General features: G+C 59.1%; 54 protein-coding genes (1 of these 54 cut by a window edge). 22 read left to right on the forward strand and 32 right to left on the reverse strand.

Annotation, left to right across the window (positions count from 1 at the left end):
• The 3 genes from SM753_RS14155 to SM753_RS14165 form a co-directional block, all read left to right on the forward strand.
• On the forward strand, positions 1–240 hold a 240-nt coding region (locus SM753_RS14155; protein WP_323192090.1), incomplete at its 5' end, for an aldehyde dehydrogenase family protein.
• Between the two features lie 267 nt (positions 241–507).
• On the forward strand, positions 508–708 hold the full coding sequence (locus SM753_RS14160) for a hypothetical protein (RefSeq protein ID WP_135536107.1): 201 nt from the start codon (positions 508–510) through the stop codon (positions 706–708).
• A 171-nt stretch (positions 709–879) separates the two neighbouring features.
• Positions 880–1,650: an IclR family transcriptional regulator gene (locus SM753_RS14165; protein WP_135536106.1), complete on the forward strand. Its 771-nt coding sequence runs from the start codon at positions 880–882 to the stop codon at positions 1,648–1,650.
• A gap of 65 nt (positions 1,651–1,715) precedes the next feature.
• Here SM753_RS14165 and SM753_RS14170 read toward each other — a convergent pair whose 3' ends face one another.
• On the reverse strand, positions 1,716–2,951 hold the full coding sequence (locus SM753_RS14170) for a saccharopine dehydrogenase NADP-binding domain-containing protein (protein WP_323192091.1): 1,236 nt from the start codon (positions 2,949–2,951) through the stop codon (positions 1,716–1,718).
• A gap of 127 nt (positions 2,952–3,078) precedes the next feature.
• Here SM753_RS14170 and SM753_RS14175 point away from each other — a divergent pair, with 127 nt between their 5' ends.
• The gene (locus tag SM753_RS14175; RefSeq protein ID WP_237561347.1) at positions 3,079–3,489 is read left to right on the forward strand and encodes an EamA family transporter; all 411 of its coding nucleotides are present in this window, start codon (positions 3,079–3,081) and stop codon (positions 3,487–3,489) included.
• Positions 3,490–3,495: 6 nt separating this feature from the next.
• Here the strand turns inward: SM753_RS14175 and SM753_RS14180 are convergent, their stop codons facing one another.
• Both SM753_RS14180 and SM753_RS14185 read right to left on the reverse strand, forming a co-directional pair.
• Positions 3,496–3,990 (reverse strand): Rieske (2Fe-2S) protein, encoded by a 495-nt coding sequence (locus SM753_RS14180; RefSeq protein ID WP_323192092.1) that lies wholly within the window; start codon positions 3,988–3,990, stop codon positions 3,496–3,498.
• Positions 3,987–5,096, reverse strand: coding sequence for an amidohydrolase family protein (locus SM753_RS14185; RefSeq protein WP_138798863.1), 1,110 nt, complete (start codon positions 5,094–5,096; stop codon positions 3,987–3,989). Before SM753_RS14185 ends, SM753_RS14180 begins: the two co-directional genes overlap by 4 nt.
• A 516-nt stretch (positions 5,097–5,612) precedes the next feature.
• Here SM753_RS14185 and SM753_RS14190 point away from each other — a divergent pair.
• The 7 genes from SM753_RS14190 (at position 5,613) to SM753_RS14220 (ending at position 14,803) form a co-directional block, all read left to right on the forward strand.
• The gene (locus SM753_RS14190) at positions 5,613–7,613 is read left to right on the forward strand and encodes a CocE/NonD family hydrolase (RefSeq protein ID WP_323192093.1); all 2,001 of its coding nucleotides are present in this window, start codon (positions 5,613–5,615) and stop codon (positions 7,611–7,613) included.
• A 188-nt stretch (positions 7,614–7,801) separates the two neighbouring features.
• Positions 7,802–9,508 (forward strand): ABC transporter substrate-binding protein, encoded by a 1,707-nt coding sequence (locus SM753_RS14195; RefSeq protein ID WP_323192094.1) that lies wholly within the window; start codon positions 7,802–7,804, stop codon positions 9,506–9,508.
• 47 nt (positions 9,509–9,555) lie between these two features.
• Positions 9,556–10,539: an ABC transporter permease gene (locus tag SM753_RS14200; protein WP_138798866.1), complete on the forward strand. Its 984-nt coding sequence runs from the start codon at positions 9,556–9,558 to the stop codon at positions 10,537–10,539.
• Positions 10,540–10,577: 38 nt separating this feature from the next.
• Complete coding sequence (locus SM753_RS14205) at positions 10,578–11,453, forward strand: ABC transporter permease (protein WP_323192095.1); 876 nt, start codon at positions 10,578–10,580, stop codon at positions 11,451–11,453.
• Positions 11,453–12,478: an ABC transporter ATP-binding protein gene (locus tag SM753_RS14210; protein WP_323192096.1), complete on the forward strand. Its 1,026-nt coding sequence runs from the start codon at positions 11,453–11,455 to the stop codon at positions 12,476–12,478. Before SM753_RS14205 ends, SM753_RS14210 begins: the two co-directional genes overlap by 1 nt.
• Positions 12,475–13,821, forward strand: a complete 1,347-nt coding sequence (locus SM753_RS14215; RefSeq protein WP_323192097.1) for an ABC transporter ATP-binding protein — start codon at positions 12,475–12,477, stop codon at positions 13,819–13,821. Before SM753_RS14210 ends, SM753_RS14215 begins: the two co-directional genes overlap by 4 nt.
• Positions 13,811–14,803, forward strand: coding sequence for a hypothetical protein (locus SM753_RS14220; protein WP_323192098.1), 993 nt, complete (start codon positions 13,811–13,813; stop codon positions 14,801–14,803). The genes SM753_RS14215 and SM753_RS14220 overlap by 11 nt, the downstream gene beginning before the upstream one ends.
• Before the next feature lie 26 nt (positions 14,804–14,829).
• Here SM753_RS14220 and SM753_RS14225 read toward each other — a convergent pair whose 3' ends face one another.
• Entirely contained in the window at positions 14,830–15,534 is a 705-nt protein-coding gene (locus tag SM753_RS14225) for a helix-turn-helix domain-containing protein (RefSeq protein ID WP_323192099.1), read from the reverse strand.
• 504 nt (positions 15,535–16,038) lie between these two features.
• Between SM753_RS14225 and SM753_RS14230 the strand changes: the two genes are divergently transcribed.
• Positions 16,039–16,638, forward strand: a complete 600-nt coding sequence (locus SM753_RS14230) for a hypothetical protein (protein WP_323192100.1) — start codon at positions 16,039–16,041, stop codon at positions 16,636–16,638.
• Positions 16,639–16,794: 156 nt separating this feature from the next.
• Here SM753_RS14230 and SM753_RS14235 read toward each other — a convergent pair whose 3' ends face one another.
• Positions 16,795–17,586 carry an IclR family transcriptional regulator gene (locus tag SM753_RS14235; RefSeq protein WP_323192101.1) on the reverse strand — a complete coding sequence of 264 codons (792 nt, stop codon included), beginning with the start codon at positions 17,584–17,586 and terminating at the stop codon, positions 16,795–16,797.
• Positions 17,587–17,862: 276 nt separating this feature from the next.
• Between SM753_RS14235 and SM753_RS14240 the strand changes: the two genes are divergently transcribed.
• Together SM753_RS14240 and SM753_RS14245 are read left to right on the forward strand one after the other, a co-directional pair.
• Positions 17,863–19,149: a sodium-dependent transporter gene (locus tag SM753_RS14240; RefSeq protein ID WP_135536093.1), complete on the forward strand. Its 1,287-nt coding sequence runs from the start codon at positions 17,863–17,865 to the stop codon at positions 19,147–19,149.
• Positions 19,150–19,154: 5 nt separating this feature from the next.
• Complete coding sequence (locus SM753_RS14245) at positions 19,155–19,295, forward strand: hypothetical protein (protein ID WP_161972958.1); 141 nt, start codon at positions 19,155–19,157, stop codon at positions 19,293–19,295.
• A 48-nt stretch (positions 19,296–19,343) separates the two neighbouring features.
• On the opposite strand, the gene SM753_RS14250 is transcribed toward SM753_RS14245, so the two are convergent.
• The 8 genes from SM753_RS14250 to SM753_RS14285 form a co-directional block, all read right to left on the reverse strand.
• Complete coding sequence (locus SM753_RS14250; protein ID WP_323192102.1) at positions 19,344–20,138, reverse strand: MBL fold metallo-hydrolase; 795 nt, start codon at positions 20,136–20,138, stop codon at positions 19,344–19,346.
• A gap of 627 nt (positions 20,139–20,765) precedes the next feature.
• On the reverse strand, positions 20,766–21,746 hold the full coding sequence (locus tag SM753_RS14255; RefSeq protein WP_323192103.1) for an amidohydrolase family protein: 981 nt from the start codon (positions 21,744–21,746) through the stop codon (positions 20,766–20,768).
• Positions 21,747–21,941: 195 nt separating this feature from the next.
• Positions 21,942–23,279 carry an aminotransferase class III-fold pyridoxal phosphate-dependent enzyme gene (locus tag SM753_RS14260; protein ID WP_323192104.1) on the reverse strand — a complete coding sequence of 446 codons (1,338 nt, stop codon included), beginning with the start codon at positions 23,277–23,279 and terminating at the stop codon, positions 21,942–21,944.
• 130 nt (positions 23,280–23,409) lie between these two features.
• Entirely contained in the window at positions 23,410–23,637 is a 228-nt protein-coding gene (locus tag SM753_RS14265; RefSeq protein ID WP_323192105.1) for a hypothetical protein, read from the reverse strand.
• Between the two features lie 73 nt (positions 23,638–23,710).
• Positions 23,711–24,595 (reverse strand): ABC transporter permease, encoded by an 885-nt coding sequence (locus SM753_RS14270; RefSeq protein ID WP_323192106.1) that lies wholly within the window; start codon positions 24,593–24,595, stop codon positions 23,711–23,713.
• Positions 24,592–25,521, reverse strand: coding sequence for an ABC transporter permease (locus tag SM753_RS14275; protein WP_323192107.1), 930 nt, complete (start codon positions 25,519–25,521; stop codon positions 24,592–24,594). The genes SM753_RS14270 and SM753_RS14275 overlap by 4 nt, the downstream gene beginning before the upstream one ends.
• Before the next feature lie 27 nt (positions 25,522–25,548).
• Positions 25,549–26,658 (reverse strand): extracellular solute-binding protein, encoded by a 1,110-nt coding sequence (locus tag SM753_RS14280; protein ID WP_323192108.1) that lies wholly within the window; start codon positions 26,656–26,658, stop codon positions 25,549–25,551.
• Between the two features lie 138 nt (positions 26,659–26,796).
• Positions 26,797–27,864, reverse strand: a complete 1,068-nt coding sequence (locus SM753_RS14285) for an ABC transporter ATP-binding protein (RefSeq protein WP_323192109.1) — start codon at positions 27,862–27,864, stop codon at positions 26,797–26,799.
• A gap of 233 nt (positions 27,865–28,097) precedes the next feature.
• On the opposite strand from SM753_RS14285, the gene SM753_RS14290 reads away from it, so the two are divergent.
• Both SM753_RS14290 and SM753_RS14295 read left to right on the forward strand, forming a co-directional pair.
• On the forward strand, positions 28,098–29,792 hold the full coding sequence (locus SM753_RS14290; protein WP_323192110.1) for a thiamine pyrophosphate-binding protein: 1,695 nt from the start codon (positions 28,098–28,100) through the stop codon (positions 29,790–29,792).
• 49 nt (positions 29,793–29,841) lie between these two features.
• Entirely contained in the window at positions 29,842–31,038 is a 1,197-nt protein-coding gene (locus tag SM753_RS14295) for a PLP-dependent aminotransferase family protein (protein ID WP_323192111.1), read from the forward strand.
• Between the two features lie 304 nt (positions 31,039–31,342).
• Here the strand turns inward: SM753_RS14295 and SM753_RS14300 are convergent, their stop codons facing one another.
• From SM753_RS14300 to SM753_RS14340, 9 genes are all read right to left on the reverse strand, one after another.
• Positions 31,343–32,113, reverse strand: coding sequence for an IclR family transcriptional regulator (locus SM753_RS14300; protein WP_323192112.1), 771 nt, complete (start codon positions 32,111–32,113; stop codon positions 31,343–31,345).
• 467 nt (positions 32,114–32,580) lie between these two features.
• On the reverse strand, positions 32,581–32,850 hold the full coding sequence (locus SM753_RS14305) for a hypothetical protein (RefSeq protein WP_323192113.1): 270 nt from the start codon (positions 32,848–32,850) through the stop codon (positions 32,581–32,583).
• A gap of 393 nt (positions 32,851–33,243) precedes the next feature.
• The gene (locus SM753_RS14310; protein WP_323192114.1) at positions 33,244–34,119 is read right to left on the reverse strand and encodes a MaoC/PaaZ C-terminal domain-containing protein; all 876 of its coding nucleotides are present in this window, start codon (positions 34,117–34,119) and stop codon (positions 33,244–33,246) included.
• A gap of 302 nt (positions 34,120–34,421) precedes the next feature.
• Positions 34,422–35,240: an ABC transporter permease subunit gene (locus SM753_RS14315; protein ID WP_323192115.1), complete on the reverse strand. Its 819-nt coding sequence runs from the start codon at positions 35,238–35,240 to the stop codon at positions 34,422–34,424.
• On the reverse strand, positions 35,237–36,046 hold the full coding sequence (locus SM753_RS14320; protein ID WP_323192116.1) for an ABC transporter permease subunit: 810 nt from the start codon (positions 36,044–36,046) through the stop codon (positions 35,237–35,239). The genes SM753_RS14315 and SM753_RS14320 overlap by 4 nt, the downstream gene beginning before the upstream one ends.
• Positions 36,043–36,960, reverse strand: coding sequence for an ATP-binding cassette domain-containing protein (locus SM753_RS14325; protein ID WP_135536079.1), 918 nt, complete (start codon positions 36,958–36,960; stop codon positions 36,043–36,045). Before SM753_RS14325 ends, SM753_RS14320 begins: the two co-directional genes overlap by 4 nt.
• Positions 36,961–37,094: 134 nt before the next feature.
• Positions 37,095–37,928, reverse strand: coding sequence for an aldo/keto reductase (locus SM753_RS14330; RefSeq protein ID WP_323192117.1), 834 nt, complete (start codon positions 37,926–37,928; stop codon positions 37,095–37,097).
• Between the two features lie 176 nt (positions 37,929–38,104).
• Entirely contained in the window at positions 38,105–38,785 is a 681-nt protein-coding gene (locus tag SM753_RS14335; protein WP_323192118.1) for a hypothetical protein, read from the reverse strand.
• A 199-nt stretch (positions 38,786–38,984) separates the two neighbouring features.
• On the reverse strand, positions 38,985–39,566 hold the full coding sequence (locus SM753_RS14340) for a MarR family transcriptional regulator (RefSeq protein ID WP_323192119.1): 582 nt from the start codon (positions 39,564–39,566) through the stop codon (positions 38,985–38,987).
• 144 nt (positions 39,567–39,710) lie between these two features.
• Here SM753_RS14340 and SM753_RS14345 point away from each other — a divergent pair, with 144 nt between their 5' ends.
• Together SM753_RS14345 and SM753_RS14350 are read left to right on the forward strand one after the other, a co-directional pair.
• Positions 39,711–40,397, forward strand: a complete 687-nt coding sequence (locus tag SM753_RS14345; protein ID WP_323192120.1) for a hypothetical protein — start codon at positions 39,711–39,713, stop codon at positions 40,395–40,397.
• A 338-nt stretch (positions 40,398–40,735) separates the two neighbouring features.
• The gene (locus SM753_RS14350) at positions 40,736–42,325 is read left to right on the forward strand and encodes a hypothetical protein (RefSeq protein ID WP_323192121.1); all 1,590 of its coding nucleotides are present in this window, start codon (positions 40,736–40,738) and stop codon (positions 42,323–42,325) included.
• A 265-nt stretch (positions 42,326–42,590) separates the two neighbouring features.
• Here the strand turns inward: SM753_RS14350 and SM753_RS14355 are convergent, their stop codons facing one another.
• From SM753_RS14355 to SM753_RS14375, 5 genes are all read right to left on the reverse strand, one after another.
• Positions 42,591–43,520 (reverse strand): DUF1152 domain-containing protein, encoded by a 930-nt coding sequence (locus tag SM753_RS14355; protein WP_323192122.1) that lies wholly within the window; start codon positions 43,518–43,520, stop codon positions 42,591–42,593.
• Between the two features lie 131 nt (positions 43,521–43,651).
• Positions 43,652–44,269, reverse strand: coding sequence for an HD family hydrolase (locus SM753_RS14360; protein WP_323192123.1), 618 nt, complete (start codon positions 44,267–44,269; stop codon positions 43,652–43,654).
• Positions 44,270–44,481: 212 nt separating this feature from the next.
• Positions 44,482–44,652 (reverse strand): hypothetical protein, encoded by a 171-nt coding sequence (locus SM753_RS14365; protein WP_323192124.1) that lies wholly within the window; start codon positions 44,650–44,652, stop codon positions 44,482–44,484.
• A gap of 528 nt (positions 44,653–45,180) precedes the next feature.
• The gene (locus SM753_RS14370; RefSeq protein ID WP_323192125.1) at positions 45,181–45,660 is read right to left on the reverse strand and encodes a hypothetical protein; all 480 of its coding nucleotides are present in this window, start codon (positions 45,658–45,660) and stop codon (positions 45,181–45,183) included.
• A gap of 320 nt (positions 45,661–45,980) precedes the next feature.
• The gene (locus SM753_RS14375; protein ID WP_323192126.1) at positions 45,981–47,927 is read right to left on the reverse strand and encodes a nitrous oxide reductase accessory protein NosL; all 1,947 of its coding nucleotides are present in this window, start codon (positions 47,925–47,927) and stop codon (positions 45,981–45,983) included.
• A 105-nt stretch (positions 47,928–48,032) separates the two neighbouring features.
• On the opposite strand from SM753_RS14375, the gene SM753_RS14380 reads away from it, so the two are divergent.
• Entirely contained in the window at positions 48,033–48,773 is a 741-nt protein-coding gene (locus SM753_RS14380; RefSeq protein ID WP_323192127.1) for an ABC transporter ATP-binding protein, read from the forward strand.
• A gap of 11 nt (positions 48,774–48,784) precedes the next feature.
• Complete coding sequence (locus tag SM753_RS14385) at positions 48,785–49,612, forward strand: ABC transporter permease subunit (protein WP_323192128.1); 828 nt, start codon at positions 48,785–48,787, stop codon at positions 49,610–49,612.
• 195 nt (positions 49,613–49,807) lie between these two features.
• On the opposite strand, the gene SM753_RS14390 is transcribed toward SM753_RS14385, so the two are convergent.
• The 4 genes from SM753_RS14390 to SM753_RS14405 all read right to left on the reverse strand — a co-directional run bounded on the left by SM753_RS14390 (position 49,808) and on the right by SM753_RS14405 (position 53,067).
• The gene (locus SM753_RS14390; protein ID WP_323192129.1) at positions 49,808–50,725 is read right to left on the reverse strand and encodes an ABC transporter permease; all 918 of its coding nucleotides are present in this window, start codon (positions 50,723–50,725) and stop codon (positions 49,808–49,810) included.
• Positions 50,722–51,792, reverse strand: a complete 1,071-nt coding sequence (locus SM753_RS14395) for an ATP-binding cassette domain-containing protein (RefSeq protein WP_323192130.1) — start codon at positions 51,790–51,792, stop codon at positions 50,722–50,724. Before SM753_RS14395 ends, SM753_RS14390 begins: the two co-directional genes overlap by 4 nt.
• A 206-nt stretch (positions 51,793–51,998) precedes the next feature.
• Positions 51,999–52,676 carry a helix-turn-helix domain-containing protein gene (locus tag SM753_RS14400; protein ID WP_323192131.1) on the reverse strand — a complete coding sequence of 226 codons (678 nt, stop codon included), beginning with the start codon at positions 52,674–52,676 and terminating at the stop codon, positions 51,999–52,001.
• Between the two features lie 190 nt (positions 52,677–52,866).
• Positions 52,867–53,067 (reverse strand): hypothetical protein, encoded by a 201-nt coding sequence (locus SM753_RS14405; RefSeq protein ID WP_135536056.1) that lies wholly within the window; start codon positions 53,065–53,067, stop codon positions 52,867–52,869.
• A 255-nt stretch (positions 53,068–53,322) separates the two neighbouring features.
• Between SM753_RS14405 and SM753_RS14410 the strand changes: the two genes are divergently transcribed.
• The gene (locus SM753_RS14410; RefSeq protein WP_323192132.1) at positions 53,323–54,387 is read left to right on the forward strand and encodes an iron transporter; all 1,065 of its coding nucleotides are present in this window, start codon (positions 53,323–53,325) and stop codon (positions 54,385–54,387) included.
• 127 nt (positions 54,388–54,514) lie between these two features.
• On the opposite strand, the gene SM753_RS14415 is transcribed toward SM753_RS14410, so the two are convergent.
• Positions 54,515–55,933 (reverse strand): hypothetical protein, encoded by a 1,419-nt coding sequence (locus SM753_RS14415; RefSeq protein ID WP_323192133.1) that lies wholly within the window; start codon positions 55,931–55,933, stop codon positions 54,515–54,517.
• 167 nt (positions 55,934–56,100) lie between these two features.
• Between SM753_RS14415 and SM753_RS14420 the strand changes: the two genes are divergently transcribed.
• Positions 56,101–56,893, forward strand: the 5' portion of a protein-coding gene (locus SM753_RS14420) for an MBL fold metallo-hydrolase (protein ID WP_323192134.1). The gene runs 200 nt beyond the window's last position; 793 of the gene's 993 nt are visible here — the first part of the coding sequence; it begins with the start codon at positions 56,101–56,103; its stop codon lies off the right edge, out of view.

Raw genomic sequence — 56,893 nt, forward strand, 5'->3', positions numbered from 1 at the left:
CGGCAGATCCACCGGTTCCGCGACCACGCGGAGATCGGGCTGGCGTACGCGAACCTGCCGTGTATCGGCGCGGAGGTTCAGTTGCCGTTCGGCGGCGTCAAGAAATCCGGCAACGGCTACCCCAGCGCGCGGGAAGTCATCGAAGCAGTCACCGAACGCACCGCCTTCACCCTCAACAACTCCAAGGAGATCGAAATGGCCCAGGGCCTCTCGGCAGACATCACAACGCAGGACGAGTGAACGCCCCGCTCTGACGGCTTTTACGTGCACGCAGAGCAATGAGTACGAGCGTCTGAACCGAGAGTATCTCGACCACACCGTCCTCCCCCTACTATGGTCGGGGGTGGGTATACCCGGATCTGGTACGTGGAGACAGCCACAATGGGGATCGACCAGTACTGTCCAACCTGTGATGCACACACCCAGTACGTCAGCGGTATCGAACACTGTACCGAATGCCGTTGGTATCTCCCACAGGGGGCGGACTGACAGCCGCCGTGAGTACTTATGGAAAAACACGTACTCGACCTCCTGTACAGGCACGAACCGCTTCACATCGGGGCTATCATCGAACGCTCCGATGCGCACCCGTCCATGGTTGAAGAGAGCTGTATGCGCCTGTTTCAGCAAGGCTACCTCACAACTGACAGCTGTGGGGTGTACCGTCTGACCCAGAGCGGTTGTCAGAAACACGAGCGAACGGAGTGATCCCGTGGATCAGTCGTTCGTTTCGACGAACTGACGAACCGGCCGGTCTGAAGGGCGAACCCGGCGGTCTCGTGAACGGATCCCCGGCACCGGAGAGCGCGGCGCAACCGAAACCGCCGGCGTTCGACATACACGAACATTTACGAGGGGCGAGATGTACTACCGTTACCTATGGGACCTCAGGCAAACAGGCCGATCAAAGCTCTCCTCACGATGGAGGAGATATTGAACGACCTCCACGAAAACGAAGGGGCCACCGTCACGGCCGTCGCTGAACGGATAGACCGCCCCAAAAGCGTCGTCCACGACTACCTGAGTACCTTGGAACAACTTGAGTACGTCGTGAACGACGACGGGAGCTATCGGTTGAGTCTTCGATGGTTAGACCGCGGCTGCAAGGTTCGAGACCGGGTCTCTATCTACGACCTCATGATCCCTGAACTCCGGCGATTGGCCGGTGAGTTGAGCAACGAGATGGTTTCTTTCGCAGTCGAAGAGGAAGGGTCGGTCGTCGCTCTCGAAGTGATCCAGAGCCGGGAAGATATCGAATACGAAACCAACGCCGGAATGCGGTTTCCCATCCACTGTTCCGGTGCCGGGAAAGCCATTTTAGCCTACCAGCCTGAGGAGCGGATCGATTCCATCATCGAACGCCACGGCCTACCGGAGTTCACCGAGAAAACGATCACGACTCGTGAGGAACTCGTAGAGGAACTCGAAGAAATCCGTCAGAACGGCGTGAGTTACGAGTACGGCGAGTATCACTCGGGGATGGCGACCATCTCCGCACCCATTCTCACGCCCGACGATACCCCGCTTGGCGGGATCAGCATTACGGGTCCGGAGCGGCATATGTCCGAGCCAGAGGTCAAATCGACGCTCAGTAACAAGCTTCTATCGAAGGTGAACATAATAGAGCTAAATTACAGCGGGAGAAATTAGCCGCTCTATCGAACCATGACGCCCCTGCTGAGGCGTACGCGAGGCTTCGGGCGCGTACTCAACAGTCAGTCGCTCCCGTGTTCGCCGGGAACCGTCTCCGCGGTTAGTTCGAATCCGCGTGACTCCATCTCGTCGAAATACCGCTCCGGGTCGAGTCCGCTCGTTTCAGTGACGAACACTCCGTCCGACTCCACCTCGTTTTCGGCCATCAACTGAAGCGTTACTGAAAGCGGAACGCCGACGTAACAGCCGTACTCCCGCATGAGCGTGATGTCGTTGCCGCCGAAAAACGGGAACGGTTGCTCGAAGTGATACACTGCCTCTTCCTCCCGGCCGTCGACGGATCCGGTCACCTCCACCGAGAGAACGGTCTGTGGCGTCCAGTCCGTCTTCGGCGAGAGTTGTTCGGGCGGCCGCCACTCGTCCTCGTGGCCTTCGGTCTTTATCTGCTGTTGCATCGCGTCGAGCGGGTCGACAGTCGCTCCGTCGACCTCGACGGGGTCGGCGTCGAAGGCGTTCATCGCGTGGAGCGTCTCCTCGTACTGCCGCCACTCGTGATGCCAGACGCCCCGCGTCACGACGCGGCCGACGTTCGTCTCCTGTGCGACGGGCGCTTTGGGAAACGTCACGGGTTCGGTGTGCGTGATAAGATAGGTTTCCTGCTCGCCGATCGGTTCCGGGAACTCGAAATCACGCGGCTCGCCGAACGGCGGGTGATCCGTGATGACCGACCCGTCCTCGTAGACGACTCGCTCGTCGACGTTCGGGTCGTGTTCGTAGGTCACGGTGTCCGTTAGTCCGGGGGTCGTCTGGGTGAGTAGACGCCACATTCCCCAGTAGAAGTTGACCTCGTCGACATCGTCAAACTGGTCACAGGCCAGCATCCCGAGCGCGATTGTGCTCACGAGCCCCCCGTTCGCAAACCAGAGCGAACTGTCGGCGTCCGCGACGGCGTCGGACTCGCCCAGTACGTGGTCGAACTCGAACGCGTTCAGGTCGACGCCGGTAATGCCGCCGACTGATTCGATAGCTTCGAGGACGTTCTCCTCGAAGTGGTACGGGAGGCCGTTTACCAGATACGATGCTCCCGAGAGAACTCGTTCGATGTCTTCGGGGTCCGTAGCGTCGACCGCCTCGAACGAAAACCGGTCGTCGTCGATGAGTTCTAACAGCCGCTTCGCGTTCGTTTCGTCCGCGTCGGCCACGACTATCTCTTCGAAGTCACTGTGCTTGTAAAGGTCGTAAACGCAGGACGAGGTCATCGCTCCTGACCCGCCTAACACGACAGTCTTCCCAGCCATGTACTAACCTGGCTATCGTCGAGTTAGTTGAATATTGTGATCAGCGACCACACTGGACGGCTAACAGTGACCGGACGACCGGGTGCAAAGGCAATTTTAAAGCGACCGACTGCCGTATCTCGGAACGATGGGGAATTACTTCGCGTACGCAGTCTCGGCGATGGCGCTCTACACAGGGTGGGCGTTCTTCGCGAAACTCTCGACGCAGGCGATCCCGCCCGAACAGAGTGTCATCTACACGTACGGATGCGCAATAACTGTCGCTGCCGGATTCTACTTGCAAAGCGAGACGCCGGTGCTGATCGACCCTCGTGGCATCGGGTTCTCCCTGATAGCCGGGCTCTGCATCGGTCTCGGAACGGTGGCGTATTACCTCGCGCTCGACGCTGGCTCAGCGACGATAGTCACGAGCATCAGCGGAATGTACATCGTGGGAACGGCGCTACTCGGCGTGGTCTTTCTGGGCGATTCGCTCACCGGGCTGAATTTGGTCGGCATCGCCTTCGCAGTCGGGGCAGTTGTGCTTCTCGCACAGTAACGAGCGTCACAGGTAGACGACGACGGTTTCGCGTTCGACTTCGACGTCGTACGTGTCGACAGGCGGTTCGCTGCCGTCGAGACCGGATCCGCAACTCGAACAGTCGGCATCGGGCATCGATGGGTCGGGTACGTCCCTCTCGCCGTCGGACTGACCGGCCTCCTCAGCTTCGGCCGTCGCTTCGAACGTCTTCGCTTTCACCTTGTGGGGGTTGAACACCGACTCACCGGTCGTAATGTCGAACTCCCAACCGTGCCACGGGCACTGAACGATCTGGTCGTCGGAGGTCCACTCGTATTCACCCGGTTCGTCGGACACGGTCGTTCCGGTTAGCTTCCCCTCACACAGCGGCGCCCGCTGATGGGGACAGTCGTTTTTCAGCGCGAAGTACTCCCCATCGACGTTGAACACACCGACGGAGAACCCATCGAGTGTCGTGATAACCCGTTCCCCCGGCGGCAGGTCGTCCGCCGAGCAGATCTCGAATCGTTTCTCGCTCATAGGTCTGTAGGATCGGCTGGCAGATCCCAGAGTTCGACGGCGTTCTCGTAGCGAACGGCGCGTTCGAGCGAGTCCTCCATCGGTGGAAGCCCCCACGTCGGGTCGTCGCCGTCCCAGTGCGGGTAGTCGCTGGCGAAGATGAGCATTTCGTCCGCGTGCATCATCTCCAGGATCTGGTTGTGTTGTTCCGCCGTTTCCGGCTCCTCGATCGGCTGACTCGCGAACCAGACGTTCTCTCGGATGTACTGACTGGGCGGCTGGTCGAGCCACGGGGCCTGCGACCGCAGTCCCTTCCAGTTCTTGTCTAACCGCCACATGAAGTGCGGTACCCACCCGTACCCTCCCTCGATAAACGCCCATCGGAGGTCGGGATACTCGACGAAGACCCCCTCGGTGACGATGCTTGCGAGCTGACCCATGTAGTACGCGCCGAGAAGCGTATGCCACTCTATGTAGGAGTTCGGATGGCCCGCTCCCGTCGGCGCGTTGCTCGTTCCGTGGCCCTCTGAAAACGGGTGGACCGCAATCGCGAGATTCATTTCCGCCGCAGCTTCGTACATCGGCCAGTACTGGGGGCGGCCGTAAGGAACCTCCGCACCGCCGGGGAGCATCACCTGACGCACCTGGGGATGGTCGCCGAATTCCCGGATGAGTTCGGCCGATTGCTCCGGTGCCTTCGGTGCGACGTACAGCGACCCGAGGAACCGGTCGTCGACCGGCAGGCAGTCGTCGACGAGCCACTTGTTGTACGCGCGGGCGAGTTCGACGGCGTAGTCCCGGTTCGGCAGCGCAGCGAGGTTGAACCAGGAGTTCCCCGTCAACATTCCGTAGTCGATATCGTTTTCGTCGAAGTGGCTGCTGGCAAGTTCTTCCAGGTCCGTCCCGGGTTTGGATCCGTCTTCCCCCATCTCTTCCTGCCGGAAGAACCCGCCCGGGTTTCGGTACAGGAGCGTCGGTGCGACGATGCCGTCGTCCCTGTATCGCTCGGGGAGGTACTGCGTTATCTCCTCGTCACTGGCCCATCGCTGGTGAATGTCCGCGTCCACCAGCGTGAGCTCACCCGTCCCGTCCGGAGTATCAACTGCTGTCGAGGTACTGTTTGGCATGGTCCGCGAGGACGACTATTCCCCCAGGTAATATAAAAGTTTTCACCACCTGACGGTTGTTCGCCCTGAGACGTGGAGATAGCATCCGTCAGACGGCCGTATGAGACCGATCTCGACCACAAAAAGAGACCGTAGCCGCAGTTGACGCAACGCGGTTCGACGTATCGCCGAGTAAAAACCCGACGGACTGTTCGTCATTGTCGAACCATACTATTACGGCCGCCGGCCGAAGGTATTTACAGGCGTATTACTGTAATTCAGGGCCTGAGATCACTGGTGAGAAGACGACATCTACCGGAACTGAGCGCAAAGATAATTATTTTTATGTATGAGTGGTTGGATTCCGATATTTCAGTACGTATATGTCGAACACCGAGATCCTTGCGAGAAGTCGTCGTCGACCGGTTCACTGGAGAATCGACCGACTGGCCGCTAGGCGACAAGTAGTTTTAAATAGGTGTGTGCGATATCACCGCTCTGTAACACGAAAGTGTCCCAGCGAATTCGATCTACAGTATGATTGACAACAATACACGATCTGAGGTCCGGCGTCACACGGACCTCACGATCCCGGTTAATTCTGAACAGGTAGCTGCGACTCGGTACGAGCCGATCGAGTGCGAGGGACCGTCACCCGCACTACTGATGTACGTCCCGTACCACAAGGACGACTGGATCACGTACGGCTCGTACGACCCGCTGAACCGGTATCTCGCAAGCCGCGGGTACGAAGTCGTCGTCGCCGACATGGTCGGGACCGGCGGTGCGACCGGGACCATCGACGAAATGTTCGTCGCCGAACGCGAGGGCGAGGAGGCGGCCGAGATCATTCGGTGGTTAGCGGCGCAAGACTGGACAACTGGCTCAGTCGGGATGTACGGGAAGTCCTACGGCGGGATCACGAGCCTCGCAGCGGCAGCGCGCCGACCGGAGGCCTTGGAGGCGATAGTCCCGATCGAAACTCCCTACATGGGGTATCGGAACAGCTACACATACGGGGGCCTGCACGAACTGCTCACCATCGGCATGGACTGGTTAGCGCTGATGCAGGTTCTCGACGTGAAACCTCGGAGCAAACGTGACGATGAGGGGGATTGGGCGGAGGTCTGGGGAAAACGGCTCGACCACGTCCGCTCCCGGAAGCCCTGGATATTCCAGTTCTTCGACCACGAGCGGAAAGACGAGGCTTACTGGGGTGACAAGGATATCCCCGTCGGCGAAATCGACGTCCCGACGTTCGCGGTGGGCGGGTTCCGCGACCCGTACGCGATGGACACCGTCGACTACTACGAACAGATCGACGCGCCGAAACGGCTGCTTTTCGGGCCGTGGCGTCACACGATGCCCCATCGAGGCTTCGAAGAGGCGATCAACTTCCGCGAACAGGTCGCTGAGTGGTTCGATTACTTCCTGAAAGGAGAAGGGTCAGACCCGCTCGATGAGGCGACCGTCCAGACCTGGACGGAAGTCGACGGTCGCGGCGAGGACGGCGTCTGGGAGGGGTTAGACGAGTGGCCGTCCACGTCGAACGCGCCGGAGGGGTATCGCGTCGAACAGTTCGATCTCACGACGGACGGGGCAGAACCGACAGCGTCGCACGAAGGTGAACCGCTCGCGACGGAATACGAGTTCGACCAAACTGTCGGAATCGAGTCGACTATCCCGTACCGGTCTCCCGTTCCGTCTCAGGACACGAACGGGGACGACGCTCGGTCCCTCTGCTTCGAAACGGACCCGTTCGACCGACCGCTCAAACTGACGGGGTCGGGGTCGGCGACGATACGGCTCGAATCGACGTCCGCGGACCCGACGGTAGCGGTTCGGCTCGTCGATGTCGCACCGGACGGCTCGGCCAACACCATCACGGTCGGTGCGCTCCGCGCCTCTCGGCGGAACGGTCTCGACGAAGACGACCCGCTTGAACCCGGGACGGAGTACGAGATCGAGGTACCGCTGAATCCGAAGTCGTACGTGTTCGAGGACGGTCACAGGCTCCGCGTGGCGATCTCAGCGTCGTATTTCCCGTTCGCGAAACCGACGGGGGAACACGGATCGTTCGTGATCCGATCCGCACCGGACGACCCGTCGAACGTCCGATTGCCAGTCCAGTACTACGGCGAAGAAAAGCGGGACCAAAACCGGATCGAGATGGGGGACCCGGACGACTCCCTACCGAACGCGCCGTCCGCGCTCACTCGCTCCGACGTGACGTGGGAGACGACCAGAGAGCGAACGGGCGACACCGGAAGCGTCACCAAAGAGTTCGAGAACACGCTGGATCTGCCTCATGTACGTCTCAACGAGACTGGAACGTACGAGGCGTCCGTCGAGAGCGACGATCCGTCCAGCTGGAGTGCTACCAACCAGTTGGAAATGACGATGGAATACGACGACGAGGTAATAGAGGTACACGCTTCTAACTCCCTCTCGGACACGATCATCGAGCTACAAACCACAATCACGCGAGACGGCACTCGGATCTTCGACGAGACGTGGACGAGAATGGGCAACGAGTGAATCGCTTTCGGGTCACGAGACACCGCTACTGATACAGTCTCTAACGGTCCATTCACCGACCGGAGAGCGTTCACAGTCCGTCCAGCTACCGTATTACTGGCAGAAACCGCCGGAGGACGGTCTGAAAGAAGGCCGACACTCCACAGGACATGAAAACAATTATATAGTGGTAGTATTCTTGTTATCCTATGCCATCTACTGGCAGGGAAGAGTCCATGGAGCGTCGGTCGTTCCTGCGTGTGGCCGGTGGCGCAGTCACTGCCGGCGCAGGATCCGTGTTAGCAGGCTGTACCACTTCGGACAACGGTACCAACTCGGAAGACACGGAGACTGCGACGAAAACCGCACCGTCTCAGCAACAAAGCGGCGGGGAACTGGTCGTTGCGATGCAGTCCGACATCGAAACCCTACATCCGCACAAAGTCGCGAAGACGACGGACATCACGATGGTCGAAAATCTCGGGAACTCTCTCTACAGAGTCGACAGTTCTGGGGAGATCCAGCCGGACCTCGCGGCGGAAATGCCGACCATCTCCGACGACGGGAAAACGTACACGGTCCCGATACGGGAAGGCGTCACGTTTCACGAACCGTACGACCGCGAACTAACGGCAGACGACATCGTGGCGAACTACCGTCGTATTCTCGACCAGGACTACGGTGCCTACGGTCGCGGTAACTACGTCGGGACGCTCGTCGGGGACGACATCGATCCGGAGGAGACGGTCCGGAAAACGGGCGAGTACGAAGTCACATTCGAACTCGCCGAACCGTACGCCCCCTTCCTGTTCAAACAGGCCTCGATGTCCTCGTTCGGCTGGTTCACTATCGTTCCCATGGAAGCCGTCGACGAACACGGGAGCGACTTCGGGGCTATTTCGAACGGAGTCTGGTCGACGGGTCCGTTCAAATACAACCCGGACGAGTCGGTGTCCGGCTCCGAGTACGTCTTCGACCGCAACCCCAACTACTTCAAGTCGGACGACCAGGGGAACCAGCTGCCGTACGTCGACCGGGTCGTCTACAAGCCGATCCCGGAAGCGAGCGTGCGGAACACCCAGCTTCAGTCGGGAGATATCCACGTGAGCGAATCCGTTGCGGCGACCCAGATAAGCTCGGTACAGTCCAGTTCCGACGTCGAAGTCAGAGAAAAGCCGAGCACGGCCAGGATGAGCCAGTGGCTCAACATCGTGAACTACGAACCGACCTCGAAAAAGCCCGTCCGGAAGGCGATGATGCACGCGATGAACCGCGAAGCCATCGTCCAGACCAAGTTCGACGGACACGCGACCGTTTCGGACAGCCTCTTCCCGTCGTGGCACTGGGCGTACGACGACGAAACCGCAGTGACGTACGACAACGACGTGGACGAGGCCGAAAGCTTGCTTGCGGACGCGGGATACGAAGACGGGTTCGATCTTAAGTGTGAGCCCGAGAACCAGCCGAAGTACGTCGACGTCGCGACCATCCTGCAACAACAGTTCAAGCAGGTGGGGATCGATATGACGGTCGAGCCCGTCTCGAAAACCGCCGCCTGGGAACCGATCAACAGCGGCCCGGCTTCGTCAGACTGGCACTCCCTCATCGGCGACTACACGTGGGGCTTCTCGGCGGACGACTACACGTACAGTACGTTCCACTCCGAAGCGGCGTTCAACTACACCCATTACTCGAACGAGAAAGCGGACCAGCTAATGGAGGAGGCACGTCACGTGACCGACCGCGACGAACGGAAAGACCTCTACGGCGAAGTGCAAAACATCGTCACCGACGATATGCCGAAACTGTTCCAGCTCTGGACGAACGTGATCCAGGGGCATCGTTCGAGCGTGCGGAACTTCCGCGTTTGGCCCTCGGCGTACATGGGCTTCGAGGACGTGTGGATCGACGAGTAGATGGCAGCGAAACGTATTAATATAGAAACCGTCAGAGCAAACCAATAATGACTGGAAATAGTGGGTTCGTCAACTATCTCGTCAAACGGGTTCTGTTAGGGATCCCCGTCCTGCTGGGCGTCTCGATCGGAGTTTTCCTCCTGATCAAACTCACACCCGGCGATCCTATCAACGCGATCCTCCCGACGCAGGCCCGAACCCCCGCGAACGTCGCGCAGGTACGACAGCGCCTGGGGCTCGGAGAACCGCTCTACGTACAGTACTGGTCGTGGCTCTCGAACGCGGTTCAGGGTGACCTCGGATATTCGTACAACCGGGGAGAGCCGGTCACTCAACTGATCCTGTCCCGCATCTGGCCGACTGCGCAACTCGCGTTTATAGCCTTATTAGTCGCACTGTTCATCGCGATCCCGTCCGGCGTGATCAGCGCGGTGTACAAGGACACGTTCGTCGACCACTTCAGCCGGATCATCGCGTTCGTCGGCATCAGCGTGCCCGCGTTCTGGCTCGGCATAATGATAATTCTCGTGTTCGCGCTGTTCTGGAAGCAACTCTTCGGATTCGCGTTGATACCGGCGGGTGGGTACGTCCCTCCCAGTGATAGCCTCATCGAGTGGCTCCAGTACGTCGCTGCGCCAGGAGTTACGCTTGGCGTGGGATACGCGGCGTTGACCGCACGTATGACGCGTTCGACGATGGTCGACGTACTCAACGAGGAGTACATCCAGACGGCTCGGTCCAAAGGCGTCAAAGAGTCCGTCATCGTATCGATACACGCGTTCAGAAACGCCCTGATTCCGATCGTGACCGTCCTCGGTATCCAGATCGGGTTCCTGTTCAACGGGTCCGTCGTCGTCGAACAGGTGTTTCAGTGGCCGGGCATCGGCCGACTGCTCTATCAGGCGGTCATCGACAAGGACCTGCCGCTGATACAGGGGATACTGCTGTTCGTCGCGGCAGTGTTCGTCGTCGCGAATCTCGTCGTCGACCTGCTGTACGCGTACCTCGACCCGCGGATAAAATACAACTGATCCAGCATATGACGGACATTACCATAGACCGAGGGACGATGGTTGAACCGCTTCGGGAGAAGTACAACCAGTTCGCCGATACGTACAGACAGCTCGATGCGAGTGCGAGGATCTCGTTTTGGATCGTGTTCGGCATCGTAAACACCGCGATCTTCGCGCCGATACTGGCTCCCTACGACCCGGCAGCGCTCCATTACGAGGCATCCCTACAGGGGCCGACTCTCGCCCACCCGCTCGGAGCAGACCTCATGGGTCGTGACATACTCTCGCGGCTCATCTTCGGGACGCGAGCGTCACTCGCTGTTGGAGTTGTCGCCGTCGCGATCGCAGTCCTGATCGGAGTGCCGCTCGGTAGTATCGCAGGATATCTCGGCGGCTGGACCGACGAGTTCATCATGCGGTCCATGGACGTCGTCATCTCCATCCCCGCGTTGGTGCTGGGGTTAGCGATCGTCGGGGCGATCGGAGCCGGACTGGTAAACGTCATCGCGGTCGTCGCGATAGTCTACTCGCCGCAGTACGCCCGGATCATACGGGGTAGCGTGCTCTCGGTGAAAGAGGAAGAGTACGTCGAAGCGGCCGAGAACACCGGTCTCGGAAACGCCTCAATACTGGTCAAGCATATCCTTCCGAACGCGTTCACCCCCGTAATCGTGCAGTCGACGTATCACGTAGCGACCGCGATCATCCTCGAGGCGTCGCTTTCCTTCCTCGGCCTCGGAGTTCAGCCGCCCCGACCGACGTGGGGGATGATGATCGCCAACGGCCGACAGTACTTGCCCGGCGAGTGGTGGATATCGGTGTTTCCGGGGATCGCGATCATGATAACGGTACTCGCGTTCAACATCCTCGGTGACGGACTCCAAGACGAGTTCGATCCGCGGTCGGAAACTGAAACCGGAGGTGGTGCGTGATGGCGTCGACCGAAAACAACGAGTCAGAGGCGGAAGCGGACCGCGTCACCCACGACGACGACGCGTTGCTTTCCGTGCGGAATCTGGAAGCCCGCTTCGATACGGAGGACGGGGCCGTTCGAGCCGTAGACGGTGTCTCACTGGAGGTTCGGGAGGGTGAAATCCTCGGTATCGTCGGGGAGAGCGGCTGCGGGAAAAGCGCTACCTCTCTGTCGATAATGCAACTCCTCGAATCGCCGGGCTACATCCACGACGGGGAAGTACGATTCAACGGCACTGACCTCGTCACCGCATCCAAAGAGGAACTCCGGAACATCCGCGGGAACAACATCTCGATGATATTTCAGGAGCCGATGTCCGCGCTCAATCCGGTGTTCGATATCGGCTGGCAGGTCGGGGAACCGCTCCGCGTTCACGAGGATATGAGTGAGGCGGCGTCGCGTGAACGCGCTATGGAGCTGATGAAACAGGTCGGTATCCCGAGCGCTGAGGACCGCGTCGACTCGTACCCCCATCAGTTCAGCGGCGGAATGGCACAGCGGGCGATGATCGCGATGGCGCTCGCCTGTGAACCGGACCTGCTCATCGCGGACGAGCCGACCACCTCACTCGACGTGACGATAGAATCACAGACGCTCGACCTCATCGAGAAACTCAACGAGCAGCGCGACATGGGCGTGTTGCTAATCACCCACAACCTGGGCGTCGTCGCGCAGGTCTGCGACCGGGTCGCGGTGATGTACGCCGGCCGCATCGTCGAATACGGTGATGTCGAGGACATCTTCCGTGACCCGAGACATCCGTACACGAAAGGCCTGCTTGACTGCGTTCCCGACCCGCGCCGAACGGACGTGTCCCCGACTTCGATCGAGGGTGAAGTTCCGGACCTCGCAGACCCTCCGGACGGCTGTAATTTCGCCCCGCGGTGCCAGTACGCTACCGAGGAGTGTCAGGCGACCGATCCGCGGTTGCAGGAGGTCGAAACCGATCACTACAGCGCCTGTCTCTGGGAGGATCCCGAATGACTGACGAACCAATACTCACGGTGGACGACCTGCAGAAACACTTTTACGAGAACCAGGGCCTGCTAACCCGGCTCCGACCTGACCAGGAGGTAAAGACCGTCCGCGCAGTCGACGGGGTCGACCTCACGATCCAGGAAGGCGAAACTCTCGGCTTGGTCGGGGAGAGCGGCTGCGGGAAAAGCACTCTCGCTCGGTCGGTGTTAAGGCTCACCGAGCCCACCGACGGCAGCGTTCGATATCGCGAGACGGACGTCACGGAGTTCAGCGATCGCGAACTTCGCTCGTTCCGCAGCGAGGCACAGATGGTGTTCCAGGACCCGTTCTCCTCGCTGAACCCCCGGTACACGGTTCGCGAAACGGTCGTCGAGCCGATGAAGGTTCACGGTATCGGCGAGTCGAGCGAGGACCGCGATCAGCGTGCGCGGGAACTGATAGAACGAGTCGGCCTGGATAGCGAGCATCTCGACAGATATCCGCACGAGTTCAGCGGCGGACAGCGCCAGCGGATCTCGATCGCGCGTGCTCTCGCGGTCGAACCACAGGTCATCGTCGCTGACGAACCGGTGTCGGCGCTCGACGTGAGCGTCCAGATGCAGATCCTGAATCTCCTCAACGAACTACAGGAGGAGATGGGCCTCACGATGCTGTTTATCTCGCACAACCTCTCTATCGTCCGTCAGATCTGCGACCGCGTCGCGGTCATGTATCTGGGGGAGATAGTCGAGCGAGCGGAGACAGCGACGCTGTTCGAGGATCCGAAACATCCCTATTCGGAGGTACTCGTTTCGAGTATCCCGATCCCCGACCCGACCGTCGAGCGGGACAACATCACGCTGGAGGGGGACGTCCCGACTCCGATAGACCCGCCGTCGGGCTGTCGGTTCCATCCGCGGTGTCCGAAAGTCATTCCGCCGGACGACTGGGCGCACGACCAGGAGCTCTGGCGGCGTATCCTTCGACTCAAGGCCTCGTTAGAGACCGGAGAGGTAAACCTCGACGCGATCCGATCGAAGTTAGAGTCACAGACTGAGAGCCCCGTTTCGGAGGAAGACGTAAAAGAGGACGTTCTCGAAGAGTACGTGATCCGTGCGAACGTCGAGGGGGCCGACCGGGTTCAGATCCCCCCGGAGGTCGCGGACGACCTAGACCGTGCACTCTCTGCGGTCTTCTCCGACGACGACCCGGTCGAAATCCTCGACCGGTCGTACTCCAGTATCTGTGAAAGCACGGTTCCGAGCGAGTCCGACGTTAGCGATCATCGGAGCGTCAACTGTCATCTCCACGACGAAGAATTGAAACGTGACCAGCAACTGTCTACAGTAGTTACTGCCGATGAGCACTAAGTATCCTACCAGCGACTCGGTCGGGACCGTTCTCGCGAACGCGGTAGCGGACGTGGTAACCGAAGAGCGGACCGTCCTCTCCGACGAGGACTCACGGGCCATCGTCACCGAAGCCTACCGGAACGCCCTCCATTCGGATCAGCGGGATCAGTTCGAAGCGGCTCTCCGCGAACTCCGCGACGACACAGATCAGGAAAGCGTCGAAGGGGTGATCGACTCGGGAGTCCGTGACATCTATCAAGCATTAGCGCAAGACGATGTGCGTCTCATCGTCGAGCACGCGGTTTCGGTCGAGTTCGATCAGCGTGAGGTGTGGCTCTATCAGGTAATACAGGGATGTGATCCGGGTAAACCGGACGAGTTGGGGTTCTCTAGTGACGTACAGAGTGCTGTCGAACACGGGGTTGCTCTCCTCTCCGAGTCCCGGTTCGATGATGCACTCGAACATTTCCGGTCTGCCGGCGAGCAGGCCTCGACGACTGACGATGCAGTCGCGTCGAAGGTGCTGAGTGCTTGGACAAACCATTTAGCCGGTCGAAACGAGCGTGCCCTCGACTTCGCGGAGGAGGCACTGCATCTGCACACCGGTTCCTTCACGAGTCGACTCGTGATACTGGTCGCTGACCACGCCGTTTCGAATCAGTCGACCCCTGATTCCCTCAGCGCAAAAGTGTATCTCCGGACCCAGGCAGACGTTGCGTCGGAGGGGGACCTGCAGGTGCGCATACTGAACGACCGGGAGGAGCGGAGGGAGGGTTCCGAAACCGAGTTCGTCCCGATAACGTCTCTCGAAGCGGAAACGACGATCGAGTTTACGCTCACCGGAGAGTTACACTCGTTCCCGGAACTCAGCGCATACTACGTCGCATTGGGACTCGTCGACGAGCGTCGCGGACTTCCGCGGAGCGTCGAGCAGGTGTTCGCGCAGGGTCCCGAAACTGCAAACGGGACTGAGGCGGTGCGATTCGAGAGAGAACAGTAACGCCGTTTTACGCCGGACTCACCGGCTCAGGGGTCCATTATCTTGGCTTCCGCCTTCCGGAGGTGCTCCAGAAACGTCGTTTTGGAGACGCCGAACTCCGCACACATCTCTCGAACGGTAATGTCCCGGGGCCACTCGTAGTACCCTTGTTGTCGTGCGAAGTTGATCACCTCCTTTTGCTTCGGCGAGAGGTTGTACTGGATCGGAAGCGGTTCGTGGCTGAGGTGCTGGTCACCGGAGATGATCTGGTTCACGTCGATCTCCGCGTCAACCCGTTCTCGGATCCGGTCGAGACGGGCGCTCATTTCCTCTCGATCCTCTCGGATGAACACCGGCCATCGCTCTCCGGTTTCCTGCACGTGGACGGGACTATGATTGATGAACCCTTCAGAAATCAGTGCGTCCCCGACGCTGTGACCGGTGTCGTAGTCGACGATGATATCGGTAGACGGCACGCCAAAAAGCGACTCGTACTCCAACTGCTGGCTCGGCAGGATAGTCACTGTTTCAGTGAACTCCGACCGTCTCACCGCGTCAATGAAGGCCTCTATTTCGTTGGACTCCGTATCGAACACGGTGAAGTGCCCTTTTGCAGTTCCATCAGAAATACGATGAACACGGTGCATGAGCATCTCAGCGTCCGTTTCCGCTGCGGCGGTGATACCCCAGCAATCCGAGTGCCAGACCTGTAGTAGGGCTCGGTTTCGAGTCGGTTCCTCGGGTGAGTTCATGTTCGGTCACAGTGGTGCAGCCTGTATAAAGGAATACATTGCAGCAAGTCTCGGTACGGTGTACCGCTCCGCTGATATCACCATCGGTCGATCGGCCGGATGCTACTGACGGTCGATCGGTTGGGTGATACCAACTCTAAAAGGGTAGTAGGCCGCCGGACAGAACCTATCAGCGAACACGGCGCTGTTTCGTTCGACGTAAACTTCGGCTCCGTTGCCGTGAATATCGGTCCATGGGACGACGGAATACGGCGGAGTTGCCGTCTTACTGTCCCTTCTTACCCGGTAGTGTAGCCTGACTCGTCGGGCTGGTTCGAGCGCCCGGACTCGGTTTTGATCGACGCTACCTCCCGTCCGTCGGAAGCGCCGGTCGGATAATGATCGACCGGCCGCCGTCCCAGGTGTTGACCGACGAATCCGGCTCGATGTGTACGCTGATCGCGTTTGAGAGCGGTCGCCTTACCTGACCATAACATTATCCGATTAGAGTGCCTATACTCTTGGATGGCGGACAACAAAAAAGGCCGAGACAAGCAAGCACACGACGCCGAGAGGCGGCAGCGAGAACGCGACATCGCCTCGGAACTGGAGCGCGGCGACGAAACGGAGCCGCCGATCGAAGCGGAAACGGTCGACGATATAGAGCGGGAACTCGGATCAATAGAGTTCCCCGCGACGGGAACTGAAGTCGTCGCGATGGTCGGTGACCGCGAGATCGAATCGGATGACAGAGCCTACACCGTCGAGGAACTGGTACCGGACTCGGACGAGGAGTCGTTCGACTCCCCCGGTTCCGTCCGAATGCGCATTCAACGGCCGACAGTCGCCGCAGCCGTGAAACAGGTCGTCGAAGCCAGCGATACGCTCCAGAACGCGGATCTCAGCGGGTCACAGCGTGACGCATACGAGAAGACGTTCCGGGAGCTCAAAGCGATCGACGCCGATGACGACGACGAAGGGATCCAGGCTATCAGTGACTGGGTAGTCGGGCAGATCCGGGACAAGGAAGCGCTCCCCGACTCCCGAGCCCTGCGCCGGCAAGCAGCGAAGTACTGTCGGGAAAACGGGTATCAGATCCGGGACGACGAGTGGCTCGGGGTATAGACCAGTGCCCGATAAGTGACCTTGCGGCAGAGTCCCAGTCGGGTCTCGCGTGAGGTCGCGCCACTCCGTCGGTGAAAGGCAACCGGCGTTGTACTACTCACGCTACCGGAAACCAGGAACTGCTGTTTGACAGAATCAAACACCTGACCAGGGCTTTCAAGCGGTGAAAACGTCGAATTCGTTCGTCTGGACGTTGGCTTCGATCAGGCTCCGCGCTTCCGCGACGAGGTTCGGGAACGCCTCGGTGAACCGTTCGTCGTCGATACGGCCTCCCGGTCCGGCGACACAGATCGCACCTAAACAATCCCCGTCCGTACTGAGGATCGGTGTGCCGACTGCTCGGATACCGTGGATCTCTTCCTCGTCGTTGTACGCATACCCCCGTTCGCGTATGCGTTCGAGTTCGTCGAACAGCGTCCCTCTATCGGTGATCGTCTTGTTCGTTTGAGCCGGTAGCCCGTACCGGTCCACTATCCGGTCCACCCGTTCGGGGGACATCTGTGCGAGCATCGATTTGCCGGTCGCACCGTAGTGAAGATATCTGTGCTGTTCGAAACTCGTTTGCTGGTACTCTCTGTTGATCGTGTTCTCGCCGTAGAACCGATGGAGCAGGACGCACTTGCCGTCGTATTCTGTCGCGATCTCGCATATCTCGCCCGTTTTGAGCGCGAGTTGCCGCACAGGGTCTTTCCCGGCTTGGAAGACCAACTGCCGGTTCTTGACGTGGGCACCGTAAGTTATGAACCCGGTTCCCAGCCGATACCGTTCACCCGCCTGCTCGACCAGATCGTTTTGCTGTAACGTCATCAGGTGGGTGTGAGCGGTGCCTTTCGTCACGTCTACCTGCTCACTCAACTCGGCGAGGCTCATTTGCCCGTTCTCTTTCAGCACTGCTAGTATTTCGAACGCCGTTTCGAGTGCTTTGATTCTGCGCCCACCTGGAGACATGGCTACTATTACCAGGTGACCAACCATAATATTTGGCATTATCAAATACGGTAGGATAGTCCGCTCGGTGAGATCAGTTGGTCCACCGTCAGTTGACACCCAGTGAGACGTGACTCTATCCAGTCGTCACGTCCCGAATCCCTGTAGACTACGGGGACGGAGACAGCACGAATTCACCGATGGTATTGGTAAACACACACCCTGTGTTGATCGAAATTATATGATAGATTTTTATACAGAGGGTTAATCATAGCACATGTCACACTAGGTGATACCATGTCAAATGTAAGAGAACGGTGGTCATCGGAACTCGGACTCGTCGCAGGCGCGATCGGATCGGCCGTCGGCCTCGGGAACATCTGGTTGTTCCCGATGTTGGTCGGTCAGAACGGCGGGGCGGCTTTCCTGATCCCCTACTTCATCTTCACGTTCAGTTTCGTGTGGACTGGGCTCGTGATCGAATTCAACACAGGCCGGATCGCCCAGCAGGGCCCCGCGGGCGCGTACGAAGAACTCGGGATGCCGTTCGGCAAGTATATCGGACTGATTCCGGGGTTCCGTCCGCTCGTCGTACTCATCTTTTACGCGAGCATCGCGGGCTGGACGCTCCGTTACATCGGCGCGCCGGCAAACGAACAGTTCTGGGCTGAACCCGGTGCGTTCTTCGGAACGGTGAATTCGGGGCTACAATCGGCTGTCTTCGCCGTGCTCGCCCTGGCGATCATCGGGTCTATCGTCTACTTCGGTATCGAGAAAGGTATCGAACCAGCGACGAAGTTGATGATCGGCTTGCTGTTCATACTCCTGGTGTTACTGGGCATACGGAGTGTCCTGTTACCGGGAAGTCTCGAGGGCCTCAGGTTCTATCTGGTCCCTGATTTCAGCAAGCTAACGACGAGAGTCGTGTTGAACGCGATGGCACAGGCCTTCTTCACGGCCAGCCTGGCTGGTGCGCCGATGATCGTCTATGGGAGCTACCTCAGTGAGAAGGCGGATACGGTCTCGGCAGCCATCACGACTACGTTCGGGAACGCGACTATCGCGCTACTGTCCGGCTTTGCCATCTTCCCCGCTGCACTCGCTGTCGGCGTCGAACCGAACGCTTCCGGTCCCGGACTCCTGTTCATTTCGCTTCCGGCGATCGCACAACAGCTCCCCGGCTCGACGCTGATCGTGACCGGGTTTTTCCTCGCGGCGGCACTCGCGGCGATCTCGACCGGGTTGTCGATCCTCGAAGTTCCCGTCGACTCCCTCAAATACCACTTCGGACTGCCACGCAAAGTGGTCACGCCGATCCTGGTACTGATAGTGGCCGTCGTGGCGATCCCGACCGCGATGTCGTCGGAACTCTTCGACACTCTCACCACGATCGTGCTCTACACGGGGCCGCTTGCAGCACTGCTCGCCCCGCTTGGCCTGTTCTGGGCTTACGACGGCCGCCAAGCGCTCGAACAGATCAACGAAGGACCGGGAACCGAACTCGGTGACTGGTTCTTCTACTGGGGGAAGTACATCTATCCGGCCGGAATCCTCGCAGCGTACGCGTGGGACGTACTCGGGTGATCACAATGGCAGCAAGCACTACACAGGTGATACTGACGGCGGTCGGAGTACTAACGATTACCGTGGTTCCCTTCGTGTGGGGACTCTACAGAATGGTCAAACACACCCGGGAGCACGAACCCGGTGAGGACGAACGGGTCATGTAAGGGTTGCTCACTGTATCGGCGGTCTCGGAACCCGTTATCGACCCGGCATCACAGATCGAACGTTTTCCCTTCTTTGGCAACGCTGAACCCTGCTTCTTCCAGATGCTTCCGTGCGTCTGACTCCGGATCGAGGAGCGGATTGGTGTGGTTTAGGTGCGTGAACAGGATTTCCGTGTCTACCGCTGCGAGCACGTCTAGCGACGATTTCACGGTCGGGTGAGGAACGGTCTCCACTCGGTCGAGTTCGTCGCGACTCCAGAACGTTCCATCGACGAGCGCGATGTCGACGTTCCGGATCAGGTCCAAGGCGTCAGTGGTCAGCTTATCGATGTCGCTCATATAGAGAAGCGACCGGTCCGGTCCGTCGATCCTGTACGCTAACGTTCCGGTCGGAACCGTCTCGCGGTGTTCGACCGGGACGGCCGTTACCGACGCTTCGCCGAGCGAAACGCCGGATCCGTCGTCGATCAACCGGAGGTCGATATTCCCCTCGTCGACGAGGAGACGGAGCGGCACGTTCTCGCGGATAACGTCTGCGAGGCCCTCGGTACAGTAGACGGGTATTTCGTCCGCGTTGGCCGACTCCCGCCCGAGAAACAGTAGTCCCGGGAGATGCCCCAGATGCGCGTGCGTCAGGAACACGCTGTCCGGGGTTTCAGACAGTTGAAACCGAATATCCGGTGTCGCATCGAACAGATAGTGACCGTCGTCCTCAAGGCGGATCGCGCTCGAGTATCGGACTCGCTCGGGGTCCTCGCGAGCAGTCTCGCAGTTCGGACACTGACACCCTATGTGCGGCACTCCGGCATCCTGGGCGATACCCAGAACTTCTATCGACACCATGGATAGTGCTACTGTATAGCTCAACCATCAAATTACTGGATACGACCGACACGTATCGAGTCGTACAAAGTGCGATCAGGAGCTACCCCCTCTCTGCGGAAATACGCGCACTGCGAGTGGGAGACACCTGCCCGAAATGGATGTTTGACATCATCAAATATAACGCCGCAGCATCAGCGTCGGTGTTGATGCGTTCGAATATATTCCCATCGGCCAACTGCCCTCGGTGCGAGACACATCGGTCAACTATCTCTGGTGCGAGGTGGAGATGAGGTTCGGTAGCACGACCCAAATAAACCGGACGAGCGTACGTGCAGTCACATTACATCACTACGTCTGTAATCCAGGCTGGTATCGGAGCGTTCGAAGCATTCGAACGGAATATCTGCGTCGACGAGAACTGATCGAACTGATCACCTGGCCCGTGCCCGATACCGTACTTTGACTCCATCTCACTCACACGTCGTCCGCTCGTGACATGGTCGATACTGCAGAAGGCGGTCGCCAGTGGGACAAAGAAGTGTCGGGACGGCTTACGACAACGTGATTTACAGGTTACCGCTAGTCACGTTTGCCTCTATTCTTCATACTGGGCATGCCGTCGATCACTATCAGCAGTACGAGCCGTTATAGGTCATAGAGCTCAGTCGCGTTTTCGTGCATGATTTTGCGTTGGTCCTCGTCCGAGAGTCCGAGATTCTCGATGTCCGTCTTGGCTCGGTGTACGTCACCGATCACGTGTGGGTAATCGGAGCCGAGCAGGAGCTGGTCGGTACCGACTGAATCGATAGTACACTGCAGTGCCGGCTGGTGAAATGATACCGTGTCGTAATAGATGTCCCGGAGATACTGTTCGGGCTTCTCGGGGATGTTCTCCCGGCACTCGGGATACGCTCGATAGCCGTTGTTCAGCCGTTCGAAGAGGAATGGAACGCTGCCGCCCAGATGAGACATGTGGATGTCCAGGTCGTACTCTTCGAGAACCCCGTCGAAAACTAGACGAGTGATCGCCATCGTGAGGTCGTTTTCGAACCCGACCAGCGGTGCGAGTCGATACTCCTGCATCGAGTCGACGTTCGCCGGCGGCATCGGATGAATGTAGAGGGGAACATCCAACTCGTCGACAGCCTCGAAAAAGGGACGATATCGGTCGTGGGAAAGCGGCGTGTCGTTGACGTTCGAACCGATGTTGATGCCTTTAAGGCCTAAATCGTTGATAGCCCGCCGGGCTTCTTCCACAGCTAACTCTGGCGTCCGCAGGGGGACACACGCGAGTCCCGAGAACTCGTCGTAGTCGCTCTGAATGCGGGCGTACGCGTCGTTGGAGGTCCGGGCTAGTTCGAGTGCGGCGTCCCCGTCGAGGAAATCGACGTTGGGGATGCTGACGCTCAGCATCTGGTGATCGATACCGGCGTCGGCCATGTCGTCGAGGCGGACGTTTAGATCCGTCATCGGGGGCGTGAGCGTGACGACACGTGACCCGTCCGAGACGATGACATCTCTCCCGGCCTCGTCAGTGGCGATGGAGTAAGCGCTGTCTGAGGCATCGAGGGTTTCGAGATAGTTTTCGGGATAGTAGTGGTTGTGCAAGTCGATGGCTCGTACCATGATTAGGAGCACCAGTCAGTATCGTAAAAACTTTGGGGTGTTTTCGATCCGTACTCGGGGGGTCGGTATCCTGAATCTCTTCGAGAGGCAGTTCGGCGCAGCGAACCGAGATCAGTCACGTACCGGAAATAACCACGGCGACGGAACCCCCGTCTCGACCCACGGAGTACGGGATGTCAGGGGGGAGACGAGAAATCAGCCGAACACGGACGATATGGTCCTGTCGAGCGCGTCAACTGCGGTGTGGATGTCCTTCTCGCTGATACAAAACGGCGGGGCGACCATCAGGTTGAACGTCGGTCGCCCAGGACCGAACAGGACGCCGTGGTCAGCGGCGGCGGTTCCGAGAACGTCGAATATCGGGTCGACTCCGTCCTCGACTCGGTGGTCGAAAACGGGCTCATCAGTGCCGGGCGTGTCGAACTCCACCGCCCAGAGGAAGCCGCGGCCACGTACGTCCCCGACGACGGGATGAGTCTCCGCTAACTCGGTGAGACGGCGTTCGAGCGTCGGCGCGAGTTCCCGGACGTTTTCCAGTAGTCCGCTCCGGTACTCCTCCATCGCCGCCACGCCGGCGGCGCAGCTAACGGGGTGACCGCCCCAGGTCTGGCCGATGTCGAACCCGTTAGTGCGGATGCTCTCTGCGATGTCCTCGCGCAACAGTACGCCGGCCAGCGGGGCGTACCCGCCGGTCACACCCTTCGCGAAGGTGACGATATCCGGCTCCACGTTCTCCGTCTGATATCCGAACCACTCGCCGCAGCGCCCGAACCCGGTCAACACCTCGTCGACGACGAGCAGGCAGTCGTAAGTGTCACAGATCTCTCGGACGCGCTCAAAGTACCCAGGCGGAGCGGTGTAGGCACCGCTCGTCCCGGCGACTGGTTCCGTAATTATCGCTGCGATCGAATCCGGACCTTCGTTTCGGATGACGAACTCGAGATGATCAGTCGCCAACTGCGCTAGTTCCTCCGGCGAATCGGCGTTGAACGGTGACCGGTGAGTGAGCGGCGGTAGAAAGCGGACGGCCCCTGACGTCGAAGCGTACTGCTCTAAGGTGTTCCGCGTGAGCGGGTCAGTCGTCAGGCTCCCGGCACCGTACGTCGAACCGTGGTACGCCCTGTACCGCGACAGGACCTTTGGAGCATCCTGGTGCTCGCGAGCGACGTGGACGGCGAGTTCGACCGCCTCGCTCCCAGACACGGAAAAGAGCACGTCTGTGTGGTCGTCGGGACCGACCTCGACGAGTTGGCGAGCGAGTTCGGACCGACTGTCGGTGCCGTGTTTCGGGGCGGCGTACGGAAGACTGTGAAGTTGTTCGTACATGCCCTCGGTGATGGCGTCGTTGCTGTACCCTGCGTTCGCACAGTACAACTGCGAGACGAAGTCGAGATAGGTCGTCCCGTCCCCGTCTGTCACGGTCGCGCCGTCACCGTCGACGAGCGTAAGGCCTTCCGAACCCGGGACGTGCCAGTGAGGGATCGCCGGGTCATCAGCCGTCACATCGCGGTCTGTGGGGTCGTCAGGTTGCATGGTTGGGTCTGTCTACCGTGAAAGCGGTTGACGTGAATGCGTACACTGGTCCGACCCTTGGTTCTTGGGGTGCTGAACGGAGGAAAAACAGGTGTTCGGCTCCGAGAGACGGGTCCGGTAGACGCGTCGGTTACCGGGCCCGCAGTTTCCCCCGGACGTAGTTCGTCCACCACAGGACCCCGAAGATGCCGCCGGCGAGGACGAGTGTGGCGAACCCGAAGAGATGAACGATCATCGCGGTGCCCCTGAGCGATGACGGTCCGACCAACCAGGCGAGTATCCCTATGGTCCACCACCCGCCGCCTGCGAGCGCTATCGCGGCCAAGCGCGGATGGACGAATCGGTCGAAAACTGACATGGGTGTTGGATCATCCATCGACCGCGGACGTTTATTATCCTTTGTGTGCACAAAGTGCGGCCGACGAGGCAGTTCAGGTCACGTGATCGACGACGTCATCGAGTTTCATCGCGACGGCGAGTACGACCGTGACCAGAACTAGGATGATCGTCGACACGACGTTCATCGCGATCGTCCCGCCCTGGTTGATCAGCGAGAACATCTCTATCGTGAGGACGTCGAGTTGTCCGGAGATGAACAGCGCCCGGGTGTAGTCCTCGAACGAGCGGATGAACGCGAACAGGAACCCTGCTGCGACGGCCGGCCGGATTATCGGGAAGGTGATGTCGCGGAACGTCTCGGGAACCGTCGCACCGAGGTCCCGTGCGCACTCTTCGAGCGATTCGTCGAACGCGTAGAGCCGGGTCAGGACCGCAAGCAGGACGAACGGGAAGCCGTAGGCGCTGTGAGCGATCACCAACGGGAGAAATCCCGTGCTATCGCTCAGGAGCGTGTTGAAGAAAATGAAAAAGGACGTTCCGAAGACGACTCCTGGGACTATCATCGGAAGCAGACCAGCCGTCACGAACAGGTTCTTAAAGCGGAACTCGTACCGAACGACGCCGAAGCTCGCGAGAACTCCAAGCACCGTCGCAACCGACGCCGAGACTGCCGCGAGTTGGACGCTCGTAAACGTCGACCGGATGAGTTTCTCGTTCACCGCTGTCGCCCCGAAATGCTTCAGTGTGAATCCCTCGAAGGGAAAGACCGCGGTCGGGTTCTCGGCGAACGAGAGGAAGACGATTATCACGAGCGGGACCCAGAGAAACAGAACGAGCAACACCGTATACAGGTAGAGCCCGTCTGCGACGAAATCGCGCTCGGTAACGAACTCGCGAATGCGAGTCCCTACAGCCGACGTTCTTTCCCGCGCGTTCCGACCCCGACCGACAGTTTCCGCCGTCGAATCCCCTGTCATTGTTGGACAAACTCGTTGAGGCCGCTTATGCGATAGAGGATGGCGATCGTGATCACGACTGCGATCGCGATGAACATGGCCATCGTGCTACCGTATCCGATGCTGTAGCCGGTGTACACCCGCTCGACGATCATCTGGCCGATCATCAGGAACTGCCCGCGAGCGAGGAACTGCGGTGCGAGGTACGCCCCGAGTGCGGGGACGAACACGAAGATACTGCCCGTGATCACTCCCGAACTGATAAGCGGAACCACCACGTCTTTGAACGCCGTTATTCGGCCCGCACCGAGGTCTCGGGCCGCTTCCACCAGCGAGAAGTCGACGCCGTCCAGGCTCGCATACAGCGTGAGGAGCATGTACGGGACGAAAGCGTGCGTCAGGGCGACGATCGTAGGTATCAGGCCGTAGTCGAAGATGCCTAACGGCCCGCTTACGATCCCGAGATTCAACAGGACGTTGTTCGCGGCTCCGTTGTTTCCGAATATCTTCAGCCAGGCGTACATCCGCACGATGAACACCGAGAAGAACGGAACGAGCAGCATGAACAGCGTGACCTTGACGAACGGACCGCTCCGGCGTGCAAGGAGGTATGCGACGGGGAACGAGACGACCAACGTCGTGACGGTCGTCGCCCCGGCGATCGCGTACGAGAGGTACAGCGACTTGACGAACGGTGCCTCCCAGAACGCCAGTCCGTTCCGGAACAGCAGGTCCTCGTAGTTGGCCAGAGTGGGCTCCCAGATGATGTTGAAGTACTGGTCAGTGGTCGTAAAGCTGACGGCGACCAGAAACAGCATCGGGAGGAGGACAAACAGCAACAGCCACGCTGTTGCCGGCCCGATAGTGAGACTAATCTGTGACCGTGGGGAACTGAGGGACTTCCGTACCCGCTCGCGGACCCGTTCGTCTGAGCCTTTTGTTGCCATTGTTGTGTGAAACAAGAACCGGGTGGGTTACGTTCGAACTTCCTCCCATGCCGAAACCCACGCGTCCTCGTTTTCGATTTCCTTGTACGGGATCATCGACTCGACGCGCGACGGGTCGACGTCGATGTACTGTCCCTTGTCGCCCTCGAGGGAGGCCGCGGTTTGGGAATTGGTGCTCGCGAACCCGGACTCGGCCAACCACTCGCCGACTACCTCCGGATCGATTATCGCGTCCACCACCTCCCAGGCCTTCTCTTTGTTGTCGGACTCCTTCGAGACGACGGCGGCCTCGAACCACGTCAACGCGCCCTGTTTCGGCACTGCCATCTCGATCCAGTCGTTCCCTTCCATCTTGAGTTGGGCAGTGACGAAACGGTATGAGTGTCCCAGGTGAATGTCTCCGCCAGTGAACATCTCTTTGATCTGCGACGGTGCCGCGTAGTAGGCCGCGACGTGGTCGCTCTGGTCTATCAGTTTTTCTTTGACGTTGTTTAGCTGTTCGTCGGAGAGCGTAACGCGTCGCCCCTCGAACGCGTCCTGATACCCCAGTGCCAGCGCCGCGTGGCCTATCGCTTTCGTATGCTGCGTGAACGACCCGATCGACCCCGAGTAGTCCTCGTTGAACATCATCGAGAGGTCCTCCTCGTGGTCCGGGACCTCCCGACTATCGTACGCATAGGTGTCCCAGCCGAACCGCTGGGGGACACCGTAAATCGTGCCGTCTTTTCCAGCCTGGGTTTCCGCTAGTTCCTTGTAGCGGTCGTAGATGTTGTCCCAGTTCGTGACCACGTCTTTTTCCAGGGGAGCAACGAGGTCCGCGTCGATGAACTTGGGCATGTAGTTGTTGTTCGGCATCGTCACGTCGAACTCCGTGTTCTGCCCGGAGTTCCACTGCGTGAACATCGGTTCAGTGCTGGTCACCGTCGAGAGTTCGAGGTCTGCGTCGACCTTCTCCTCGATCTTGTCCCAGACGTTCTCGAAGGTAGCCCAGCCCAGGACGTTGATAGTGGCGTTGCCGGTTCCGCCGAGGTTCTGTAGACATCCCGAGACGCCGGTGACGCCGATTGCCCCTGCGACGCCGGTGGATTTCAAGAACGTCCGCCTAGTCGTGCGACTCGTACTGCGATCTTTTGGCATGACATCTTCTGACATAGATGATCAACATTAAATAGCTTTCTTAATAAATCTGTCATACATCGTCGGAAGGAGTGATTATTACTGGTAAATCCGAACTCATTCGCGTGAGACGGAAGACTGAGACGCAGATCAGATCCGTCACTCGAAAATCGTGACGCCGCTCTCGTCAATCGAGACGGAGACCGTCTTACCCTCCTCGTAGGTCTCTTCCGTATCGTATGCCGTCACGTCTAGTTCGAAGTTCGGATCGGTCGTGGGAGACACCATATACTCGACGTGGTCGCCCTGGAAAAACCGGTCGACGACCTCCGCCTCGAAAAGACCCGTCTCTCCTGCGTCGAGACGAACGCTTTCGGGCCGTACCGACAGGGTCACGTCCCCCTCAACGTCCGATCTCGTCGTCGTCGTCCAGACGGGACCGCCTGCGCCCTCAAGTTCGATCCGAGTCCCTTCCGCCACGTCTGTCGCTTCGCCGGCAAGCAAGTTCGTGTCCCCGATGAAGTCGGCAACGAACGGGCTGGCCGGGTTGTGATACACGTCTTCCGGGGTGCCGACCTGTTCTATCTCCCCCTCGCGCATGATGGCGAGTCTATCTGACAGCGTCATGGCGACCTCCTGGTCGTGAGTGACATAGAAGAACGACCCCTCAACCTCACGCTGGATCTTCGCCAGTTCGATCTGCATGTGTTGCCGAAGCTTCCGGTCCAGTCCGGAAAGCGGCTCGTCCAGCAACAACACGCTCGGCTTGTTCACTAGCGAGCGAGCGAGCGCCACGCGCTGTTGCTGTCCGCCCGAGAGCGCCGTGGGATCTCTGTCCTCGGCTCCGGGGAGGTCGACGAGGTCGAGATACGTCGAAACGCGCTCGGCGCATTCTTCGTCCGGGACGCCAGATTTCTTCAGACCGTACTGTATGTTCTCTCCGACCGTCATGTGCGGGAACAGCGAGAGGTGCTGGAACACCATGTTGGTGTCTCGCCTGTTTGGCGGAACGTCCGTCACGTCGGTGCCCTCGAACAGCACCTCCCCTTCAGTCGGGCGTTCGAACCCGCTTATCATCCGGAGACAAGTCGTCTTCCCGCAGCCGGAGGGGCCGAGAAGAGAGAAGAACTCGCCGGACTGTATCTGGAGGTCGACCCCATCGACGGCGACGAGGGAATCGAACTCCTTGCGGACGCTATTCAGCTCTACAAGGGGGCTTGTTGCCATATGACGTGTTCATTCGGGCATTCGTATTAAATATGACGCGAAAGTTCGGCCGGACTGTCGAACGAGCGTCGAGACTGAAGCTACGAGTGATGTCCGAGATATCGGTGTATCTCGTCTCTCGTGTCCTGTGATCCCGAGGCGTGGTCGAAGAGGCTCCGTGGGGGTCGACGGCCACGTGAGACTGTCTCCGACCCACAGATATATGCCCTCCGCGTCTAACGTTGTCGACAACGATGAGTTCACCAGACCGATCGACAGGGGCGACTCTCTTCGCTAACGCGTTAGAATCGTACTCGATCCCGTACGTGTTCGGGAACCCCGGGACGACGGAGCTACCCCTCATCGACGCCGTCGCGGACAGCGACGAGTGCGAGTACGTGATGGCGCTTCACGAGGACATCGCGGTCGGAGCGGCGTCCGGATACGCGAAGACGCGTCAGTATCACTCCCACCACGACGAGGACGTGAACCCGGTGGGCGTCGTCAACCTACACGCCGCACCCGGGCTGGCACACGGACTCGGGAATATTCACGGCGCTAGCTACACGGGTGCGCCGCTCGTGGTCACCGCGGGCATTCAACGGAGGGACTTCCAGCACGAAGAACCGCTGCTGAGCGGCGACCTCGTGGAGATGACCCAGCAGTTCACGAAATGGAGCGCGATGGTGAACCACGTCGATGCACTGCCGGACATGCTCCGAAGAGCGGTACGGACGGCGCTTACCCCCCCGACCGGTCCGGTTTTTCTCGGTCTCCCGCTGGACGTTCTGCGTGAACAGACTACCGAGGACGTGGCCCCGCTTGGCGTGATTCCCGGCGGTGGGAGGGGTGAACAGGCACAGGTCGAACGCGCCGCAGACCTGTTAGCCGACGCCACGGAACCAGTCATGATAGCTGGAGACGGCATCGCGCGCTCGGGGCGGGACGCGATAAACAGCGCGGTCGAAGCCGCGGAGGCGGCGGGCCTGAGAGTCCACGGTGAGATTCTGGGCTCGGAAGTCAGTTTCCCGGGCGATCACGAACAGTGGCATTCGTTTCTCCCGCCGAAGGAGTCCGTCGCTCGCGAGCACATGGACACGGACACGCTCCTTTTCGTCGGTTGCTCGACGAACACGACCATAACGGCGTACGAAACGCCGCTGGTCCCCGACGACGCCACCTGTATCCACGTCTCCGACGACCCCTGGCAGGTGGGAAAGAACACCCGGGCGGACGCCGCGCTCGTCGGCGATCCCGGGTCGATCTTGGACGATATCGCGGACGCCGCTTCGGACCGAATCGACGAGAAAACACGGAAAGAGCGAGTCGATCAGGTTCGGGGGTACGCCGACGAACCCGGAGATGTGGCTGACGAACCCCGGTCGGAGTTCGAGACGGCTTCGAAGTCCGAGTTCGTCGACACACTTCGTTCCGTCGCTCCGGACGCGTTCATCGTCGACGAGAGCATCACGACGAAGTACGTCCTTCTGGACCGATGGCCCCTGAAACCGGAGCAGTTCCTCTCGACGAAGGGCGGGGGACTCGGATACGGCTTGCCGTCGGCGGTCGGAGCGGCATTAGCTGAGAGCCTGCGCCCGGACCCCCGAAACGTCGTCGGACTCGTCGGTGACGGGTCGTTCCTCTACTATCCGCATGCACTGTACACCGCCGCCAGATACGGCGTCGACATCACCGTCGTGGTACCGAACAACCAGAGTTACACCGTCCTCAAGAACAATACCACCGACATGCTCGGCGGAAGCGAACCCGACTACGACTTCGACGAGATGGGGATCGACATGGACCTCACGGTCGACATCCCGTCGATGGCCGAGAGCCAGAGCGTGAATAGCCGAACGGTTATCGACCCCGACGACATCGAGGCGGCCCTTCAGTCCGCTTTCGACGCGTCCGGCCCGTCGCTGGTCGACGTTCGTATTCACGACTGACACGGCTGACCAAGGTTTTTATCAGTGCCGGGAGAAGTGCGTCACAGAAATGTACGAACAACACTTGGCGGGGCGTGCACGCGATCTCGAACCAGTCGGGATCCGGAAAGTCGTAGATATGATCGACGGCGAAGACGCCATCCCGTTGGCTGCCGGATGGCCGAACCCGGAGAGCTTCCCTCTGGAGGATATGTCGGACCTCATACAGGGAAGTCTGGAGGAACGGGGAGCCGAGATGCTGCAGTACGGGGTGACACAGGGCATCGAGAGACTACGTGAGCAGATCGCGCATCGACTCGGATCGAAGTTCAACGTGGACGCCCGAGCCGGGGAAGTGATGATCACAAGCGGCTCGCAACAGGGGCTCTATCTACTTTCGCGAGCCCTCCTCGAAGACGGTGACACCGTCGTCGCCGGTGCACCGACGTACGCGGCCGCACTATCAGCGTTCGAAAGCCTGAACCGCACGGAATATTCGACCGTCCCCATCGACGAAGACGGGTTAGACATCGACCGTCTCGAAGTCGTCGTAGAGGACGAGTCGCCCGCGCTCGTCTACACCGTCCCGACGTATCAGAATCCGACTGGCATCACGATGAGCGAGTCGCGCCGGGAGCGACTGGTCGAGTTGGCCCACGAACACGACTTCCTCATCGTCGAGGACAACCCCTACTCCGAACTCAGCTTCGAAACGGCTCCGCCGGATCCGATCAGCAGCATCGACCGTGAACGGACTATCTATCTCGGGACGTTCTCCAAGGTTCTCGCGCCGGGGTTCCGGGTCGGCTGGATCGTGGCCCCCGAAGAGATCATCGAGACGCTCGAACTCCTGAAACAGCCAAACGACCTGCACACGAGTAGTTTCTCTCAGTACGCCGCGGCGGACTACCTCCAGTCGGGCGTCATCGACGAGCAGATCGAACGGATATCCGACCTGTACGTCGAAAAACGCGATATCGCTCTCAGAAGCCTCGCGGATACCATGCCCGAGTACGTCGACTGGACGCGTCCCGGCGGCGGGATGTTCCTCTGGTTGACCCTCCCAGACCGGTTCGACACCGAGGCGCTTCTCGCGGAGGCGGTCGACAACGGTGTCGCGTACATTCCGGGACACGCGTTCTACGCGACCGACCCCCAGTACAACACTATTCGTATCAACTACACGTACGTCGATGACGATACCCTCAGAGAAGGTGTTGAACTGCTGGCGCAGACGATACGCCAGCACGACTTCGAGGACGCGTAAGCTACCCTCTTTTCGGTTCGTTTTCCTCCCCCCCGATGGGGAATCGGTGGCTGCAAGAGTCTGTAAACTGGCCAACCGTGAGACCTTCGAACGTGGGTATCAGGATCCCTTGTCCGGGCAACCGCCGTCGGAGCTGATCCGAATTCATGCGCTGTGTTCGAACATATCGAATTCCGTTTGTCAAACAGACGGTGAGTCGCTCACGGGCCGAAAACACGGGATATCGTTCTCCAGCATTTACGCATCTATACCTGTAAAATATACGCCGGAGCGCGTCGTGCGAATACTTCGAACGAGACGAGTGTTACGAGTACAGGAGGTCGATTTCGATGTCGCTGGCGATCTCGAGTAGTTGGCGGGGGAGTTTCTCGGAAAACAGTTCCCCCTGTAGACGCCGTGCGGGGCCAGACACACTGATCGCTCCGATAGCTACGTCTTCTTCGTTCCGTACCGCCGTGCCGGCGCCGTGTAATCGATAGCCGGATTCCTCGCGGTTGAACGCCACCTCTTTCTCTCGTATTCTAGAAAGTTCTTCGTACAGCGTTTCCGGGTCTGAAATAGTGTTCTCTGTCACTTTCGCTAAACTGTGCTGTTCGATTATACTTTCGACTCGCTCGTCGGGTAGATACGCGAGAATAGCTTTGCCGGCCGCCATCTGATGCATCGGGACGTGTTCTCCGACAGAGACGTTCGACTGGACCGTATTCTCCCCGGAATGGCCGTAGATCGGAACTGCCATCCCGTTTTCCTCGATGACACACCAGACTTTTTCGCCGGTCTCTTTCGCGAGTGCGTCCACTCTTTCTTTGGCTACGGAGTACAGCGCGTGGTTTCTGCGGGTTTGTATGCCGACATCGAGCGTCTTCAAACTCAGGCGATACCCCCGCTCTGTCCGCAGTACGTAGCCCGTGTCTATCAACGTCTCCAGATGCCGGTGAATAGTACTCTTCGCGTACGGCAGTTCCGTCGTCATATCGCGAAGCTCTAACTCGTCTTCCCCTTTCAGTAATTCGACGATTTCAACTGCTTTTTCCAAGGTTGTGACGGGACGACTCGGCCCCGAATCCGCGGTCATACTGTGTCGGTGTACGGTCACCGACTTAAATGTATTCGAGCCATTCGAACAGAAAGGCTTCTCGACCAGGTCGACATCCCTCAATCGGAGAGTCCGGTCCGCTGTGAACTGTCCCAGTCCCGTCGGGCACCATCCCGGTGTTGAAATAGAACCGTCCGACATCCGTCGCGAGACGGCGTAATCACTGATATATTAGTATTATTAAATCCTGATGTATGGGGGAGATATACAGTACAACAGACTATCTACGCCTTCGGATACAAAGCGAGTTCCTACGGCCCGAATTTGACTCCCGAAAGCGATGCTGTCGACGTGTCTGTACTGGACTAGAGCGTGCCACAGTCACCGAACTGGCGCTGTCGACACGGGGAATCAAATCAGTAAGGGAACCGATACTGGCTACTGTTTCGCTGGCAGCGACGGCGAAGAAAACGGTAAAACCCGAGGTGTGAACGGACGCGTGCCGTTCAGGCGGATCTAACGTCGATAGTCCACCCGGGGTCTTGCCCCGTCTGTGCAATGTGGTCGGAGCGACACGCCGGACAGTAATCGGGCGTGTCAGTTTCGTCCCGGGGCACATAAACCGCGCCGCCACACTCCACGCACGCATCAGCGACGATGGTCGCGCAGTCGACACAGACGTTGAAGTCGTCGACTGTGAGTTCGCGCAGGGGTTCGAGTTGTTTGTCTAGCTTGTACTCGTCGATTGCCGCCTGACAGTTTTGGCACGGTTTCATGTCTATCCGCTCGATACCATGCGACGGGATCACATATGTCTATCGCCCGAGGCAGTTCTCGGGTGATTGCCGAAGAAGTGAGAACGCTTCGCGCGTCCGTGTCCCGTGAAGCATCATAATGACTAACTGAACCAATTCTAGTAAACAGGCTATCACGGTTTGGGCTCCGACACTTGGTACACAGCAACTGTCGTATACAGAGAAATCCGAGTTCAATTACGCGCCGCCGGAGGCTCCTGAAACTGTTCGACGATCGGCTCCTGTAAATCTAGCGCCATCCGTAGTTCAGACAGCCGGTTTTCGACGAGATCGAACCCGTTGTCTCGACAGATCGTGACCGCTCTCTCGTTTAGTTCAGACAGGTTGGCCCTGAGCGTCCGGTGGTTAGTGTCGTCAGCATGCGCGATCACTTGCCTGATGAGTTCCGAACCGATACCACAGTCTCGGTCCTCCCTCCCGACGAATATCAGTACTCGGGTCGGCCGAGTTAGCAGGGGTCACAGCGGCGTGTCCAATAACCTGGTCGCCGTCGAGTGCGACGAGATTCCATCCCTCAGTAGTGGTCCGATCGATCCACGTTTCGGTTCGAGTTACAGCCGATACCGGAAGGTTCACCTCCGGATCGTGTTCATCGACGCTGTCGTACAGTTTCGGCAGTGCCTGCCGGTCGTCAGACCTGTACGGTCGGACCAGAAGCTGACGCCCTTCCTCGTCCTCGAACCGTGGGCAGCGAGGGGGACAGTAGGGAGTCCCCTCACAGTCGGTGTTGTCCCATCCATTACACGAAACCTGCGGATCGTGTTGCTCCGACGAACGCCGTTCGATCAGTTGAGTACAGTCCAGCGAAAGAACCATCTCATGGCACTGGTTCGTCACTGTGATCTCTTCGCGAAGAACGCCCGCTTCGGGATTGCTGTCGGACGGTTCCGTGTCGACAGCAGTCGTCTCTACCGAAACCGTGTCTCCGGGGCGGACTGGCTGGTGCCACCGGACGTTGTCCAGACCGAGTCCGGCGATCACTGCTCGCGGTCGTCGAACCTCCTCGACGAGTTTTCGAACGGTAACTGACAGGGTATGATGTCCGCTCGCGATGATCCCGTCGAAGTAACTTTCGGCAGCGGCTTCCGGGGCGGTATGAATCGGGAGCGGATCGTACTCGGAGGCGAACTCAACGATATCAGTCCTGGAAAGCTGAACTGATCCACAGTACTGCGTCGAGCCCTCCTCGATATCTTCGAAATAGACCGAGTCACGTGGTTCCGTACCCATAGAGACATCTTGGATCGGACCCTCATAAGGTGATCTTCGAATATGTTTGTCGAAAACGACAGTGCAAAACGGCGTATGACTTAGTCTCTAGACACGATGAATAGGGTGGAGAAAACGGGAGGTCACTTGAGGACCGAAACGGGGAGACGGAAGGACCCCCGTCCACCTCTCTGTGGGGAGTACATCGCAGATATCCAGACAGAACGAGAGCGGTTCTTATATGGACTTGTTTGTATCATATTCAGGATCTTTCTCCACCTTGGAAGAATTCAGTGCGAGGGCCTGTCGCGACGACCGAGAACCTACAGGTCGCTCCGGCTGAACCGGTAGAAGCCGAGCGCCAGCGGCACGCAGGTCCAGGCGACCAGCAACACGATGCCCATCCACCAGTCGACGTAGACTGGCACCCCATCCCCGACGTACCGGCTCGCGAGGGAGGTGTCGACGCCGAACCGGAGCATCCGGTTGTACGCCTGCCAGGGCTCGACGAGACGGAACAGTAGGGCCCAGTCAGGGAGGTCCGTCAGGACGGTAAAGTCGAAGCGGTGCAACAGGAGCAGCGTAACTGAGTGGAACGCCTCCCAGAACGTCACGAGGAGGAGGTAGCCGCCAAGCGCGCCGAATGTTACCCACCGGTCGACGGTCGTCGACATCGACAGTCCGACGGCGATACCGACGAACGAGAGGCCGTACAGTGCGGTCGCAAACAGGAACCACAGGTAGGTCGCGAGGCCGTCCGTTCCGTAGAACGCTGCACCCGCAGCGCCAGCGACGACGAGCGCGACGAGCGTCGGCACAAGTAGGACCAGGCTTCGGCCGACGAAAGTCCCGACCGCCAGGTCTCGGCGGTCGTGCGGGAGCGACAGCGTCAACAGCAGGCTCCCACTCGACCGCTCGTGGATGATAGACTTGTAGCCGAGGAGGATGGCCAGCAGAGGCAGTCCGACTCCGACAATACGGGAGAGGCCGGTCATGAACGGGGAGAACGCCTCCTCGCCGACGTAGCGGTGAAGGTAAGCGTAGCCGACCGAGAGGACGAGCAGCAGGCCGAACAGCAGCCAGATTGTCTTCGAGCGGCCCGCGTCGTTGACGTCCTTGTACGCGATGTCGCTCCAGGTCATGAGAGATCCTCCCCCCTGAACCGGAGATAGGCGAACCCGAGCGGCCCGACGAGCCAACCCGCGAACAGTACGAGGGCAACCCACTCGCTCAGATACCACGCGCCGTCGACGGTGGCGGCCGGGTTCAGGAAGCCGTCGGTGATGCGCCCGAACAGCCGCCCCGGTGCGAGGCCGACGACGAACTGCAGCGGCTCAGGGAGTTCGCCGTTGACGAGTCCCACAGCCTCGAGTGCGAGCCCCAGAGCGTCGACTACCGTGTCCCAGACGACGACAAGCAGGAAGAAGATCGTGACCCCGAGGACGAGTGCACGTCGCTTCGTCGAGACGGCTAGCGAGACTGCTAGTCCCATCCCCGTCCACACTGCACCGAACAGTACGGTCAGGACGACGAACCCGATGAACGGAAGAGGGTCCAGTTCGCCGTAGGGGTAGACGACGAGGCCGCCCGCGACAACCAACGAGATGACGAGGGTCGCGGCGAGCAGGCCACTCCGGGAGAGATACTTCCCGACGAGAACGTCCTCGCGACTAATGGGAAGCGAGAGCGACAACAGCAGCGAGCCGTCCTCGCGCTCCTCGACCACCGCGCCGTAGCCGAGCAGGACGCCGACGAGCGGAACGAGCGTTGTAAGCCAGCCGACGGCGTAGCCGGTGAACCGAGCCGTCGAGTAGGGCTCTTGCGTCAGCACCGGGTAGACGTAGCCTGCGAGGAGGACCACGTAGGCCACCAGGCCGAGAAGTACCTTCGTGGACCGCTGGCCGGCGGTGTTCCGCCAGTCCCGCCGGGCGATGATCGGCCAGCTCATCGGCCCGCTGAGCCGGTGTACTCGATGAACATATCCTCCAGCGACGCCTCCTCCGTCCTGAAGTTCACCACGTCGATGCCGTTCTGGTGGAGCTCGACGATGATGTCCATCTTCGCGTCGTTCGTACAGGTGACCTCGATGGTGGAGTCGCCCTGAGAGACGACGGTTTCGACCCCTTCCAGTGCCCTGATGTCCGGGAGCGTGTCCTCGTCGATCTCGGCAAGCGTGATGACGAGCTTCGTCCCACCGCCCATCGAGTTGCGGAGCCCCTCGATCGTGTCGACGGCGACGAGTTCGCCGTTCTGAAGGATGCCGACGCGGTCACAGACCGCCTCGACCTGTTCGAGGATGTGCGAGGAGAAGAAGATCGTCGCGCCGCGTTCGTTCTCCTCGCGGAGTATCTTCCGCATCTCCGCGGCCCCGTTCGGGTCCAGCCCCGTACTCGGCTCATCGAGTAACAGCAGGTCGGGCTCGCCGACGAGGGCCATCCCGAGGACGAGTCGCTGGGCCATCCCCTTCGAGTAACCGCTTGCCTTCCGGTCGGCGGCGTCACGGATGCCGACCCGGTCGAGCACGTCGAGCGGGTTCGTGTCGTGGGCGTTCTTCGAACGGATGGCGTACTCGATGTGCTGGCGGCCGGTCAACCGGTCGATGGTCGAGTAGCCCTCCGGAAGTACGCCAATGCGCTCGCGGGCGGCGACACCCTCCGTCTGACAGTCGTTACCGAAGATCCCGACGCGGCCGTCGCTCGGCTTTGCGAAGTCGAGCAAGATGTTGATGAACGTCGATTTCCCCGCGCCGTTGGGGCCGAGGAAGCCGAATGTCTCTCCTTCCTCCACCGCGAGGTCAACGCGGTCGAGCGCCGTCGTGGAGCCGTATCGCTTCGATACCTCCGCCGCATCGATTGCTTTCATGCCTGATAGTTCTGGTACTGGGGTAATAAACGAAACCGCATAGTTTCAGTTTCTGAAACAGGGACAGCAGGCGAGCAATCCCCGGATGGCAGTATTGAGCGTTGGCTGTCAGTGACTACTATAGGGTCCACGTTTCAGAATGGGATCCGACGCACGAGTGACGGCAACTGATTGCGGAGGCGAATCCTGTAGTTCCCGGTGAGGTCCTCGATTTCCGCCATCTCCCCGTCAGAAAGCGAGAAATCGAAAACGGCGAGATTGTCGGCCAGATGGTCTCGACTGGTCGCTTTCGGAATCGCGATAACTCCGTCCTGTTGAATCAGCCATCGGATAGCGACCTGCGCAGCCGTTTTCTCGTAGCGTTTTCCTATCTCTTTGAGCAACCGATCCGAGAGGACGTCACCTCTTGCGAGTGGACTATAAGCCGTGAGTACGGTGTCGGTATCAGTACAGAAATTCCGAAGCTGTGATCTGTCTGAATACGGGTGGTAAAGTACCTGATCGGTTATGAGTGGTACATCCGACACCTGCATAGCCTGTTGGAACTGGGAGCGAGTGAAATTGCTAACGCCAAGGTTCTTAACTAATCCTTTCTCGTACAGTTCGTTCATCGCATCGAGCGTCTCCGCGACTGGGACCCGGGGATGGGGCCAGTGGATCAAGAGCAGATCGACGTACTCGACGCCTAGTTTATCGAGACTATCACGAACTGACGCGTGGACGTCGTCCCGTCTGAGATTCGAACGCGATAGCTTAGTCGTCAAGAAAAGGTCTTCACGGGTGATATTCGCGGCAGCGATACCCTCACCGACCGCACTTTCGTTCCCGTACATCTGGGCTGTGTCAACGTGACGATAGCCCATCTCGAGGGCGGTTTGAACGGTACGAGTACACGTTTCCCCGGTGTTTTTCCATGTCCCGAGGCCCAGTTTCGGGATCCGTACGTCCTTGATCTCGAGATACTCCATGTGAATACATGTGATCGGCTATTATTGAAACCCACTGACGATTTCGACTATACAGGTTCGCTTGCGGCCTCTCTACCCTGTTCAACCCGGGTTTTCTACTAAATATCGAGGGTACGGAACCGGGAAACGATCCCGTTTCCGTGGCTGCGGACGTAGTTTACTGGCTATTCTTTGCTTCAGTCGTTCTCATAGAGGGTTTCTAGCTCAAGCAACGGATACGCCGGGTCGGCACAATCCATGAACTCCGAGATGTTGTGTTCATCGCTCGAATCGGCCGTTTCTAGCGGTATCGATACCGCACCGTCACTCTCGACTGCCACGTTGAAATCCTCGCAGATAGAAACCTCGTCCGCGGTGATCGTTTCGGCCCCGGATGCTGCTTTCACTGTACGGGTCTCACCAGCGTCACCGTTCGATACGTTGAGGGTGGTCAGTTGATCCGTCTCCACCTCGTCAGCCATGAGGACGGTGTTCAGTTCTTCGACCTTGTCGACCGACTCCGAGCCGAGATCAACCACGGCCTGGACTCGCGGTGCGGCCGTATGATTCGGCGCAACGTAGACCTGTAGTTCATCTCCAACGGCCTCCACGTGGAAGTGAGCCGATCCACCATTTTCGATGGCACTGTTGACCGTCTCGTTTGCCCACGCGAGCTGACGCGCATTCTCGACATCTTGCTCGCTTAGCCTATCGTGGGGGTCGACGACTTCTACTGTATAGTTAGCGGGCGATGCGTCGTCCGCGGGCGACTGAGAGGGAGCCACCGACGGGTTTGAATCGATCGACGCGGCGGAGACACCGCTCGCCCCGAAGGCGAGCAGCGCCACGACCGCGAGTGTGAGTACTTTGTGTCGCATGGTTTCGATATCTAATCTGTTTCGTGGCGAACCGGGATGGGAGGACCGGAATCCGCATTCTGTCAGCGGGACCAGTGCCGGTGTCACCCCGACTCGCCTCGGTTCTACATTGTCTGAAAGACCTCATAGGTCTTGATTGGAAACGCGGGTGAAACCCGTTGAAAACGCGTTTTACGCCCGTTTCAGTGGATATATGTGCTTACTGGAGTTGGATCGTATTCCCCATACCGTTCCGTTTGCGCTCGACGAGCCCGCGGTTTTCGAGCTTATCGAGTGTGCGACTGACGGTTGCTTTCGAGAGATCGGTCTCCTCGACGAGTTTTCGTTGCGCGAGTTCCCCGTCAGCCTCTATGAGCTCCGTGTAGATCGTCTCTTGGTTGTTCTGGAGTCGTTCAGCAGTTTCCTCCCATTGTTCGCGCGGCAGGCCTGTTTCTTCGGGATACGTGTCGACTCCGCCATCGCTCCTTTCAACGCCTCCATTCGCTTCCGGCTGAGGCCGCACGTTCTGCTGCCCGGTAGCCTCGTGGTTCACAAGTCGTTGGGCACGGTCGTGGAGAACGAGATACGTCCCGCTCGCACCACAGAGGAGGGAGGCGACGACGACGACGGCCACGTCATTGTACGTGAAATACTGCCCGACGCTTGTCGTTTGTGTCCCGCTTTCGCCAAGCGAGACCATCACTGGTGATGGTGTGATTAACTGTATGGCGAGGACGAGGATGGCGGTGACAAAGGTCACCGCCGCGAGGAGGTGAATATTCCGGAGGGGACGGTAATTCATATCGTCTGGTTCCTACCACGGGAATTTAATGGTTGGTGTTATCCGCGCAGTAGAACCCCTGAAACACCCGTGAAACGCGTTTGGAAGCTGTTTGGAACGTGTTTCATCCCAGTCTTGATGAGGTCTTTCAACCATACGATACACATGTCAAGTGAGATCCGCTCACGCCTTATCGTACTCAGCGCTCTGGCCCTCCTCGGGGTCGCGTTAGCTGGAGTTGGCACTTCGCTCGGAATGGGTTCTTCTCTGACAAATCACGGGGACGATCCGAGCTTCGTCGTTACTAACGAGAACATCACGTTTTCGAAGAGCGGAGACAACGTCACTCTGATCGACAATATGTCGAACGTAAAGGAGGTCCGAATTGACCAGACCGGCTCCAACCAGTATCAGGTACGGACGGAGGCCGAACAGTCACTGACGGCCACGGAACGCGAGCGCGCCCGCCAGATCGCGCGGAGCAACCAAACGGTTCAACAGCACCTCGATTCGCTAAGCGAGTACGAACTCGGCGTTGATCCGATCCACGAGATCGATTCGGATTCCATGTCTGTTGTTTCAGTCGATCTAAACGAAAGTAAGGACGACGGTGAGTATGATTTCGTTGCCGTCTCTCAGGAAAACGAGAACAGGTCTGTTGTCGTCGAACGAGACCCGGAGTACGTTGCGGACCGGGCCGTAGTGCGGGTCCGACAACCGAGTGATCCTAAACACGAGGGACTCAAGTATTCAGTTAAGGTTGATCTAGCGAACGAGACGGTAACGGGGATCACGGATTGGGACGAGATCCGAGAGGATTCCTCCCAGGGAACCGTTTCGCACCGTTATTGAAACGACACGACGGAACGCACCGGGGTAGTGATCACGATCGAGGTCTGTATGCGAACGAACCCGTTCGTTTAATCGCCAGAGGTAACATGCTAGCAGTCGCTATCTGAACACTGGTCGGACTTCTGTCACAGTTGTTTATTGTCTTCGGATGCATAGTGAAACATATGATGTCGCGGGCTCGGCTGTCGAAAGTGTTAATGATTGTCAGTTGTCTGTTTATCACAGCAGTCGCACTCACTCCGCCCGCGAGTGGTTACGAACATTCCCCTTATCAGGCCTATCACACGGTGACGTGGCTATTGTTCGGAGCAACTGTGTGCCTCGGAGTCGGGTGCGTTATGCTCTCGACAGAGACACACGATACTCACCGATCCTGGGTGGTGGGTTTCGGTGGTCTACTTGTGGCTTTCGCTGGTCTGTATGCCTTACCCCTGACACGGTCATACGTTCTCTACACCAGTCTTGGGGCCGATCAGTTCGTTCACCTCGGCACTGTTCAGGATCTCCTCGAGACGGGGAGACTCGCCCGACTTCAATATCCAGGCGGCTACCTAGTAACGGCATCTCTCGGCTTTACAACAGGTGCCACTTTGGAATCGTTAGTTCCAGTTCTTGCGTTCTTGTTTAGCACTCTCTTTACGGGCCTCCTTGGGGCATGTGTTTGGTCATTAACGAAAAAGAGGACACTGGTTTTAACCACTCTTCTTGCATCTTTTCCCCTCTATTTTGCCTCTCACCGTTTCTTTTTCATGCCGTATCTGTTTGCGCTCTCCCCAGTTCCACTGCTGGTCATGACTGCCCATCTATATCTACGGTCTGGCAGGAGAAAGCAGGTGGGTCCGTATCTCCTTGCAGCTGTCGCGTGTACGTTCTACCATCCGCTGACCATGCTGTTCGGCCTTCTCATGGTCGCTGGATACTTCGCAGTGTATAGAGATGTCTCGAACGTCTCGCTTACAGGCCCTGAGACGACACTCCTGTCAGTCAGCGCGATGATCGTTCTCAGCTGGTATATTATCGGAGGGATCCTTGATCACCATCTCCACACCGTGGGTGTGCGCTTGCTTGGGCAAACTACCGGCGCGATCAAAACGACCAGTCAGGCAGGGGGTTTTGGACTCTGGCATACGATGATCCTTCTTCTAGAGAACTTTGGTGTATTGCTTGCCCTATTCTCACTGGGCGGAATTGTAGTAGTGCACATATTATGGCGGCGAGGCGCTGGAAGCGCAACCAAATTTGAGTGGTTTGTCGCGTCGCAGTTTGTAATCGCCGGAGGAGTTAGCACCGTATTTTTCATCGCTCGCGTGTGGAGTTTAAATGTACCGCGAATCACGCAGTACCTCATTCTGATAGCGATTATGTCCGTCGGTGTTGGCCTGTCCCGTGCCCGAACGTGGGCGGGTCAGCGTTCCACACTAGCGGTTCGGGCTGTCAGTGTCTGTATCGTCGCTCTGATCGTCACGTTGACCCTGTTTTCTGCGGGCGTCGCCTATGACGACGGGAAACATCTTACGGAAGCGACTGTCTCCGGATACGGGTGGACACTTGACGAAAAGGCCGCGGAGGATCCAATTCTCCTTGACTCGCCAAGAGACACGTTTGCCTTCTATCACTACGGGTATACGAGTACGATCACCGATAAATCAAAGCAACGTATCTTCGGGCACAGTGACCCGCCACACCGATACGGGTACGCCGACAACGAGACGATCGGTTCGGCGATGGGCCCGGATGCTCCGGACACGTATCTCGTGATTCGAGATGCGGATACAGATCGGTATCACACACGTCCCGAATGGCAACAAGAGCAAATGACCCACTATTATACTGAGACGGACCGGGAGCGGGCACTGAACGACCCCACGGTAAACTACATCTACGCAAACGGAGAAATGGACGTACTACTCGCCGAAGGAGACGATTAACTGACTGCTGGAAACGGTATTACTCGGGGGAGAGTCTCGAACAGACCGAAAATGGATCGTTGGTAGAGACATTCTTCTGGGAGAAGGGACGGACCAGAGACACGGTTACGACTGTCGATGTTCCCAACTGAACCGAACTGTTGAAAGACGACATCGGTTCTTCAGTCCTCAACCACGGAGATCGTTTCGAGCCACTCGCCTCTGCTCAGTGAGAATCCGGCGTCAGGACGCTCAGTAACTGAAAACGTCGTGCATGCGTCGGGCGTTATTCCCGGTCGGCAGCGAGGCTCCGTTCGTGATCGAGTTCTGTATCGTAGCCGGCGTCCGACAGTGCTTCTTGCGCTGCGGCGAAGCTTTCGGTATCGGTTACGTGCTCGTCGAGATCGGAGGTAGCCGCTACTGCCTCAGGATCGAGGTAGAACGTCACGGTACTGGCGGGTGTGAGTTCGACCGAGCGTGCGCCGTCCCGGATCTCCGCTTCACCGAGTTTGCCCCGGGCGACGTTGACGGGGAGACGACTCGCTTCGGTCGTGACTACCTCTAACAGCGATTCGAGTTCCTCGACGATACGCGAGGAGAGACCCCACGAACCGAGCAAACCGTCGCGCGTGGCGGCGCGGGCTACTCCGTCTGTCACTTCGTCGAGAGTGAGCTCCCCGTCGCTTCCGTACCCGTACATACCCAGGCACGTATCGACAGTCAGGTGCGTAAGCACCGAGAGCATAACTGCGTCCGTCAGCGGGCTCTTGATCCCCGGTTCGTCGCCAGCCGCCAAGACATCACCGCCGGCGTCGGTGCCGACGACGAGGTCGATATCGAGCTGATCACAAGCATCATTGAGACCGGCGGCGACACCACGGACACCGCCGTGGATATCGATGAGGAGGACGTCTTCGTCGTAGTGACGGGCGACGTTCGTTTCTGCGAACTCGATGCCGTCGCGCGTTCGCGTCTCGCCGGTAGCGATGGCGACGGCGTCGTTAAGGCGGTCGATGTTCTCGATCTCGTCGAAGTGGCGTGGGCCGGGCTGTGGGTCGACGACGACGCGTTCCCACGCAACACCGCCGAGGATGACGTCAACGCCGTGGGATTCGAGGAAGCGAGCGGTCGGAATAGTGCTGACGATGTCGCCACAGCCGCCGACACCGAACACGAGCGCACGGGACTTGTCGAACGCGTCCTCTATCGTCTCCATGGTCGACGCTCTCTAGAACGACCAAAAATTGTGGCGATTTTGACGCACTGCGGTAGTCGTGATTCTCGTTGATCTGTCTGGAAGAGCAATCGGTGCCCAACCGGACAAGTGTCCTCTGTTACTATTTAGATCTAGTTCCCTTCGAGTTGGCAGGGCCTTCCGATTTCTTCCTCGTATTCGGTTTTGATTTGTTCGAACAGAGTCTCTCCGAGGGACGTTTGGAGTCGCGGAGCAGCCGTTGCGAAGAACTCGTCCAGATTTCCGAACTCGGAGAAATGCTCGTTCGGCTCGGACCCATCGTAGCGGTCTTCACGTTCGTATTTGAGTGCCTGCAGGCAATTGTCGATTAGATCCATATCCTTGACGAACTTCGCAGTACGTGACTCGCGGGCTTCGTACTCTTCCCAGAGTGTGTGGAGTTCCTCGTCAGGAAACGGGGAGAGCAGGTCCGCGATGGCCTCACGCTCGGCCGCTTCCTTTTCGGTGGCTGAAACTGCCTGTCGACCGTCCTCCGCACGCGTCGCGATATCTCCTGTTCGGACCTCTGCGAGATCGTGTATGAGTGCCATGGTCACGGCCCTGTCTCGGTCGACCTCGACGCGGTCAGCATACACCAGACAGAGAGTCGCCATTCCCCAGGTGTGTGCAGCCACTGATTCCGGGTCTTCAATATCCCGCAGTTCCCAACCGGTTCTGCGCTCGTCTTTCAAGTCGAGTAGTTCGAGTAGCGGCCCCAATTCGTCTGCCATCGTATGAAACAGAACGGGGATCGGTGTTGAGTATCACGATCCAGTACACTTGTCTTGGCTGTGTGATCGTTCTTTTCCGTAAATCTTTGAGCCCTCCGCAACCACAATCGGGTAGTTCTCTATCCGCGGACGCAGGGCTGGACAATTGGCGCGTTCGACAGTATCACCGATCCGCTATATACGCAGGGGCACCGATGGAGACAAGAGAATTATCAACGATCGGTTTCCGTGTCTGGATCTGTGTTCTCATCAGCAGTTGACGTGAACTCGCCAGTCCTCGGGTCATAGTATTCTCGCCCGAAAAAGCCTCTCAACGCCATTGTCGTGCCGATGTAAGCTGCGGCAACGAGCAGCACAAACCCAAATATCAGGTCCAACACCATACGTTACCCTTTGTTTCTGCTTGTAAAAGTCGTGCGTTCACCGTGTGAGTCTCCGTCCAATTGGGCACCATGTCTGAGGTCGCCTCGTCACTCCTGAGGGTCCGGCGGGGCACAGAGATAGCCGTTGGATCGCGTGCCGTTCGTCGCTCGCTGGACCGTCTTTCTTCGGAGAGGTCGGACCTACGGATAGTGTTCTTGTACAGTCCGCTCCGCCCGCCTGCTGAGTCTCGTCGATCGCAGCATTTAGCTCTTGATCTGAAAGATGTTCAATAACTCGAACCGACGGGTTCCACCCCTGGATCTTCTAGGCGCTGTGAGTTCCATGCTTTGGGACGATTACTCCGCCGAGCGAGCGCTGGGCCAGTTGACAGTTCGGAGAAATCGACCTCATGTGCGCCATCACTACCATTGAACTGCTCTGTGAACCCCTCTAACTGGAACTCACCAGATATTCACCACGGCAGAAAGAAGGCTGCTTGGAAGGATGACGCAGGGCCGAACCAGCCAGCGAGAGGCTGACAGAGAGGATTAGCCTTCCGACATGTCCGTTACTGCCATTCCGATCCCGTATGTCAGTGAAACTAACGCGACACCGAATACGAGAAGCCACAAGATAAGAATGAGGTTAAACGGAACGGCCCTCACCCCCTCGGGGAGGACGCGCTTTACTGCCATTTTATCCGTAACCATCGGGCGGTACACCAACTGTACAACCATCAGAACGAGTCCGATAGTTGCACCGAAGGCGATCGTCCACCAACTCCCGCCATCGTAGGGGGTCTGTCGGAGGATGCTTAGATAGTCGATCATGAGCGTGACCCCGATGGAGTACAGGAGACAGATGGTAATAGATACGACAGAGTAATCCAGTAACAGAAAATGCGAACTCAGGCCGATACAGAGCCCTACAGCACCACCGACGAATGCTGCTCGCTTCGTTGGCGGATTTCGAGTTGCCTTCTTGGACGCCGAAGGCGGAGTGGAATGATTTGGTCGCTCGGGGTTCATCTGGTACTCACCCGTTGTTGACGGGAAAATCGGGCCGGGAGATACCGTTCAATACATACAACGGTGTAATAAAGAAACCGATCTTCTACAGCGAATTGTTCGTGAGTTATAGCCGTCTACAGATAAGCAAGGCGAGTGCCTCGGTGCTTGACCCCGAGGGTGAAGCCGACACGAACTTTTACTGGTATGATTCGGACAGCAGAGTACAGTCAGCGATCCCAAAGACGGCGCATCAAGTCCTCGATGAACGCACGCCAGTCGAGGAGGAAAAGTCGAAGAGAAAGCGCCGCGATTCAGGGAGGAGTGGATATCAGTGTCTTTCAATCACTGAAGTCCCACGGGTCCGGATCTGAATGCTGGCCGACCCCGTCGTACGTCTCGGTGACGCGGCGGACTACATCGGGGCTTGCCGGACGTGAACGAGGTTGGTCGTCGACAACTCCGCCAGCTCGTAGCCCTGGAACGATCTCCTGTAACTCCCTGAGAAACGTAACGGCGGGGGATTCAGCGAGTGTTGGCGTTCCGGGAACGTCTGTGATACGACTGTCGACCGCCCCCGTCGCTCGATAGGACCGCGAGAGGCGACCATCACCGTCAGCGTCGAGGCCGGGTGCACCTCTCCAGTAGTTTCCACTCCAGACGTGCTGGACGTTGAACTCGTCTATTTCTACCGGACGTCCGTTGGCGAGAATGTCGTTTTCGGTCACCCGGTTCGTCGGGAAAAACGACAGAGTGCGAACGCCGCGGACGTTGTAGGCTATCACGTTGTGCTCGTACCGCGAGAACTCTCCTCGGACCGTCATCCCATTACGATTGTGCACCAGCACGTTTTCTGCAATGTAGTTCGCCTCTCCCGCAACGAGTACGCCGTTGCGACTGTTTCGGAGGTGGTTCCCAGCGATGACGGATCCGTACGACCGGTGTTCGACGTAGACCGCGTTCCACGTGTCCTCTATCGTCGAGTTCGTCACCATAGTCCGGATGCCGTAGAAGTCGAACACGCCGACCATCATTCCCTCCATCGACGCGTTCCGGACCACAACGCCGTTAGATTCGTGCGCGTAGACGCCGACCTTGCCGCCGTGGAACGACGAGTCTTGGACAACTGCTCGGCCGCCCAGCGCGACGACGCCGATGAACCCGTCGTCCCACTCCTTGGTTCCATACAGCGTGAGGTTCGTGACTGAAACGTTTGGGCTACTGCGCGATATGATGCCGTTCGATGTCGTGTTAATGCGAACCGACGAGACGAGTGATTCACCTGCCGTATCGAACACGACGGCGGCGTCACCGTAACCATGTACTTTCCAGATATCGTAGTTCCACGCACTGTCGTTGACGGGAACGTCGACAGAGCGGTCTCTGCCGCTCCGGTTCTCCCCGACGCCGGTTATCATCAGATCAGTGATGGCCGTCTGCGGTGCGTCAGCCGTGATCACGCTCCCGTTGCCATCGCCGACGATCCGGGTTGCGTTCCTACCGACTCCGCGGATCGTGAGCGGCTTCTCGATCCGCAGATCGTCGACGCGGTACGTGCCCGCCGGCACATGGATGGTTGTGTTCGCCGGTGCCTGCTCGACCGCGTCAGTGAGCGTTGACGCATCGCGTCCAACGACGGTGGAGACGGGGCGGTTTCGGAGGCGTTCTGCGGTTTCGACCGTCGCGTTCGCTCGGTCCTGTCGCTGACCGACGACCCGCTGCCACTCCGATGATGACCGTCCGAGTCGGCCGATAGAGGCTTGTTGCGCACCTCCCCACTGTCTCACTTCGCCGCCGTAGCGCTCGGTGAATGAAACGGCGTCTGCTCGGTCGGAGAACGGGACAATAACGGTGTCACGCGTGGGGATCCTGGCGTTACTCCCGACGACGAAATACGCGTCCCGAGCGTCGACCCATTTCGTCGGAGCGGTCTGAGGCGCTCGGAGGTGGCCAGTATCGGACAGTGTAAGATCGATCCCCGAAAAGTCGGAGACGTACACCCGCGATGGCGGACCGAACGCCTCGGTCTGCTGTGTCTGCAGTGCAGCAACGAGCGACGTGACGCCGTAGTAGCCGACGACGTAGCGGTACTGCGAGTAGTACACCTCCGCCTTCGGAAGTATCAGGTCGGATGACTCGGCCTCGCGAACCACGTGATCCGGTAACCCCGTCTCTTTAGTCTGCTCGAAGGGGACCGTGGCAGTTTGGGTGTCGGGGGTAAGCCAGAATGGGATCGCTCCGAGTACGACAAGGACGACGAACACGACGGCGAGAGACCGCGAGTTCATCAACAATGAACTACGGTAGCTGTCGGTAAATACGCTCCGTTACCGCCGCTGTAACTGTGTAGGAACGCCACGCTTAGGATCGAGTGTCCCATCACTAGAGCCTGAATGAGCGACACGAGTCAGGAGACGACCACACGGTCTGGTCCGCTGTTAGCGGTCAACGACGTGAGCCACTCGTTCGGTGATGTGAACGCTCTAGACGACGTATCCTTTGATATCTCCCGAGGGTCGGTGACAGCCATAATCGGGCCGAACGGTTCCGGGAAGACGACGCTCGCACACATCGTTACCGGACTACGCCGGCCTGACAGTGGCGAGATAGCGCTTGACGCCTCGAGCGACCGTCCGATCGGATATCTTCCGCAGTCCCCGCGATTCCGACCGGTGTTCACTGTCGAGGAAACGCTACAGTTCTACGCCGACTTGCTCTTCACCTCCGTCGACATCGATGCCGTTATGGAACGTGTCGGGCTCTCAGACGTGCCGGACCGCCGCGTCGACGCACTGTCTGGGGGAATGCGCCGTCTACTCGGACTCGCACAGAGTTTTCTCGGCGACCCGTCGTTGGTTATCTTGGACGAACCGACCAGCGGCCTCGACCCGCGGATGACGAAACAGATATTCGATATCGCCGCAGAGCAGGCTGATGACGGGACGGCTGTTTTACTAACGACACACGATCTGAGTTACGCAGCAAACGCGGACAATGTCGTTGTGCTGAACAGGGGCACCGTGATCGACTGTGGTTCCCCTGCCGAACTGACTGACCGGACGAACACGGAATCGTTGTCCGAGGCGTTCTTGTCGATGGTCGGGACAACCCCGACGGTACAGACCGGAACATGAGGGGACTGAGCATGATAGATACGGAACGCTTCGTGGCTGTTTTTGAACGCGAACTCGCGACGTTGCGGCGAACACGCTCGATCTGGCTCCTCGCACTCGGCTTTTTCGCGATAACTGTCGGTATCGGCGTCTTTAGCGACACCAGCGGATACGTGCCGCTGACACTGACGCTTCTCACGCCGGTGGAACTGCTCATCCCGGCATTAACAGCGGCGGTCGGCTACCGGTCAGTGCTCGCTGACCGGGAGAGAGGAGAGACGAGTATCTTGCAGACGTATCCGCTTGGTCCGGGAACCTACATCGCGGGTGTATACTGCGGTCGGTTGGCCTGGCTACTCCTCGTCGTGACAGGATCGCTGCTTGTCGCCGCTCTGACGGTGTCGTTCGCGAGTCCGCCCGCGGATGTGCTTGCTGAGTACACAGGGCTCGACTCGCCAGTCTACTATTTTCGGTTTGTCGTGTTGACTGCTGTCTTCGCTGCAGTGATACTTGCGCTGATGGTCCTGCTGTCGACGCTGGTTCGGTCTGCGCGGCGCGGTATAGTTGCAGCACTGATGCTTGTCGTAGTTGTGGCGATCGGGATCGACTTGGTGATCGTCTTCGGGGTCGCGGGTGGCATCATCGGCGGAAACATCCTTCCCTGGTACCTTGCGTTGAGTCCAGTAAGCGCGTACCGCGGGCTAGTGATGGCGTACGTGGTTTCCCCAGTCGCGGCGACGGTAGTCCGACCCTCGTCACCTCTTCTGAGTGTGATCAGTCTTTTCCTCTGGCTAGTTGTCTCACTACTACTGGCCGGAATCGCCGCCTGGAGTACGCCGTCACACGTTCAGTCTGAGTGACGTAAGCGGGATAACGAGCAGCTATCTACTGGCTCGTGTCTACGTGCTTTCAGTCAGTGCAAGCCGGACCTCTCCGGCGACGTCTCGCTGGTTACCCGGGTGGGTGAACACTCCTTCTCGGGTCACTGGCGCGGACTCCACAGATAGGCCTACAAGTTGACCGGAAATGACTGGGCGGTGACGTGAGTCCCGTAGCTACTGGACCTCAGCCCTTGCAGCGCGTCGCAGGAGTCGGACGGCGACCGCACCCAGGATGAGGTTGAATCCGACGAGGACAGTAACCCCGGGCACGACAGTGTTCCATATCCTGCCGAAGGCAGTCACATCTAGAACAGTCATCACGTCCCGGCCGAGCATGATGGCGCGGACGCTGTCGACGCCGTACGTGATCGGGTTGACCACGGCGATAGCGTTGATCCACCCTGGGAGTACATCGAGCGGAAGGAACGCGCTCGACACGAACATCAGTGGGAAGGTGAGGAGGTTCGAGAACATGATAGTCGCTTCCTGGTCGCGAGACACCAGTGCGACGATGTTCGAGTACGCCATGAACGCGCCGCCGAAAAGCACCGTGATGAGAACGATACCCAAGATTCCAGGGATACCCGTCCGGACGTACTGCCCGGTCGGCGATCCCGTTTTGAGGGTCAACAGGAGATACCCCAAGAGGAGAATGATCATCGTCTGGACGACTATCCGGGCCACCTCGGACAGCAGTTTCCCGAGAAACATGGCGGACCGGTTCATCGGAGAGACGAGGACTTTCTCGAACATCCCCTCCTCCATGTCGTCGACGAGGCCGATCCCGGAGGTAGCAGCCGAGGAGAGCGTTGACATGATGATTATGGCCGGTGACAGGTACGTGACGTAGCTGATGTTGCTGTCGAACGCCTGTGAGAGCGCATCCCCGGACACAGCGCCGAAGACTTCGACGAACAGGACGAAGAAGATCACGGGCTGGACGAGCGACGTGAACACTACGTAGGGGTTCCGAACGTTCTTGACGAGCCACCGCCTGAAGCTGACACGTACGTCCGCCGTGGCGCTACGCCCCGGAGCCTTCTGTGTGGGTTCGCTCACGACCGCGCCGTCCCCGTCGGAGTGACCGCTCATTTCGTCACACCCTGTGCGGAGACCGATGCCATTCCTTCGTTCGTCGCTTCGTCGGCGGCGGCAGTCGAATCATCGCCTGTCAGTGCAAGGAAAACGTCGTCGAGCGTGGGCGAACGGATGTCGAACCCACTGACCGAGACGCCGGCGTCGTCGAGCGCGACGAAGAGTTCGCTCGTCGCCTCGCGAGCGCGCTCGGCCCTGACGCTGAGCCCGTTATCCGTCGTCTCGATCAACGCTCCTTCGAGCGCGTCGATGCGCTGAACCGCCTGCACTGCACATTCCGTCTGCTGTTCGGTCGGGTCCGCGAGCGTGACCTCGAAGATGTCCGCACCGATCTCGGACTTGAGCGTCTCCGGAGCGCCGGTCGCGATGACCTGTCCGTCCTGAAGCAGAGACAGGCGCTCGCAGAGATGGTCCGCTTCCTCCAGATACTGCGTCGTGAGGAATACCGTCGTCCCCTGGTCGTTGATCCGTTCGAAGTAGTCCCAGAGCCGGATCCGCGCCTCCGGGTCGAGCCCAGTCGTCGGCTCGTCCAGAAAGACCACCGGCGGGCGATGTACCAGCACGGTCGCGGCGTCAAGCCGCTTTTTCATCCCGCCGGAAAACGTCTCCGACCGCGTGTCCGCCACGTCCTGCAGGTCGACGAGGTCGAGCAGTTCCTCGATCCTGTCCTCGCGCTCGCTCTCGGGAACCCCGTACAGTTTACAGGTCAACCGGAGGTTCTCTCTGGGGGTCAGTTCCCTGTCGATGCTCGTCTCCTGGGCCATGTAGCCGATGGACTCCCGGACCGCCTGCGGATTCGCGCCCGTATCGTATCCGTTGATTCGAACCGACCCCCGGGTCGGGTGCAGGAGCGTCACGAGAGTCTTGATGGTGGTCGTCTTTCCGGCCCCGTTCGGGCCGAGAAAGCCGAAGAACTCCCCCTTCTCGACCCGGAGAGAGACGCCACGAACGGCTTCGGTCCCGTCCTCGTAGGTGACGCGTACGTTCTGCGCATCGATCGCCAGGTCAGTTTCCGCGGAACGGTCTGTCCCTTTCTGTTGGGATCGAGTCTGTCCTTTCGTCATACACCGGTGTTTCGAACCGGGACCGTGTAGGCCCTTCTCGGACGAGTGAGGCCGTTTATATGAGGCCCTTACGAGACCACGTGAATACGGGGTGATCCTGCCAGCGGTCGCAGGACCGCCAGTGTAGCAGACAGCCGGATATAGCCTTTACTTCGGGCGGCGATCGGACAGAAGAGACCGGGACCGGTTCGGCCCACACCAGCAAGTTACGGACGGATCGTAGTGGTGACGGTCGCCTCCACGAGAGTAGATTGTGCGCGGCGAAGTCGTTCGGAGAGCGACGACGCGGAGATATCGAGTTCGCCGGCGACATCTTCGAGTGACGCCCTCCGCGGGATGTCGAAATACCCCATCTCGTGAGCGGTCACCAGTGCCTCCCGCTGGCAGTCGGTGAGTCCTTTCCCCGCGGGTCCGGATCCGCCGGCGGGGGTGAGTCGACGCAGCGTAAACCCGCCGTTTCGCCCCCAGAACGACCGGAACTCCTCGATCGTCTCTCGGTCGGCGAACCACCCGCTCTGGATCCACCCCTTCGGCGTGACACGGATGCGTTCGAGGTCCATGTCCGCGGCCGCCAACGCTTGCAGTTCGGAGACGTCGTCGACGTATCCGCCGAGTTGGGCCTCCATTCCGTGGGCCGGTCGGACCCGGTACCACGGCGTCTCGTCCGCCCGCTTGACCTGCACGTACTCCTCGACGAACGGAACCGACTCGAAAGCACGTTCGACCGTCTCGCGATCCCCGTCGACGACCTGTACGATGAAGGCCGCGTACCAGTCCTCGCTGGGATGAAACTCCAGTTCGAGTGTCGACTCCGAAGCTATCGCCGCGACCTCGACGAACGGAAGGCCTTCGCAGGTGATTTCATACTCAGCGAGAAGTCCCATAGGGTCGCGATATCGGCCGTCGGTACTGTGCGTTTCGATTACGTTTCAGATCGGTCCTCTGAATCGGTCTCTATTGGTGTCGTAGCTAGTGTAACAGTTCATACTTTGATCGCCCGATGGCAGGCGATCGAGCGTGCAACGACTTTCACTGACGACGATAGCTCGCGTTTGGCACAGTACAGACGAACAGTTACAGATCCGCGGTACCGTCGGAGAGAGCGTACCAAGCTAGCGATGCGAGAGTCACGAGCAATCCCCCGTACAGTAAGGTGTATGGTGTCGACGCTCTCGCTCCACCGAACGACAGTTGAACCAGTACGTCCTCTATGAGTAGAAATCCACCGATGATCGTGATGTGAAGCCCGAGCAGCATCGAGTGCGTTTTCTTCATGTGTTACAATACAGTATATTCCAACATATTTTTTCCTATAGAAGTTCGCGCAGAAACGCGCTCCGGGCGGGGGTAGTTTTTCGGTCGGCCGAGAGCGTCTCACATCGAACCCCGGGAAACGAAACAATCACAGGCGAGTCGGCAGCGGACTCGACAGATCTGCACCGCCTCCGGTGTCCGCCACTCGGCCAGGGGTTGTGAGTTTCGGGTATCGAACCAGAAGCGTAATTCCCCACGGAAAGCAACCAGTACGTAATGAAGCGACGCCGTTTTCTTACACGAACTGCCGCTCTCGTTAGCGGCGGTACCCTTGCCGGTTGTCTCAGTAGTTTCGGCTTCGAGACGGAGTCAGCCTGGCGAGACCCACCGCTCGTCGACGACCGCCCCGACGCTGTGTACTATCCCGCGATCGTCGAGGGAATGGGAACGTACGGGATGACTGAAGTCAACGGCTACAAGTTCGCGCTGATGTACTCCTTTCCGCACCGGTTCTGGACGGTCACCCAAGGGAATCGCAATAAGGTCGTCGTCGAATCGGACGATTCGCTCCATCTCATGGCCTCCGTCTGGGACGTAGAGACTGAGACGGTCCTGCCGATCGATATGTCGCTGGAGATCCGAAACGACGACGGAGTCGTGTCCGAACGGGCACCGTGGCCGATGCTCTCCCAGTCGATGGGCTTTCATTACGGTGATAACGTTGCGCTTCCCAGCGAAGGGGAGTACACGGCCACACTCCGCGTGAGCCCGATGCAAACAAACCGGACGGGAGCCTTCAGCGGGAGGTTTTCGGAGTTACAAACGGCAGAGATCCCCTTCGAGTTCGATACGGACGAAGCGTACGGTCTCGACATCGATCGGCTAGAGGACCGACGCGGACAACGGGGCGCTGTCGAACCCGCGATGGACGAGATGCCCGTGGCAACTGCGCCAGCGAAAGCGGACTTACCCGGCCGAATACTCGGCGAAGCAACGTCCGGAGACGCCGTGTTCGTCGTCTCCGTACTGGAGGATGCCGCACGCTTCGGCGGTGAGAGCCAGTCGTACTTGGCCGTTTCACCCCGGACGCCGTACAATCGTATCACGCTTCCGTTGATGTCGGTGTCCGCGACGCTGACTCGAAACGGCGAGACGGTGTACGAAGGGCCGTTAGGGAGCGCGTTGGACCCGGAACTCGGCTATCATTACGGCACCGCTGTCGATGAGACCGGGCCGGGCGATACGCTTACGATCACAGTCGATGCGCCGCCGCAGGTCTCACGCCACGACGGGTACGAAACTGCGTTTCTCGATATGCCGCCGATGGAGATACAGCTATAGTAGCCACTGACAGTCATTGCACACCCGATCGCGCGACGGCTGTTCGATCGGAGTGTATCGTTTCAGTTGGTACTATATACCGTCTGCGCTCTGTCGGCTCCTGCAGTGAAACCGTCCACGGCACCGATCAACCGAGGTACGGCGGCATCGCGGACGGAAGGGAAACTATCCAGAGGCTGAGGACCGTGTAGCCGATCATGACAGCCACGAACGGGTACTGACTGCGGATCGCCTGTAACCGGCTGGGGAAGAGGTCGTATGCGGTCACGTGTGCGACGAAGATCGCAAGTAGATGACCGAGGAGGATAAACGCGATGTCGAGTCCGCCGAACCAGTCGGGGAGCGTCAACACGAGCGGATTCGCCGGCGGTGAGAACGGCGTGGTTAAAGCGGCGGTCAACGAGGGGCTCATCGAGACGAAGAAACCGGCGTAGTGGGCGAGATGATAGCCCGCGGCGATCGCGAGCAACGGGGGGGCGAAGCGGAGTGCGAGCGACTGCGGTGTTACGTACGTCGCGATCGTCCGTCGAGTCAGTTTCGCACCTAACCAGTATGCGCCGGCAAACACCCCGTAGCCGCCGAGAAGGAGGCTACCGTACACCAGCAGCGGTGGAACACCGAACCCGACGACGCTCTCGACGAACTGTGCGCCGGCCGTTGTCGTGACGAAGCCGCTGAAAGTGAGTTCCCAGATGAGCGCGATTACGAAGGCGACATCGGCGAATCCATCGACTGGTTCCGATTCGACGAGGCCGCTCCCCGGAAGTGCAACCGAGACTCCGGTACTGTCTCGCGTGACGGGAGACACGGATCCGTAGAATCGGAACAGCACAGAGACGGGGTCGGCGTTATGGAACCACGTGTCGGGCGTGAACAGAACTGCACCGGTGATGGTGATGATCGAATAGCCGACGACAACACTCGCGAGTACGGCCGGGCGCGTCGTGATGGCTGTGACGAGTTCGATCCACACGAGCACGAAAAGCCCGAACACCGCCGGCCACCGCCCCGCGCGGGACGGGTACGAAACGTAGCCGGTGGGGAGATACTCGGTGAGCGTGCGCCACGGGTTTAGCACACGCCAGACGTTCCCAACGAGATACGAGACCATCGTCAACCCGGCCCGGACGCCGACGAACGTGACCAAAATAGCGAAACTGACCGTGGGGATCTGCGGCCCGGTAACGCCGGTGTAAACGACGACAACAAGACCAACGACTCCGAGAGCGCGCACCGCGGCTACGGCACTCCGCCGGACGCTGTCGGGTAGTGATCGGTTTCGCTGCCAGTCGTGAATCTCTCGAATGAAGCCCCGATCCGTGACGAAACTAGCCAGCAGCGCAGAGGCACCGATCACGGCACCCCCAGTGCTGAGATACAGCCACTGCGGAACGCGCATCGACTCGCGCGACGCGTCTGAGAGGCCGGATGCAGCATTACTCGCGGCAACCGTGTCAGTGACGAATAGAAACGCTGCCGCGACGATGCAGGCCTGAATGAATCGCCAGACAAGCCCGCGACGGGGTACTCCCCTGTTCGGATCCATTATCGAAACTACTGGCATGACAATATTGTAAGTGTCGAACCCGTCGCCACTGGGCGGATCAACGACTTCGAAGTTACATCGAGAACAGGTAGCAGACGGCTAGCGGTGGGTTCGCGACAAACGACACTGATCGAAAGCGTTTCTTCGTCGCCTCGGCAGGAACGCGTATGGAACGGATCTCGCTGACCAATGCCGCTTTCGAGGGGGATAACAACGCCTACCTCTTTGCGGACGGCCCTGAGACGGTGCTGGTCGATACCGGCGACGGGGCGGCGACGACTCGGGAACAGTTAGAGAGCGCGCTCGCCGACCACGGTGTCGGGTTCGCCGATGTCGACCGCATCTTTCTCACCCACTGGCACGGCGACCACACGGGCCTGGCTGGTCCGATCCAGGCCGAAAGCGGCGCAGACGTGTACGTCCACGCCCGCGACGCCCCACTTGTCGAGGGCGACGAGGACGCCTGGGCGGCAATGCACGACGACCAGAACGCGTACTTCGATCAGTGGGGAATGCCCGGCGACAAACAGCGCGCCCTCCGCGAGCGGATGGCTGGTTCGGGTCCCGGCGACGTGGCCCCGGAGGTAACGACGTTCGAGGACGGCGATACGTTCTCGTTCGACGGATACGAACTCCGCGTCGTCCACACGTCCGGCCACGCCGACGGTCTCTGTATCTTCGAAACGGAACGGGATGGTCGGCTCGAAGTGTTCTCCGGCGACGCTCTCCTGCCCCAGTACACGCCGAACGTCGGAGGCGCGGACGTCCGGGTCGAGCGTCCGCTGGAGAAATACCTTCGCGCGCTCCGGCACATCGCCGACGCCGACTACGACCGCGCGTGGCCGGGTCACCGCGACCCTATCGACGACCCGACTGCCCGCGCCGAGTCGATCATACACCACCACGAGGAACGCGCGTGGAACGTACTCGACGCGCTCCGGCGGAAGGGTCCGTGCGACA

The sequence above is a fragment of the Halostella sp. PRR32 genome, assembly GCF_034808085.1.
GTDB classification, from domain to species: Archaea; Halobacteriota; Halobacteria; order Halobacteriales; family Natronoarchaeaceae; genus Halostella; species Halostella pelagica.

Excerpts from the sequence above, each read along its gene's own strand:
- SM753_RS14160 (WP_135536107.1), top strand. The coding sequence starts at position 508 with ATGGAAAAACACGTACTCGACCTCCTGTACAGGCACGAACCGCTTCAC.
- SM753_RS14165 (WP_135536106.1), top strand. The coding sequence starts at position 880 with ATGGGACCTCAGGCAAACAGGCCGATCAAAGCTCTCCTCACGATGGAG.
- SM753_RS14170 (WP_323192091.1), bottom strand. The coding sequence starts at position 2,951 with ATGGCTGGGAAGACTGTCGTGTTAGGCGGGTCAGGAGCGATGACCTCG.
- SM753_RS14175 (WP_237561347.1), top strand. The coding sequence starts at position 3,079 with ATGGGGAATTACTTCGCGTACGCAGTCTCGGCGATGGCGCTCTACACA.
- SM753_RS14180 (WP_323192092.1), bottom strand. The coding sequence starts at position 3,990 with ATGAGCGAGAAACGATTCGAGATCTGCTCGGCGGACGACCTGCCGCCG.
- SM753_RS14185 (WP_138798863.1), bottom strand. The coding sequence starts at position 5,096 with ATGCCAAACAGTACCTCGACAGCAGTTGATACTCCGGACGGGACGGGT.
- SM753_RS14190 (WP_323192093.1), top strand. The coding sequence starts at position 5,613 with ATGATTGACAACAATACACGATCTGAGGTCCGGCGTCACACGGACCTC.
- SM753_RS14195 (WP_323192094.1), top strand. The coding sequence starts at position 7,802 with ATGCCATCTACTGGCAGGGAAGAGTCCATGGAGCGTCGGTCGTTCCTG.
- SM753_RS14200 (WP_138798866.1), top strand. The coding sequence starts at position 9,556 with ATGACTGGAAATAGTGGGTTCGTCAACTATCTCGTCAAACGGGTTCTG.
- SM753_RS14205 (WP_323192095.1), top strand. The coding sequence starts at position 10,578 with ATGGTTGAACCGCTTCGGGAGAAGTACAACCAGTTCGCCGATACGTAC.
- SM753_RS14210 (WP_323192096.1), top strand. The coding sequence starts at position 11,453 with ATGGCGTCGACCGAAAACAACGAGTCAGAGGCGGAAGCGGACCGCGTC.
- SM753_RS14215 (WP_323192097.1), top strand. The coding sequence starts at position 12,475 with ATGACTGACGAACCAATACTCACGGTGGACGACCTGCAGAAACACTTT.
- SM753_RS14220 (WP_323192098.1), top strand. The coding sequence starts at position 13,811 with ATGAGCACTAAGTATCCTACCAGCGACTCGGTCGGGACCGTTCTCGCG.
- SM753_RS14225 (WP_323192099.1), bottom strand. The coding sequence starts at position 15,534 with ATGAACTCACCCGAGGAACCGACTCGAAACCGAGCCCTACTACAGGTC.
- SM753_RS14230 (WP_323192100.1), top strand. The coding sequence starts at position 16,039 with ATGGCGGACAACAAAAAAGGCCGAGACAAGCAAGCACACGACGCCGAG.
- SM753_RS14235 (WP_323192101.1), bottom strand. The coding sequence starts at position 17,586 with ATGTCTCCAGGTGGGCGCAGAATCAAAGCACTCGAAACGGCGTTCGAA.
- SM753_RS14240 (WP_135536093.1), top strand. The coding sequence starts at position 17,863 with ATGTCAAATGTAAGAGAACGGTGGTCATCGGAACTCGGACTCGTCGCA.
- SM753_RS14245 (WP_161972958.1), top strand. The coding sequence starts at position 19,155 with ATGGCAGCAAGCACTACACAGGTGATACTGACGGCGGTCGGAGTACTA.
- SM753_RS14250 (WP_323192102.1), bottom strand. The coding sequence starts at position 20,138 with ATGGTGTCGATAGAAGTTCTGGGTATCGCCCAGGATGCCGGAGTGCCG.
- SM753_RS14255 (WP_323192103.1), bottom strand. The coding sequence starts at position 21,746 with ATGGTACGAGCCATCGACTTGCACAACCACTACTATCCCGAAAACTAT.
- SM753_RS14260 (WP_323192104.1), bottom strand. The coding sequence starts at position 23,279 with ATGCAACCTGACGACCCCACAGACCGCGATGTGACGGCTGATGACCCG.
- SM753_RS14265 (WP_323192105.1), bottom strand. The coding sequence starts at position 23,637 with ATGTCAGTTTTCGACCGATTCGTCCATCCGCGCTTGGCCGCGATAGCG.
- SM753_RS14270 (WP_323192106.1), bottom strand. The coding sequence starts at position 24,595 with ATGACAGGGGATTCGACGGCGGAAACTGTCGGTCGGGGTCGGAACGCG.
- SM753_RS14275 (WP_323192107.1), bottom strand. The coding sequence starts at position 25,521 with ATGGCAACAAAAGGCTCAGACGAACGGGTCCGCGAGCGGGTACGGAAG.
- SM753_RS14280 (WP_323192108.1), bottom strand. The coding sequence starts at position 26,658 with ATGCCAAAAGATCGCAGTACGAGTCGCACGACTAGGCGGACGTTCTTG.
- SM753_RS14285 (WP_323192109.1), bottom strand. The coding sequence starts at position 27,864 with ATGGCAACAAGCCCCCTTGTAGAGCTGAATAGCGTCCGCAAGGAGTTC.
- SM753_RS14290 (WP_323192110.1), top strand. The coding sequence starts at position 28,098 with ATGAGTTCACCAGACCGATCGACAGGGGCGACTCTCTTCGCTAACGCG.
- SM753_RS14295 (WP_323192111.1), top strand. The coding sequence starts at position 29,842 with ATGTACGAACAACACTTGGCGGGGCGTGCACGCGATCTCGAACCAGTC.
- SM753_RS14300 (WP_323192112.1), bottom strand. The coding sequence starts at position 32,113 with ATGACCGCGGATTCGGGGCCGAGTCGTCCCGTCACAACCTTGGAAAAA.
- SM753_RS14305 (WP_323192113.1), bottom strand. The coding sequence starts at position 32,850 with ATGAAACCGTGCCAAAACTGTCAGGCGGCAATCGACGAGTACAAGCTA.
- SM753_RS14310 (WP_323192114.1), bottom strand. The coding sequence starts at position 34,119 with ATGGGTACGGAACCACGTGACTCGGTCTATTTCGAAGATATCGAGGAG.
- SM753_RS14315 (WP_323192115.1), bottom strand. The coding sequence starts at position 35,240 with ATGACCTGGAGCGACATCGCGTACAAGGACGTCAACGACGCGGGCCGC.
- SM753_RS14320 (WP_323192116.1), bottom strand. The coding sequence starts at position 36,046 with ATGAGCTGGCCGATCATCGCCCGGCGGGACTGGCGGAACACCGCCGGC.
- SM753_RS14325 (WP_135536079.1), bottom strand. The coding sequence starts at position 36,960 with ATGAAAGCAATCGATGCGGCGGAGGTATCGAAGCGATACGGCTCCACG.
- SM753_RS14330 (WP_323192117.1), bottom strand. The coding sequence starts at position 37,928 with ATGGAGTATCTCGAGATCAAGGACGTACGGATCCCGAAACTGGGCCTC.
- SM753_RS14335 (WP_323192118.1), bottom strand. The coding sequence starts at position 38,785 with ATGCGACACAAAGTACTCACACTCGCGGTCGTGGCGCTGCTCGCCTTC.
- SM753_RS14340 (WP_323192119.1), bottom strand. The coding sequence starts at position 39,566 with ATGAATTACCGTCCCCTCCGGAATATTCACCTCCTCGCGGCGGTGACC.
- SM753_RS14345 (WP_323192120.1), top strand. The coding sequence starts at position 39,711 with ATGTCAAGTGAGATCCGCTCACGCCTTATCGTACTCAGCGCTCTGGCC.
- SM753_RS14350 (WP_323192121.1), top strand. The coding sequence starts at position 40,736 with ATGCTCTCGACAGAGACACACGATACTCACCGATCCTGGGTGGTGGGT.
- SM753_RS14355 (WP_323192122.1), bottom strand. The coding sequence starts at position 43,520 with ATGGAGACGATAGAGGACGCGTTCGACAAGTCCCGTGCGCTCGTGTTC.
- SM753_RS14360 (WP_323192123.1), bottom strand. The coding sequence starts at position 44,269 with ATGGCAGACGAATTGGGGCCGCTACTCGAACTACTCGACTTGAAAGAC.
- SM753_RS14365 (WP_323192124.1), bottom strand. The coding sequence starts at position 44,652 with ATGGTGTTGGACCTGATATTTGGGTTTGTGCTGCTCGTTGCCGCAGCT.
- SM753_RS14370 (WP_323192125.1), bottom strand. The coding sequence starts at position 45,660 with ATGAACCCCGAGCGACCAAATCATTCCACTCCGCCTTCGGCGTCCAAG.
- SM753_RS14375 (WP_323192126.1), bottom strand. The coding sequence starts at position 47,927 with ATGAACTCGCGGTCTCTCGCCGTCGTGTTCGTCGTCCTTGTCGTACTC.
- SM753_RS14380 (WP_323192127.1), top strand. The coding sequence starts at position 48,033 with ATGAGCGACACGAGTCAGGAGACGACCACACGGTCTGGTCCGCTGTTA.
- SM753_RS14385 (WP_323192128.1), top strand. The coding sequence starts at position 48,785 with ATGATAGATACGGAACGCTTCGTGGCTGTTTTTGAACGCGAACTCGCG.
- SM753_RS14390 (WP_323192129.1), bottom strand. The coding sequence starts at position 50,725 with ATGAGCGGTCACTCCGACGGGGACGGCGCGGTCGTGAGCGAACCCACA.
- SM753_RS14395 (WP_323192130.1), bottom strand. The coding sequence starts at position 51,792 with ATGACGAAAGGACAGACTCGATCCCAACAGAAAGGGACAGACCGTTCC.
- SM753_RS14400 (WP_323192131.1), bottom strand. The coding sequence starts at position 52,676 with ATGGGACTTCTCGCTGAGTATGAAATCACCTGCGAAGGCCTTCCGTTC.
- SM753_RS14405 (WP_135536056.1), bottom strand. The coding sequence starts at position 53,067 with ATGAAGAAAACGCACTCGATGCTGCTCGGGCTTCACATCACGATCATC.
- SM753_RS14410 (WP_323192132.1), top strand. The coding sequence starts at position 53,323 with ATGAAGCGACGCCGTTTTCTTACACGAACTGCCGCTCTCGTTAGCGGC.
- SM753_RS14415 (WP_323192133.1), bottom strand. The coding sequence starts at position 55,933 with ATGGATCCGAACAGGGGAGTACCCCGTCGCGGGCTTGTCTGGCGATTC.